Origin of the sequence: Nonomuraea sp. ZG12, from assembly GCF_052068115.1 — a bacterium.
Taxonomy (GTDB): Bacteria; Actinomycetota; Actinomycetes; order Streptosporangiales; family Streptosporangiaceae; genus Nonomuraea.
Genome location: NZ_JBQHCW010000020.1, coordinates 1 through 55,875 on the forward strand (window position 1 = coordinate 1; position 55,875 = coordinate 55,875).

The window sequence follows — 55,875 nt, forward strand, 5'->3', positions numbered from 1 at the left end:
AGGGCGAGAAGGTCAGGAACTTCGAGGGGCTCCTGGATGCGCGAAAACGAGACGCGACTGGGACCGGCGGGTACGGCGGAGGCGTTGCGCGAGGCTGCCAACAGATGTCCTTCCGAGGGCTCGCGGCGGACTGACTACACGCACGCCAGACAACCTCGCAACGTGAGCAGCGGAGCGGGTCGTCAAAGGGCAGCGCAAAGGGGCAGTGTAGCCGAACGGCACACGCCTGTCCACTTCGCTCTCGCTGCATGCTTCACGTTGGTCGCAGCATCGCCCGTCCGAGCGGATCCGTCAAGCCCGAAAGCTCGACTTTCAGCCGTCTCGGGGCCTGGACGCTGGGTTTTCTCCCCTGTGTGATCGGTCGCCTACCGCCCGGCCCAAGACGATACCCGCGAACGGGGGCGGCTAACGCTCCGTCACACCGGGGGTCGAACCCATGCTGACAACCGGTGTAGCTGCGAAGGAGATACCCGTGACCTGGGCTCCGCCAAACCTGATTTTTAGTAACAATTGAAGTAAGCGGCGCGCCCGGCGCCTCACGCGGTCCCGATCAGAGTCGACAGATCGGCCACGAGCCAGCGCGATCCTTGCTTGACCATGACGAACCTCGCCCGGTTCTGGCTGACCTGTTGCTGCTGCTCTGCCTTCCCGGCGATCTTCTTTACCGTACCCGTGTTCACGAACATCAGAACCTCCACGCGACCGGGTTCCGCGCGCTCCACGGCGACAGCCGCGACGGCGGCGGTCTGCACGGTCCGCTGCGCCTTCGCCTTGGCCACCAGCGTGCCGGACAGCTCCTTGTAGTGACTGGTGAGCGCGCCCGTCGTGTGCTCCGCCGCCCGCGCCAGATCCTGCTCGATCGTGCGGTAGTCGTAGGACAGCAGATCGGGCGCGACGGCCCTGGCCGCCGCCATCGCCTCGGCGCCGGCCGCCTCGCCGTCGCGCATGGCGCTCAGGTCCAGCCAGAGCACACCCGTCACAGTCGCCAGGGCCAGCACCAGGACGGCCAGCGAGACGACCCCGGCCTTCCTCACGAGACCTGCACCGCCTTCGACACCAGCCACGCGCCGGACACCTTGGTCAGGTCCATCGACCATCGGTAGAACCGCTCCTGCGGAGCGTTGTCGGAGCCGTCCCAGCGGATCTCCACGTCGGCCACCACGAGTGCCTTCGCCGTGCTCTCCGACATCGACACCAGCCCGGCCGCGCGCAGCACGCCCTCCTGCACGACCTTGTTGGCGACCGTGGTGCTCTTGAGCTTGCTCGCGGCGGCTTCGTAGCCCGCCTTCGCCGGGCCCGTCGAGGTGACCAGGATGCGCTGCAGATCGGCCTCTACGGTCTTGTGGTCAAGTGAGAGCAAACTCACCGCGTGGGTGCCCGCCGCGAGCAGCGCCGCCTGCCGGTCGTCCGCTCTGGCCTGCGCGTCGCGCGCCTGCACGACCAGCCAGACGACGGCGGCTATCAGCAGCGCCGCCGCGACGGCGAGCGCCGGGACCGCGTGGCGGCCCAGCCGAGCGAAGATCTCAGCCACGTACGCCCCCTTCCCGGCACCGATTCGCCGGGATCATAACCCGCGGGCCTCGGCAGGGGTGCGCGAACCAACCGATGCCGTCGATATGGCCCTTGATCAGGCTACGAGCGGCCCGGAAGCCTTCAGATGGCCGCTGAGGCCGCGAGCGCCCGCCCTACTCCGGGAAACGCCTCGGCGGGCTGCCAGGGCGTGTCAGCCCTCACTGAGCGCCCGCAAGCGGGGTCGCAGCAGTCGTGCGCCCTCTTCGGGTGACATCCCTGTACGCATGTCGTCCGGGCTGCGTACAGGGATGTACGCCTGTCGTCCGGGCATGCGAAAGGGGCGACACACCCGGCACCTGGGTGTGACCGCCCCTTTGCGATGAAGCGTTGAGCCGCCTCGTGACGCGTTCTGAGCGAACGAGTTACTTGACGGTGACGCTGGCGCCGGCGCCCTCGAGGGCAGCCTTGGCCTTCTCCGCCTGCTCCTTGTTGACCTTGCCGTCGAAGACGGACTTGGGAGCGCCGTCCACCAGGTCCTTGGCCTCCTTGAGGCCGAGGGAGGTGAGGGCGCGGATCTCCTTGATGACCTGGATCTTCTTGTCACCGGCGCCTTCGAGGATGACCTCGAACTCGTCCTGCTCCTCGACGGCGGCGGCCTCACCGGCACCACCGACGGGGGCGGCGGCGACCGCGACGGGGGCGGCGGCCTTGACGTCGAAGACCTCTTCGAACTGCTTAACGAACTCGGAAAGCTCGAGGAGGGTCATCTCCTTGAACGCGTCGAGCAGCTCGTCGGTGCTGAGCTTCGCCATGATGGTTTCCTCCGTATGGGACTTTGAAATTTAGGAACGGGACCGCGGGTGTTGCGGCAATCCCCGTCTTACTCGCCCGACTCTTCGCGCTTGGCGCGAAGAGCGTCGGCCAGCTGAGCCATGTTGGTGGGCAGCGCGGCGAACATCGCAGCAGCAGAGCTCTGCTTCGCCTTGATCGCACCAGCAAGCTTCGCGAGAAGAACCTCGCGGGACTCAAGGTCAGCGAGTTTGGTGATCTCGGTGGCGTCCAGCTTCTTGCCGTCGAGGACGCCTCCCTTGATCACCAGGAGGGGATTGGCCTTGGCGAAGTCACGCAGACCCTTGGCCGCCTCGACAACGTCTCCGCTGACGAACGCGATCGCGGTCGGACCGGTCAGCAGCTCTCCGATGCCGGGAAGACCGGCCTCGTCCGCTGCGATCTTGGTCAGGGTGTTCTTCGCCACGGCGAACTTCGCATTCTCACCGAGAGATACGCGCAGCTGCTTGAGCTGGGCGACGGTGAGACCGCGGTACTCGGTCAGAACGGCCGCAGCGCTGCCTTCGAACTCGCTTCTGAGCTCGGCAACTGCTGTCGCCTTATCCGCCCTCGCCATGGGCCTCCTTCCAGATGTGCCACCGGCGAAGGGTCCCCTGACATGAGAACAGCCCCGGGCGCAGGGCGCACACGGGGCTCACGCACATGACTCGCGTCATGCGGGGAAACTCGTATCACACCTGCGCGGGCCGTCCACATGTCGTGGATCCTTCGGTCGCCAGGCTTTGAGGCACCTGACGACGACCGGCGGTCTTCGGCAACGACCACACTACGGGGTGGCCGCCGAGTTTCCAAATCGCTCTCTAGTTGGTCGTGCCCTTGGGCAGCTCACCGACCTGGTCGGCGGGCGGGGCCTGGATGTTCACGGGCTCGTTGTAGCCCTTGAACATCAGGGCCGCGTCCATCGAGGCACCCTTCTCCGAGCCGCTCATCGTGACCTTGCGCGGCAGCTTGTCGGCGCCGACCCAGATGTCGAACTTGACGTTCTTCAGCTCGGCCAGGTTGGTCCGCGCCCGCTCCTGCTTCTCGGCGGGCAGCTGCTTCAGCGCCGCGTCCACCGGGAAGGTGCCGGCGTAGTGGGTGGTGTCCTCGCCGCCGACGTTCTCGGTGCCGACCGACTTGACGTCCTGCGAGGCGGTGACCATCTCGGTCACGCCGGCCAGGTCGAACTGCTGGATCTGGTCGAGCACCTGGTCGATCTGGCCGCGGTCGGCGCCGGCCTCGCTCAGCGGCACCTTGACCCACTGCTTGGTCGCGCCGAGCACCTTGTTGAGGGCGTCGACCTTCAGGTAGACGGTGTCGCCCTGCAGGACGACCCGCGCCCCGCCGGGGAGGCTCTGACCACCGAAGTCGGCGCTGTCGATGGTGAGGTCCACGGCGAGCTCGGGCTTGCTCTGGAAGAGCATGCGGCCCTGAGCCTTGCCGGCGCCGTTCTGCGGGTCCGTCACGTTGACGACGGCGTCAACGGTGTAGGAGCTCACGTCGGCCGTCTTCTGCGCGGCCTGTGCCAGCACCTCCGAGGCGGCCAGATTGACCTGGATGGGCTGCGCGGTCGTTCCGCAACCGGCGACTGTGACCGCGACAAGGGCGGCGCCGGCCGCGGCAGTGGCGAGAGAAATCCTGCGCTTCAGCATGGTTTGAACCCTACGTGCCGGAGATCTGTCAGGAGCGGCTTCCCCGTACATCTCATGGAAAACTAAGGGTTATCCCTGAGGGCGATTCCCCCGAGACATAACGTTTCCCCCCGAGACATGACAGAGCCCCCGCCGCGGTGCGCGGCGGGGGCTCTGTACGGGTCTGACGGCCCCGAAGGGGGTCTGTCCTACGCCTCCAGGTCGGCGGTGAGGCCGCGGGTGGCGTTGGGGTCGACCGGGACGCCGGGGCCCATGGTCGTCGAGAAGGTGACCTTCTTGACGTAGCGGCCCTTGGCGGCCGACGGCTTGAGACGCAGCACCTCGTCGAGCGCGGCGGCGTAGTTCTCGATGAGCTGAAGCTCGGGGAACGACGTCTTGCCGATGACGAAGTGCAGGTTGGCCTGCCGGTCGGTGCGGAACTCGATCTTTCCGCCCTTGATCTCGGTCACGGCCTTGGCGACATCGGGGGTCACGGTGCCGGTCTTGGGGTTCGGCATGAGACCACGCGGGCCCAGGACGCGGCCCAGACGGCCGACCTTGCCCATGAGGTCCGGGGTGGCGACCACGGCGTCGAACTCGTTGAGGCGGTTGCCCTTGGCGATCTCGTCGATCAGCTCGTCGGCGCCGACGATGTCGGCGCCCGCCTCGCGGGCCGTCTCGGCACGGTCGCCGGTCGCGAAGACCAGGACCCGGGCGGTCTTACCGGTGCCGTGCGGGAGGTTGACCGTGCCGCGCACGATCTGGTCGGCCTTGCGAGGGTCGACGCCCAGCCGCAACGCCACCTCGACGGTCGCGTCGAACTTGGTGGCGGACGTCTCCTTGGCCAGCTTCGCGGCCTCGGCGGGCGTGTAGAGCTTGTCGCGGTCGATCTTGGCTTCCGCGTCCTTGTGCGCCTTGCTGCGCTGCATGTCTGTCTCCTTGTGGTGCGCGGGCCGCATCCGGCCCTCCCACGGTGTCGGGAAAGGTCTTACTCGGCGACGGTGATGCCCATGGACCGGGCGGTGCCGGCGATGATCTTCTCGGCGGCCTCGACGGTGTTGGCGTTGAGGTCGGGCATCTTCGTCTCGGCGATGCTGCGCAGCTGCTCGCGGCTGAGCTTGCCGACCTTGTCCTTGTGCGGGACCGCGCTGCCCTTGTCGAGGCCCAGAGCCTTCTTGATCAGCTCGGGCGCCGGGGGCGTCTTCGTGATGAAGGTGAAGCTGCGGTCTTCGAAAATGGTGATCTCGACGGGGATGATGTTGCCCCGCTGGGCCTCCGTCGCAGCGTTGTACTGCTTGACGAAGTCCATGATGTTGACGCCGTGGGGACCGAGTGCGGTACCGACCGGCGGGGCGGGCGTGGCCTGGCCAGCGGGAAGCTGGACCTTGACCAGAGCCGCGATCTTCTTCTTCGGAGGCATGAGTCCTTCTCCGGGTCCTGATCGTGATGCTGTCCTGACGCGGATGCGCCCGGACATGTCGGAAGGCCGCCCTTCGCGAAAGGCGGCCGGCCGAACGTCTAAGTGTAGGTGATCGTCTTAGATCTTCGAGACCTGGTTGAACGACAGCTCGACCGGGGTCTCTCGTCCGAAGATCGAAACGAGCACCTTGAGCTTCTGCGACTCGGGGCTGATCTCGCTGACCGAGGCGGGCAGGGTGGCGAACGGGCCGTCCATGACCGTGACGGACTCGCCGATCTCGAACTCGACGGTGGGTCCGGTGCTGGTCTTGGCGGCGGCCTTCTTGCTCTCCTCGCTCGGCTCCGGGGCCAGCAGCTTGCCGACCTCGTCGATGCTGAGCGGGCTCGGCTTGTTGGACAGGCCCACGAAGCCGGTCACGCCGGGCGTGTTACGGACGGCGGCCCAGGACTCGTCGGTCAGCTCCATGCGCACCAGGACGTAGCCGGGCAGCACGCGCTCCTTGACCGGGACCTTCTTGCCGCTCTTGAACTCCTGGACGGTGTGCGTGGGCACCTCGACCTGGTAGATGAAGTCCTCCATGTTGAGCGAGACGTTACGGCTCTCGATGTTGGACTTCACCCGGTTCTCGTAACCGGCGTAGGAGTGGATGACGTACCACTCGCCGGGGAGGCCGCGCAGGCCGCGCTTGAACTCCTCGACCGGATCGACGTCGGGCAGGATGTCCCCGTCTTCGTCGACGGTGGGAGAGGCGTCGGCGGACTCGTCGCCGTCGACCGGAGCGTCGTCGTCGGTCTCGACGACGGCCTCCTCGTCGTGGTCGGCAACGTCCTCGACGGTCTCCTCAGCGGCCTCGAAGGCCTCTTCCGGCTCGCGGGACTCGTCCGCCGGCACTGAAGACTCGGACACGGTGACTCTTCCTCCTTCGTCGTAAAGAATGGCGACTCCGTCAGGATGCACCGGAGGCGTCAGGATCAGGCCCCGCCGAAGACCCGTAGAACGACCCAGCCGAAGCCGGCGTCCAACGCGTAGACGATGCCGACCATGATCACAACGAATACCATGACGACGGAGGTGTACGTGACGAGCTCATTGCGTGTCGGCCAGATGACCTTACGCAGCTCGCTGACGATCTGCCGATAGAAGAGGGCGGGAGAAGTTCGCTTCTTCTTCTCTCCACCAGGCTTACCTGCGGTCTCGCCGCGCGTGTCGATCGCCACAGTCCTCACCTGATCTGTCGTATCCAACGCAGTTTTGCGGCGCGCTTACACGCCAAGTATTGCGCGGACCGCACTCGCAGGGCACGAGGGACTCGAACCCCCAACCGCCGGTTTTGGAGACCGGTGCGCTACCAATTGCGCCAGTGCCCTATGTCGTCAACCACACTACCCTGATCGACTCACTGCCTGGACCGAACCGCACACCGACATGCGGCGGCACGACCAGGGAAAAGTGTAGGGGTGTTTGGCCGCCACGTCGAACTGATCCCCGATCGCCCAGGTCACACGCCCATGAAAGCATGGGGACATGTCCACCCGTCCCCGTGTCTCCACACGGATTTCCGCGATCTCCGAGTCCGCGACCCTCGCCGTGGACGCCAAGGCGAAGGCGATGAAGGCCGCCGGTCGGCCGGTCATCGGCTTCGGCGCCGGCGAGCCCGACTTCCCGACACCCGGCTACATCGTCGAGGCGGCCGTGCAGGCGGCGCGCGACCCGCGTTTCCACAAGTACACCCCGGCGGGCGGCCTGCCCGAGCTCAAGAAGGCGATCGCCGCCAAGACGCTGCGCGATTCCGGCTACGAGGTCGACGCGTCGCGCGTGCTGGTCACCAACGGCGGCAAGCAGGCCGTCTACGAGACGTTCGCCACACTGCTCGACCCGGGCGACGAGGTGCTCGTGGTGGCCCCCTACTGGACGACCTACCCCGAGGCGATCAAGCTGGCCGGGGGCGTCCAGGTGGACGTCGTCACCGACGAGAGCACCGGCTACCTCGCGAGCGTCGAGCAGCTGGAGGCCGCGCGCACCGAGCGCACCAAGGTGCTGTTGTTCGTCTCGCCGTCCAACCCGACCGGCGCCGTCTACTCACGCGAGCAGACCGAGGCGATCGGCCGCTGGGCGGCCGAGCACGACCTCTGGGTCGTCACCGACGAGATCTACGAGCACCTCACGTACGGCGGCGCGGAGTTCACCAGCATCGCCACCGTCGTCCCCGAGCTCGGCGACCGGGTCGTCATCCTGAACGGCGTGGCCAAGACCTTCGCGATGACGGGCTGGCGGGTCGGCTGGCTGATCGGCCCGGCCGACGTGGTCAAGGCCGCCGCCAACCTGCAGTCCCACGCCACCTCCAACGTCGCCAACGTGTCGCAGATGGCCGCGCTGGCCGCCGTCTCCGGCGACCTGTCGGCGGTGGCGGAGATGCGGGAGGCGTTCGACCGCCGCCGCCAGACGATGGTGCGGATGCTCAACGACATCCCGGGCGTGTTCTGCCCCGAGCCGAAGGGCGCCTTCTACGCCTATCCGACGGTCAAGGACCTGCTCGGCAAGGAGCTGCGCGGCCGGCGGCCCCAGTCCTCGGCCGAGCTGGCCGAGCTGATCCTGGAGGAGGCGGAGGTGGCGGTCGTCCCCGGCGAGGCGTTCGGCACGCCCGGTTACTTCCGGCTGTCCTACGCCCTCGGCGACGACGACCTGGTCGAAGGCGTCAGCCGCCTGGCCAAGCTGCTGGCCGAGGCGCACTAGTCCGACGCGCGGGCGGCCCGCCACCGGCCGGCGGGCCGCCCGCGCGCGGAGGGCCTATTTGACGCTCGCGGCCACCTTGGCGATCTGCCCGGTGATGCCCCGGGTGGCGGCGACGTAGACGGCGGTGCCGGGGTGTTCGAGCCACATGAAGTGCCGCACCCCGCCGCGGGTCCGCCAGTGCAGGGCGGGCTTGCCCCGGTGCATGACGAGCCCCGCCTGGGTGACGAGGGAGGCGAACCGCTCGGGTGACCGCACCCCGCACACCACCCCCACGTACAACCGCTCGTCCCCCATGCTCCAGATCTGTCCCTTGACCTTGAGGCGCTCGGTGAGCGACCCGAGCCGCCGGAACGTACCGGACCGGGCCGACCCCGGAGGCATCGTCCCGATCGTGACGGGTACGGCGCCGCAGGCGAGGGTGAAGCCCGACTGGGAGATGGGGGCGTTGCTCGGCCGCGCGACGGGGGTCCTCGGCGTGGTGGGGCCGCACGCGGTCAGGCTGAGCACCAGCATCGCTGCCGCCAGGCGCCGCATCACAACACCATGACTTTCAGGTGGACGTCGGGAATAGGGCCCTTAGTCTCCTACAGGAGCCGGGGGCGAGGCGGCAAGACCGTTCGGCCGGGGCCAGGCCCGTCGGGTGGCAAAATATGGCGATGGCACGGTCCCTGCACACGCTTCCCAAGGCCCACCTGCACCTTCACTTCACCGGCTCGATGCGGCACGCCACGCTGATCGAGCTCGCCAGGGAGCAGGGCCTGCACCTGCCCGACGCGCTGGAGGAGGACTGGCCGCCCAAACTGCGGGCGACCGACGAGCGCGGCTGGTTCCGCTTCCAGCGCCTGTACGACATCGCCAGGTCCGTGCTGGGCCGGCCGGACCACGTTTACCGGCTGCTGCGCGAGACGGCGCGCGACGAGGCGGCGGCGGGCTCGCGGTGGCTGGAGATCCAGGTGGACCCGTCCGGTTACGCGCACCGGTTCGGCGGGCTGACGGCCACGCTGGAGCTGGTGCTGGACGCGGCGCGGCGGGCCGCCGACGAGGCGGGGATCGGCATCGCGGTGGTCGTGGCCGCCAACAGGACCAGGCATCCGCTCGACGCCAACACGCTGGCCCGGCTGGCCTCGCAGTACACCGACCAGGGCGTGGTCGGGTTCGGGCTGTCCAACGACGAGCGGCGGGCCCAGGCGCGCGACTTCGAGCGGGCCTTCAGGATCGCCAAGCGGGCCGGGCTGCTGGCCGTGCCGCACGGGGGTGAGCTGCTGGGGCCGCGCAGCGTGGCGCAGTGCGTGGACGACCTGGGCGCCGACCGGGTCGGGCACGGCGTGCGCGCGGCGGAGGACCGGCGGCTGATGGAGCGGCTGGCCGACCGGCAGATCTGCTGCGAGGTCTGCCCCACCTCCAACGTGGGGCTCGGGGTGGTGGAGCGGGCGGCCGACGTGCCGCTGCGCAGGCTGTTCGACGCGGGGGTGCCGATCGCGCTGGGGTCGGACGACCCGCTGCTGTTCGGGGCGCGGCTGCTGCGGCAGTACGAGCTGGCGCGGGAGGCGTACGGCTTCAGCGACGCGGAGGTGGCCGAGCTGGCCAGGCAGTCGATCAGGTCGTCGGCCGCGCCCGATTCGGTGCGCAAGGAGCTGATGCGGGGCATCGACGACTGGCTGGCCTCACCCGAGTGAGCGGGCCAGCTCGACGGCCCGGTCCATCGCGGTGACCCCCTCCAGCCTGTAGCCGACGGCGCCGGTCTGCCAGATGAGGGTGGGGCCCGCCTGGCGCAGCGGGATCTCGGTGTCGTCCGGCCTGGTGATGTAGCCGACCGGGTGCTCACCCGACAGCCACCAGCCGGTGACGCCGTTCACCGGGACGTCCTGGGGGAACGGCGGGCCGAGGCGTTTGAAGAAGTAGGGGTCCATGCCGCCGTCGAACTGGTCGAAGCGGACGCCGCCCGGCCAGAACATCGACACCACCCGGCCGCCGTCGCTCACCGTGACGCGTGGCGGCGGGCCCAGCGCGGTCAGGGTCCGCACCGGGAAGCGGGCCTGGGCCGCCGCCTGTCCTGGGGGTACGGCGCGCTCGCCGGGCAGGACGGTGGGGGTGGCCACAGGGGGCGGGGTGTCGCTGGTCAGCGTCAGCTCGACGCCGGCGTGGCGCAGGATGGTGAGCACAGCATGCCTGCCCTGCGGCGTGGCGGCGGTCACGGCGACGATCACGGCCACGACGACCGCGACCACCCTCCACCTGATCCGTCGCCGCGCGTTCGCAGGGGTGTGCGGGGGCAGGGCGTCGAGCCGGGCGCGTACCGCCGCCGCCACCTGGTCGGGCGGCGGCGCCGGCACGTCGAGGGACTCGGCCAGGGCGCGCAGCTCGGCCTCAAGGTCATCGGAGCTCATCGCGCACCTCCTCCCTCAGCCGGGCCAGGCCCCGGTGGGTCCTGGACTTGACGCTGCCGATCGGGCAGCCGAGCACCTGGGCGGTCTCGGCCTCCGACAGCTGTAAGAAGTACCGGCAGACGACGGCGTCGCGTTCCCGTTCCGGCAGCGTGCGGACCGCCTCCAGCAGCCGGGCGCGCCGGTCGGTGGCCACGGCCGTGCCCTCGGGATCGTCGCCGGCCGTCAGCTCCGCCGTCGCGCTGAGCCGTACGGAGAGCCGGGACCTGCGCCCGCGCGACCGGGTCAGGTTGTGCGTCTCGTTGGCCACGATGCGCAGCAGCCACGGCCGGAACGACGACTCGCGGCGGAACGACCGCAGGTGCTTGAAGGCCTTGACGAACGCCTCCTGCACCACGTCCTCGGTCTCGTCCCCCGCGCCCAGCACGGCGGCGGTGCGGTGGGCGAGCGCGCTGTAGCGGGCGACCAGCGCCTCGTAGGCGGACAGGTCACCCTGGAGCGAGCGGCCGATGGCCTCGTCGTCGTCCATGGACGAGTCAGATTCCACCGCATCCTGAAGCCACGCGGAAGGGCGTTTCGTCCATGAGGTGACCTCTCGTTCCTGCCTGGCACTAGACTCGGGCCATTCCTCGAGCCCCTAAGGAACGGGACTATGTCTTCTGGGTATGACCGTGTAGTGCAACCGGCGGCCGGTGACGAGGCCCTGGAGAACCATCTCGGTGGGGACGAGGCCAAGAACTATCGGCAGTACGAGTTCGACATGGTCGCCCCCCATGTCGGCCGTTCGATGCTGGAGATCGGTTCGGGGCTCGGCCACTTCGCCGACCAGTTCCTGCCCAGGCTCGACCGGCTGGTCGTGAGCGACTTCGACCCCTACTGCGTGGAGCAGCTGCAGAAGCGTTTCGAGGGCCGCGACGACATCGACGTGCTGCAGTTCGGCCTGCCGACCGAGATCCCGCTGAAGGACAAGGTCGACACGGTCGTGATGATGAACGTCCTGGAGCACATCGAGGACGACGCCGAGGCGCTGCGCTCGCTGGCCCGGGTGACGCTGCCCGGCGGCCGGATCATCATCTGGGTGCCCGGCTACATGCAGCTGTACGGCGACTTCGACCGTAAGGTCGGCCATGTCCAGCGCTACACGCCCAAGACGCTGCGCGCCACGGTCGACAAGGCCGGCCTTGAGGTCGACGTGCTCAAGCCGATCAACTTCCTGGGCGGCATCGCCTGGTGGGCGGCAGTCCGCCGGGGCGGCGTCGGCTACCCTGACCCGCGCCTGGTCAAGATCTACGACCGCACGGTGGTGCCGGCCACGCGGCTGATCGAGCGCTTCATCCGCCCCCCGTTCGGCCAGACGGTCTTCTGCGTGGCCCGCGTCCCTGCTTGATGACCCAGGGCTACTTGATGGACCCGGCCGTGAGGCCCCCGACCACCTTCCGCTCGATGAGGGCGAACAGGATGATCACCGGGATGGTGGCGATCACGGAGCCGGCGAACAGGTTCTGCCAGTCGACCTGATACTGGCCGATGAAGGAGTTGAGCGCCACGGTCAGTGGCTGCTTCTCCGGCGTGGTGGTCAGTGTCAGGGCGACGACGAACTCGTTCCAGGCGGCGATGAAGGTAAAGATCAGTGCGGTGATCACGCCGGGCATGGCGAGCGGCAGCGTGATCCTGAACAGCGCGCCGAAGCGGCCGTTGCCGTCGATGAAGGCGGCCTCCTCCAACTCGCGCGGGATCGAGGCGAAGTAGGCGTTCAGGATCCACACCGCGAACGCCAGGTTGAACCCGCCGTTGACCAGGATCAGCGACCAGATCGAGTCGACGAGCCCGAGCTGCGAGAACTCCCGGTAGATGCCGACCAGCATGGCCGTGGGCTGGAACATCTGGGTGATCAGCACCAGGATCAGGAACATGGTGCGGCCCCGGAAGTTGTGCCGGGCGGAGTAGTAGGCCGCCGGCAGCGCCACTAGCAGCACCAGGACGGTCGAGCCGGCCGCCACCTGGAGGGTGACCATCAGGTTGCCGGCCAGTCCACTGCTCCAGAAGTCAACCAGGTTCGACCATTCCCACTGCGAGGGCAGCAGGGTGACGTCGCGCAGGGTCTCCTGGGGACGCAGCGAGGTCAGCACCATCACCACGTAGGGGAACAGGAAGATGAAGGCGACCACGTAGGCGGTGGCCGCGACGAGTGTCGTCTTGAGCCTGGGCATGGCGCGGGGGCCGGTCGGCCTGGGCCTGGCGTGGGCGCGCGGCGGCGCCTTCGGAGCCGTTTCGACGGCCATCATGCCACCGCCCTGTTCCAGCGGGAGATCTTGAGGAAGAGCGCGGTGATCACGAGCACCATTCCGAAGTTGACCACCGACATCGCGGCGGATTCGCCGATGTCGGAGCCCTTGAGGATGAACATGAGGATGGTGGAGGTCGCCGTCGAGTAGCCCGGCTGTCCGTGGGTCATCGCCCAGATGATCGGGAAGCTGTTGAAGACGTTCATCACGTTGATCAGGGCCGCGACGGTGAGCGCGGGCCTGAGCAGCGGCAGGGTGATCGACCAGTACGTACGGATCCGGCGGGCGCCGTCCATCTTGGCGGCCTCGTACACGTCCGAGGGGATGGTCGCGAGTCCGGCGAGCAGCGCGTACGTGGTGAACGGCACGGAGACGAACACGGCCACGAACACCAGCCACGGCATGGCCGTGGAGGCGTCGCCGAGTTGGTCGGCCGAGGCGCCGCCCATCGCGTCGATGAGCCCGAGTTTGAGCCTGATCTGGTTGATCACGCCTACTTCGGGGTCGAGCATCCACTTGAAGACGATCGCGGTCATCAGCACCGAGGCCGCCCAGGGCGCGATCAGCGCCCACCGGGCGACCTTGCGGCCAGGGAAGCGCTGGTTGAACAGCTGGGCGAGGGCCAGCGAGATCACCACGGTGAGCACGACGACCGCGACCACCCAGATCACGCTGCGGACCATGACGTCCGCGAAGTCCTTCTCGGCGAACAGCTTGTGGTAATTGTCCAGCCCGTTGGAGCCTCGGACGATGCCGACCCGGCTGATCTCCAGGAATGACGACCGGATCATCTCGACGACCGGCCAGAGCACCACGAGCGCGATCAGCAGCACGGCGGGCCCGACCCAGGCGAGGGGCTCCAGGGCGCGCAACCTTCTCATGAAGAACCTTCCATGAAGGTACGGCCGGCGCCCTGGCAGGCAGGCGCCGGCCGTACCGGACCCTCGATGGTCAGCCGGCCGCGGCGGTCTTCTGGAGCTCGCCGAGGACCTTGGCCGGGTCGTCCTTGACGGCCCCGCCGATGATCTGCTTGATCTGCGGGTTCACCTCGGCCCACTTCGGGTCCTGGAAGGGGTAGAAGCTGGCGTTGGGCAGGCCGTCGAGGAACGGCTTGAGCTTCTCGTCGCCGGACAGCTTCTCGATGCCGCTCTTGGTGACAGGCAGCAGCTTGTAGGTGTCGCTGATCTTCTGCGCGGCGCTGCCGGTGTAGAAGAAGTCGAAGAACTTCTTGATCTCGGCGGCGTGGCCGTTCTTGTTGAACGCCATGATCCAGTCCATGACGCCGAGCGTGGTGTCGAGCGGGCCGGCCTTGCCGGGGATGGGCACGACGCCGTAGTCCTTCAGGCCCGCCGCGTCGAAGATCGGGATGGACATCGGTCCGCCGTTGACCATGCCGACCTTGCCCGCGCCGAAGTCCTCCCAGACCGTCTTGCGGTCCTTGGTGCCCGGGTTCGGGGTGGTCAGGCCGGCGTCGACGAGGCCCTTGAGGTAGCCGAAGGTCTCGACGTTCTGCGGGGAGTCGATCGCCCACTTGCCGGAGGCGTCCTTGTAGCCGCCGCCGTTGCCGAGCATCCACAGGAACGACTCGGCCTGGGCCTCCTCCTGGCCGAGCGGGAGGCCGAAGGGCTGGCTGACGCCGGCGGCCTTCAGCTTCTCGGCCGCGGCCTTGAGCTCGTCCCAGGTCTTGGGCGGGTCGGTGATCTTCGCCTTGGCGAAGAGCTCCTTGTTGTAGAACAGGGCGCGGGCGGAGGAGACGAACGGGATGCCGTAGGCGGTCCCGTCGACCTTGCCGAACTCGGCGAACTTCTCCAGCATGTCGCCGGACGTCGCGGGCGACAGCACCTCGTCGACCTTGTACAGGAGCTGGTCGGCGACGAAACCGGAGTAGTCGCCGGTCTGCAGGATGTCGGGCACCTGACCGTTCTGGATCATGGTGGCGACCTGCGAGTCGATGTCGTTCCAGTTGATGACCTGGACGTCGACCTTGATGGTGGGGTTGGCCGCCTGGAACTCGTCCACGACGCCCTTCCAGAACGTCTCGCCCGAGTTCGGCTTGCCGGGGCCGTCGCCGTAGTCGGCGGCGACCATCTTCAGCGTGACCTGGCCGCCCGAGGCTGCCTGGTCGCCGCCCTCGGTGGTGGGCGCACTGGAGGAGCCACAGCTGGACAGGACCAGTGCGGTTGCCAGGCCGAGAGCGGCGCCGCCCACAAGTCTCATTCTCACCGTAAGTACCGCCTTCTCGTCGGACGGGTCACACTGGTCCGTACCAGTCACCAGACCCGGCCCAGGGGGATGGGGCCGCGCGAGACGCAGCTCGACGCGTTTGCGCCAGCGTAAGCCTCTGTTCAACAGCCGGTCTATACCGGTTGGTCTCGGTTTGACAACACCACGGCATCGGCGGTCTAGACCACGCGTCTGCGTACGTTCTCCCCGCCCTGCGGCGACCCGATCCACGGTCCCTCGATCGACGGGTCGAGAACGCCCTCCTCCAGGAAGGTGTAGCGGCCGCCGAGCACATGGCGGGCCAGCCGCACGTCCTGGCTGTCGCTGTTGTCCCACAGCCTGTCGAACAGCGCGTCCACCCGCAGCCTGGCCTGCCGGCAGAAGGCGTCGGCCAGCTCGTACGGCCTGCGGCCCAGCTCGTGGGCGTCCTCCTGGGCCCTGACGCAGACCGCCGTCATCGCGAACACCTCGGCGCCGATGTCCACGATCCGGCCGAGAAACGACTGCTTGTGCTCCAGCCCGCCCTGCCAGCGCGACATCCCGTAGAAGGTGACCCGCGCGAGCTTCCTGCTGGTCCGCTCCACGAACCGCAGGTGTGCCGCCAGCGGGCCGAAAGGCGCGTAGGAGGTGGGCAGGTTGCCCGCTCCCGTCACCAGGCCGGGCAGCCAGCGGGCGTAGAAGGCGCCGGCCCGCTTGAGCGCCTGGGCGCGTTCCTGGCGGGAGGCGTCCGGGTTGATCAGCTCACCGGCCGCCGACAGGTGCGCGTCGACCGCCTCCCGGGTGATGAGCAGGCGCATGATCTCCGAGGAGCCCTCGAAGATGCGGTTGATCCTGGAGTCGCGCAGCATCTGCTCCGCCGGCACCCCGCGCTCGCCGCGCGCGGCCAGCGACTCGGCCGTCTCGAAGCCGCGGCCGCCCCTGATCTGGACGAGCTCGTCGAGCACCTGGTACGACAGCTCGGAGGCGTACAGCTTGGCCAGCGCGGCCTCGATCCTGATGTCGTTGCGCCGGTCGTCGGCCATCCTCGCGGTCAGGTCGCAGACCGCCTCCAGGGCGTAGGCGGTGGCCGCGATGAAGGCGATCTTCGTGGCCACGGCCTCGTGCTCGCCGACCTTGCGCCCCCACTGGACGCGGGCGTTCCCCCACTCGCGGGCGATCTTCACGGCCCACTTGGCGCTGCCCGCGCAGGTGGCGGGCAGCGAGAGCCGGCCGGTGTTGAGGGTGGTGAGCGCGATCTTCAGGCCCTGACCCTCGCGGCCGATCAGGTTCCGGGCCGGGACCCGCACCTGGGAGAACTCCGTCACCCCGTTCTCGATCCCGCGCAGCCCCATGAACGCGTTGCGCCGCCTGACCGTGATGCCGGGCGAGTCCCCCTCCACGACGAAGGCGCTGATCTTCCCGCCCGTCCTGGCCATGACCACGAGCAGGTCGGCGATCACGCCGTTCGTCGTCCACAGCTTGACGCCGTCGATCACGTACTCGTCGCCGTCCCTGACCGCGGTGGTGCTCAGCCGCGCCGGGTCGGAGCCCACGTCGGGCTCGGTGAGCAGGAACGCGGAGATCTCGCCCCGCGCGCACCTCGGCAGGAACTCCCGCTTCTGCTCCTCGGTGCCGAACTGCTTGAGCGGCTGCGGCACCCCGATCGACTGGTGCGCCGACAGCAGCGTCGCCAGCGCCGGGCAGTAGGAGCCGACGAGCACGAGCGCGCGGCAGTAGTACAGGTACGGCAGGCCCAGCCCGCCGTACTCCTGACCGATCGTGATCCCGAAGGCGCCGAGCCCGGCCAGCCCCTTGACCACCTCGTCGGGCACCTGCGCGGTCCGCTCGATCAGCGCCGGATCGACGTGCCCGTCGAGGAAGCGCCGCAGCGCCCTGACGAACCCCTCGCCCCGCTCTGCGGCCTCCTCGGGGATCTTCGGAGCCGGATGGACCAGATCCAGCCGCAGGTCGCCGAGGAACAACTGCTTGGCGAAGCTGGGGCGGGTCCACTCTCGCTCGCGGGCCTGCTCGCCGAGCTCTCTTGCCTTGGCGTACTCGCTCATAGCATCCTCCCGCTGACAGTACGCCTGATGGAGATTGCTGTGTACTGCCCGGCCGAAGGCGCTTTGCGCCTTGTGTACCAACCTTTTTCGTACGCCCGGCGCTGGGCCTCGATCAGCCCGGGAAGCGGATGTAGGCCGGCGGGACCCGGTCCACGAGCCAGACGCCGTTGGCGCTGACGTGGAAGGCGTGGCCGGCGGCGCGCATGGCCGCCGCGTCCACCGGGAGCACCACCGGCCTGCCCCGGCGGGCGCCGACCCGGGTGGCCGTCTGGCGGTCGGGCGACAGGTGGACGTGGTGCCGGCTCATCGGGCGCAGCCCCTCGGCGCGGATCGCGGGCAGGCTCGCCGCCACCGTGCCGTGGTAGAGGAACGCCGGAGGCTCGCGCACCGGCAGGTCCAGGTCCACGGTGACCGAGTGGCCCTGATTGGCGCGGATGCGGCCGTTCTCCAGGGCATAACGCTGCTTGTCGTTGTCCTGGACGACCTGGGCGAGCTCCGCCTCGGTGATCGGGAAGCCGTGGGCGGCCGCCGCGCCGAGAAAGGCGTCGACGTCTGTCCAGCCGTGCTCGTCCAGTTCGAGGCCGATGCGCTCGGGCTCGTGCCGCAGGTGCTTGGCCAGATACTTGGAGACCCGCACCATGCGTCGTTCGTCCATCATCGCTCCCGGCGGCGCCGAACGGTTGTGGCGTCCACTGTCTCAAAGATCCGTATTCCCGCGGAACGCCTCAGACCGCAGCCTGTCCGGGATGCGCTTCCCTCTAGCGGCCATCACCGGCGCCGTCATGGTGCTCTCCTCCTGCTCCACGCCAGATGGCCACGCGGCGATAAATCGGTTGTGCCGTGCGCGGAGCGGGGGCTACCGTAACGGACATGCGCCTTTACCTGTAATACGCCTGAGCCCGATCGGGCCGGCCTCTCAGCCACCCCGCCCATGCAGACGCGGCCGCTGAGCTTGCGTACCCGGCTGTCGCCGCGTCGCGATTCACGTAAAGGAGCCCACCCATGCGCGTACGTTCATCCGGCAAGAAGAAGCGAAATCTCCCAGGCCATCCCGGTCGGGAGTTGCCGCCCATGCCCCGGCAGATGCCGAAGGCCCCGCAGCGGCCGATCGCGCCGCCCCGGCGGATCCCGCCCAAGGGGCGATAGGACCACTACCTGGATGGTGGTGATCGCGGCGCACGCCCGCCACGCCATGGGCGAGCCGCGACAGACCGATGCCCCGGCCGACTCGGCCGGGGCATCGGTGGTGTCAGAGCCGTTCGATGATGGTGACGTTCGCCTGGCCGCCGCCCTCGCACATCGTCTGCAGGCCGTACCTGCCGCCGGTGCGCTCCAGCTCGTGCAGCAGCTTGGTCATCAGGATCGCGCCCGTGCCGCCCAGCGGGTGGCCCAGGGCGATGGCGCCGCCGTTGGGGTTCACCCGGGCGGGGTCGGCGCCGAGCTCCTTCAGCCACGCCAGCGGCACCGGCGCGAACGCCTCGTTGATCTCCGTCACGTCGATGTCGTCGATCGACAGCCCGGCCTTCTTCAGCGCCTTCTGGGTCGCCGGGATCGGCGCGGTGAGCATGTAGACCGGATCGTCGCCCATCAGCGCGAGCTGGTGGATGCGGGCGCGCGGGGTGAGCCCGTGGTCCTTGACCGCCTGCTCGGAGGCGATCAGCAGGGCGCCCGAGCCGTCGGAGATCTGCGAGGAGGTGGCGGCGGTGATCTGGCCGCCCTCCTTGAGCGTCTTCAGCGAGGCCAGCTTCTCCAGCGTGGAGTCGGGGCGCGGCCCCTCGTCGTGCTCGACGCCGTTGATGGGCGCGATCTGGTCCTTGAAGTAGCCGTTGGCGATGGCCTTGGCGGCACGCTGGTGCGACTCGAAGGCGAAGCGCTCCAGCTCGTCCCGCTTGAGCCCCCACTTCTCGCACATCAGCTCCGCGCCGCGGAACTGCGAGATCTCCTGCATGCCGTAACGCTCGACCCACTTCTCCCCGAACGGGAACGGCATGCCCTTCTCCAGCGCGGCGGTGATCGACGAGCCCATGGGCACGATGCTCATCGACTCCACACCGGCGGCCACGACCAGGTCCTGCGTGCCGGACAGCACACCCTGCGCGGCGAAGTGGATCGACTGCTGGGAGGATCCGCACTGGCGGTCGATCGTGACCCCGGCGGTGGTCTCCGGCAGCCCGGCCGACAGCCAGGCGTTGCGCGCGATGTCCATGCTCTGGGGGCCGAACTGCATGACGCACCCCATGATGACGTCCTCGACCGCCGCCGGGTCGACGCCCGTACGGTCGATCAACGCCTTCAGCGAGTGCGCGGCCAGGTCAGTGGGGTGGACGGTGGACAGGCCGCCCTTCTTCTTGCCGACCGGGCTGCGAACCGCCCCGACGATGTACGCCTCTGCCACAGTGCCTCCTGGTAAACCGAGCATCATTCGGTCCTTACCCGGAAGGGTACAACAGAACGTTGCTCTACTCAGTCGGCGGCAGAAGATCCTCCACGGTGTCGACCCGGAACCGCCACCGGTCCACCGCCAAGCCGTTCAACGCCTCCGACAGCGACAGCGCGAGCGCGCCCAGCTTCGCCTGGTCGTCGCCCCGCAACTCGATCGCGGTCAGCTCGGTCGCGAACGGCAGCAACTCCTGCGCGGCGGGCGGCTGCCCCTTTTGCGGCACCACCAGGACCCGGATGCCGCCGGCGTTGAAGACGAACTCCTCCTCCTGCTCGACCTCGCCCTCCAGCAGCTCCAGCAGCTCCTCGGCCGACGGCCGGACCGGCAGGATCACCGCGGGCCCACCCCCGTGTCCGGCATCGGACGGATCGGCGACCTCGCCCCGGCACACCGCCAGCCCGCCCAGCCGGAAGGCCAGCCCCTCGGCCAGATAGCGGTCGAAGTAGTCGAACGGCAGCGGGCCCTCCGCCGTCACCCGGCACGCCCACACCTTCTCCAGCTCGCCGCCCACCAGATCCGGCTCCGCCTCGACCGGGGCGTGCACCCTGACATCCGCAGCCACGATGTCGTCACCGTCCTCGCGGGCGCCCGGATCGGCCAGCTGCACCATCCGCAGCAACGTCGCGCGGTCCGGCTTGGCGGGCAGTGCCGCCGTGGGGCCAGTACGCAGTCTCCGCTTCGCCATCCAGCCCATTGCGCGCCTCCGCGATCAGCTTCGATACGAGCTCGTCATCGTCGCGTAGACGATGACGTTGTCGGTGTAGTGCCCGGTCCTGCGGATGTAGGTGCCGCCGCAGGTGATCAGGTGGAGCTGGGCGTTCTCCCGCGGACCGTAGACGCGCTCGGTCGGGAACGTCTTCTTGTCCGCCTGCTCGACGCCGCCCACCGTGAACACCGCCGTGATGCCGTCCTGCCGCTTCACCTCGATGGTGTCGCCGTTGACCAGTTCCGGCAAGCGGCTGAAGACCGCGCTGCGCGTCGCCGTGTCCTTGTGCCCCAGCAGCACCGCCGGGCCGGCCTCGCCGGGCGTCGACATGTTCCGGTACCAGCCCACCAGGTTGTGGTTGTTCAACGGCGGCACCTGGATCGTCCCGTCACCGGCCAGCCCCACGGACTTGATCGGCGCGTTGATCCCGAGCCGCTTCACCGAGATCCTGACCGGCGTCGAAGGCAGCATCGCCGGCGCCGGCACGATCTCCGGCAGCGGCGGCGGCACATCCGGCGCCGCCTGGAACATCGCCTGCTCCGGCTGCGCCTGCTTGGGCTGCGCCGACAGGGGCAGCGCCTCCCGGTCGCTGGCCAGGCCGTACTCCTCGGGCGAACCGAGCACGATCAGCATCCCGGCGACCACGGTCACCACACCGGCGATCGCGGCCAGGAGCAGCGCGCCCCGCAGCACCTTCCCACCCTGATCCGGCGACGGCGACGGCGGCGGCGGTACGGGCGCGCCGCCGTACGGATAGTGGTTGGCCACCTCGATCAGCCCCTGGCGACGTTACGACGACGCAGCAGCAGCCCACCGGCACCGGCACCCAGGACCAGCACGGACCCGGCCAGCAGGAACATCCGCCCATCCGGCCCCGCATCCCCACCGGCACCGGTAGCGGCACCCTTCTTGGGCGTCTGCGACGACCGCGTCGTAGGACTCTTCCGCGTCGTGGGCGTCTCGGTGACGAACTCGGTCTTGGTCTTGGTGGGGGTGGGTGTGCTGCTGGTCGTGGGAGTGTTGCTGCTGGTGGGGGTCGACGTGGCCGCACTCACCGTGAAGGTGTACGTCTTCAGGCCAGTGGTGGGGGCGGTGCACTTGACCGCCTGCGTCGTGGCGGTGGCGCTGGTCCCGAAGACCAGGTCCCCCGGCGTGATGGTGACCGTGCCGGTGGTGGTCGGCTTCACCTTGATGGTCACGTTGGGCAGGGTCGTGATCTGGGTGGTCGCGGTCAGGGCGGCCTCTCCGGTGGCCGACGCCGGGGCTCCGGCGCCGCTGGCCTTCACGGTGGCGAAGAGCTTCGAGCTCGTGGGGAAGCCCGCCGTGGGCGCCGGCAGCGGGTCACCGGTGCTCTGTACAGCGCCTGTCCAGGTGATGGAGGCGTCCTGGTTGGCCCTGGCGCTGGTCGGCATGGTCGGCGTGACCTTGATGTCGACCTGGGCGTCGTCCGTCGTCGTGCCGCCCACGACGGTGCACGTGTAGGCGATGATGTCGGTCCCGGTGCCACCGCCGGTGCCGATGGGGACGTCCAGCACATCGGTGGCAGGAGACGAGTTGGTGCAGGTCGTCACACTTCCCGTGACATTGGCGAGCGACAACTTGATGTCGCCAGGCCTCACACTGACCTTGCTCGTGGTTCCGGCGGGCACCGACAGCTTGTAGGCGACGGTATCCGCCGTGGTGCTGGTCGCCCCCGACGCGACCTCAGGCCCGGCCTTGGCTCCCGGATCGCTCACCGTAACCGTCGAAGGGGTGTTCGTCAGGGCAGCATCCACCTGCAGCGTCGTCGCCGCCGTGACAACGCCGGCGCGAAGCGTCAGGGCCGGAATGTTGACCGTCAGATCCAACGTCGAGCCCGCAGCCACCGAGTCCGGAGCGCTGAGCCCGACCGTAATCGTGGTGCTGGTAACGGGACCGGTGTTGCTTGTCGGACAGGTGTAACTGAACTGCTTCGTCACCGCCATGGACGCAGTTTCGGCCTCGGCGGCCGCTGGCGTCGGGCCGGCGAGTAACGCTCCGGCGAAGAGGACAAGAGTGCCCGTCAGCCCTAAGGCGGAGGTCTTCTGGGCGAGGCGGCGCCGCGCCTTGGACGTCAGCACTGTCCTTCTCCATTTCAGCACAGTTCACTACAGGGCGTACTCACGCTTCCAGCCGCGTGTCACGGTTGGGTTTAGATCATACGAACTTATCCTGTCAATCTTCTGTAAAAGACCAAAACCCCGCAGTCAGCCCTTCTTCTTCGACAGCGTCGCGTACACGATGATGTTGTCCGTGTAGCTGTGCGCCGACTTGTTGTAGATGCCGCCGCACGTGATCAGCCTGAGCTGCGAGTTGGCCGTGTTGCCGTAGACGCGGGCCGTCGGGAACGTCTTCTTGCCCACCTGCTCGATGCCGCTCACCGTGAAGCGGGTGACCTTGCCGTCCGAGCGGTACACGTAGATCTTGTCGCCCTTGGCCAGCTCCCCGAGGCGCTTGAAGACGGCCGCGCCCTTCTTGGTGTTGACGTGGCCGTTGATCACCGAGGGGCCGAGCTCGCCGGGGAGCGGGCTGTGGCGGTACCAGCCGGTGAGGTTGGGCTTGCTCAGCGGCGGCGTGCCCAGAACCCCGGTTTTGGACACCGTCACGGTGCCGACCGGTGCGTTCACCTTGATCTTGGGGATCCGGATGCGCAGCGGCTTGGCCTTGGCCTTGGCGGCCTTGGTCTTGGCCGGCGGGATCGCGGCCACGACCGGGGCGGCGGCCAGGGGTGGGGGCGCGTCGAGGCGGGCCGGGGTGAGCGGCACGTTCTTGCCGCCGGGGCCGACGCTCGGCGGCAGCTGGAACGCGCCCGCGTTCTGGTACTCCAGGGTGCTCGGCTGGTCCTGCGCCACCACGGGGACCGACGCCGAACCGTCGTCAACCGTGGGGGCGAGCGCGAGCAGCCCCACCATGATGGCACCCACGCCGCCCAGCGAACCGGCGATCAGCAGCCCCGGCGTGGCCCTGGTCAGCAGCGACTTCTGTTCGGTCATCAGATCGTCCCTCCGGCGTGTCGCGCGCGCCGCCGCCGTAGCAGCAGCCCTCCGGTGACGCTCCCCGCGAGCATCAGGGATCCGCCCGCGATCAGCCCGTACGGTCCCGCCGCCCCCGGCTCGGGCGCCTCACCGGTGTCCACGCCGCCCTTGGGCGTGTTGGCGACCTGCGCCTTCGTGGGGGTGGGGCTGGCGGAGGCCGAAGGGCTGGGGGTGGGCGACTTGGTGCTGCCGGGCACCACCACGGTCACGTGGTTGCCCGTGGGGAAGGCGTTGTGCTGCGGGGGCGTGTCGTCGCCCGGGTCCGGGTCGGGATCCGGGTTCGGGTCGTCCGTGGGTTCGTCCGTAGGGTCATCGGTCGGTTCGTCCGTGGGGTCCGGGGTCGTCCCCCCTCCCACGGTGATCTCGACGGTGCCCGGGTTGTTGGTGATCGTGCAGGTGGAGCGGTGCTCTGTCGGCGGGTCGATCAGCTCGCGCGTGTGCAGCTTGAAGGCGTCGAGGTAGATGGGCTTGCCGTCGTCGATGCTCCTGATCCGGGCGGTGTGCAGCCCGTACGGGAGGTCCGTGCGCTCCCAGAGGGAGACGTTGCCCTTGATCGAGGCGGTGGGGTTGCCGCTGGAGTCCAGGGTCGGGTCCACGACCGTCCCATTGTCATCGTCGATGATCACTCTGACCTGGCCCAGGCCGGGCTGCTCGCGGCCGATGTACTCGAACCCGGTGCCCCGGAACCGGATGATCGCCTCGTCCTTGCGCGTGGTGGTCATGTGCACGTCCCGCAGCCAGTCGCCGTACTCGACGTTGGTGCCGGGCTGCAGGGCCCAGTTGTGGCGGTAGATCACCCGGGGGTCGTCGTTGTTGATGACGACCTCACCGGCGGGCGGGACGAAGTCCACGCTCATCGCCTGCGGGGTGAGCTTGATGACGCCGCTTTCGGTCATGTGCGCCTCGGAGGACAGGCCTTCCGGGGGCGTCAACGGCAGGTGGGGCTTGAGCGCGCCCTGCTCCTCGCTGCCGTGCGCCTCAAGGGTGCCGTTCCACGCGCCGTCGAGCTTGACGTTGCCGATCAAGGAGACCTGGGCGCCCTCGGCGTAGTAGTCGGGGGACTTGAACCGGGTGGTGCCCACCTGCTCGATCGACCAGCCCAGCTTGAGCATGCCGCCCTGCTGCACCGTGGTCGGGATCTGCACGCGGGCCTTGAGATTGACCGTGGCGCTCCCGGCGATCCCGCCGGTGCAGCTGTAGTCCACGACCAGGCTGAACGTCTCGGCCTCGGCGGGTATCGCGACGAACGAGGCCGAGGCAGCCAAGCCGAACGTTGCGGCGATCCACGCCTTGCGCCACCGACTCACGGCAACTCCGATCACACAGTAAACCGAAGGTAGATCTTAGGGTCGGCAGCCGTGCAACAAGTACATCTACCATCACTTGTGATGAACCCGTGTCCGCACCGGAAACCATCCGATCAGCGCAGTTATACGTACGAGTAACAGAATAGTATTCTACGGTCACATTTCCCCTGCTTGGAGGCGATATGCGGCGAGATCTTTTCGACGAGGAGCACTTGCTCTTCCGCGACACCGTGCGCGAGTTCCTGACCCGTGAGGTCGCCCCCCACCACGACCGGTGGGAGAAGGACGGCATCGTCCCCCGCGAGGTCTGGAAGAAGGCCGGCGAGATCGGCGTCTTCGGCTTCTCGGTGCCCGAGGAGTACGGCGGTGCCGGCATCACGGACTTCCGCTACAACGCGGTGATCCTTGAGGAGATCATGCGCCAGGGCGCGTCCGGCCTGGGCTTCTCGCTGCACAACGACGTCGTGGCGCCCTACCTCGTCCACCTGACCGACGAGGAGCAGAAGCGCCGCTGGCTGCCCGGCTTCGCCGCCGGCGAGCTGATCACCGCGATCGCGATGACTGAGCCGGGCGCCGGCAGCGACCTGCAGGGGATCAGGACCACGGCGGTCCGCGAGGGCGATCACTACCTCGTGAACGGGCAGAAGACGTTCATCACCAACGGCATCAACGCCGACCTCGTGGTGGTGGTCGCCAAGACCGACCCGTCCGCCGGGGCGAGGGGCACCACGCTGCTGGTGGTCGAGCGCGGGATGGACGGGTTCGGTCACGGCCGCAACCTGGACAAGGTCGGCATGAAGGCGCAGGACACGGCCGAGCTGTTCTTCGAGAACGTACGGGTGCCCGTCGCCAACCGGCTCGGCCCGAACGACGGCGAGGGCTTCATCCAGCTGATGCACAACCTGCCCCAGGAACGGCTGTCGATCGCGGTGGCGGCGGTGGCCGCGGCCGAGACCGTGCTGGAGCAGACGATCGAGTACTGCAAGAGCCGGCAGGCCTTCGGGCGGAACATCGGGTCCTTCCAGAACACCCGGTTCGTCCTGGCCGAGCTGGCCACCGAGACGGAGATCGCCCGCCACTACGTCGACAAGTGCATCCTGGCGCTCAACGCCGAGGAGCTCTCCGCGGTGGACGCGGCCAAGGCCAAGTGGTGGACCACCGAGCTGCAGACCAAGGTCATCGACCGCTGCCTCCAGCTCCACGGCGGCTACGGCTACATGATGGAGTATCCGGTCGCCAAGGCCTGGCTCGACAGTCGCGTGCAGACCATCTACGGCGGCACGACCGAGATCATGAAGGAGATCATCGGCCGATCCTTCGGATTCTGAGGCGTTCCGGAGCATTCACGAGCGTTCTGAACCGCCGCGCCCGGCCGCCCGGCAGCGCATACTGGTCACCATGGACGGCGGCCTGATCCTCCTGGTCTTTCTGGCACTGCTGTTCGCCTGGTGCCTCAACCGCGTGCGCCGGGCGATCCGGCTCGGCCCTGTCGGCTACGCAGGGGTGATGATCGTGTTCATCATCGTCATGCTGCTGCTGTGGGGCCAGACCATGCGCTAGCCGGGAAGGGCGCCGACGAAGCGGGGGCGAGCTCGGCGCGCTGCCGCTGCCTAACCGCCGCTGCCCGCCAGCAGCACCCTGGCCACCAGACCGGGATCGTCGCTCATCGGGACGTGCCCGCACCCCCTGAGCAGCTTGACGCGCTGCCCAGACCACTTGGCGGCGCGCACCGCCTGGCGGCGCGGCAGGAGCCGGTCGTGCTCGCCCCAGGCGATGGTGATCGGCGACTTCGGCGGCGCGGGCGGCAGCACGTTGGCGAACGACTCCAGCGTCGGCTCGAACCCGGTGGACTCCCCCAGCGCCTGGGTGGCGGCGATCAGGGCGCTCGGCGTCAGCCTGGCCGGGTGCGCGACCAGCAGCCCCGCCGTCAGGGCGCGCCCCAACGGGCTCTCCGCCGTCATCTCCGCCTGCTCCGGCGGCATCGACCGGGCCGAGGCCCGCATCGCGCGCAGCACCCCCCGGCAGTAGAGCAACTCCGCCCGCGACCAGAAGCCCGCCGGGGACAGCGCGGTGGCCGACCGGACCGTGCCGCGCGAGGCCAGCTCCAGAGCGAGATAGCCACCCAGGGAGTTGCCCGCCACGTGCGGTTCACGTACGCCGAGCAGTGCGCAGAACCCCTCCACCGCGTCCGCGAGCGTCTCGGCGGTGTAGGGGACGCCCGCGGGCAGGTCGGGCGAGCGGCCGAAGCCGGGCAGGTCGACGGCGATCACCGTCCGCGAGGCCGCCAGCCGGTCCAGCACGGGCAGCCAGGCCTGCCAGTGATGGCCGATGCCATGCATGAGGATCAGCGGCTCGCCGGTGCCGCGGCGTTCGAAGGCCAGCTCCATGGCCCCGAGTAGACCACTCAACGGCTACGGGTGGGAATCTCGAACCAGACGGCTTTACCTTCCCTGGTCGGCCGTGAGCCCCAGCGCTTGGCCAGCTGGTCGACGAGGTAGAGGCCGCGGCCGCCCTCGTCGTTCTCGCCCGCGCTGCGGATCCGGGGCAGCCGCAGGTCCTGGTCGAACACCTCGACCCAGACCGACTCCCCGCCACGGCGCAACCGCAGCGTGAACTCCTTGTCGCCGGCCACCTCGTCCTCGAAGCCCGGCACGTCCCAGGACTCCTCGAACGGCAGCGGCGGCCCCTCGACCACCAGCTCCCTGCGCGGCACGCTCGCCGTGGAGGCGTGCAGCACCACGTTGGTGACCACTTCGGAGACCAGCAGGCAGGCCAGCTCCGCGCGCTCCTCGGGCACATTCCAGTCGGCGAAGGCCTCCGAGGCCATCCGGCGCGCCTCCCCCACCATGATGGGCTGGGCCGGGAAGGTGCGCTCCTCCACGTCCAGCTCATGGTCGCTGGAGCGGACGACCAGGATCGCCATGTCGTCGTCGATCTCGCCGGGCACCGCGACCGTCGCGACGTCGGCGATGCGCTCGACCTCGGCGTCGGTCATCTTGGCGAGCTTCTCGCAGAGCACGCCGAGCGTCTCGGCGTCGGTGGGCATCCGGCCGTGGCGGTTGGGGCGGCGATCGACCAGGCCGTCGGTGTAGAGGAGCAGCGCGGCGCCGGGCGGCAGCGTGCGGGTCTCCTCCTTGTAGACGAGGTCGGCGTGCAGGCCCTTGGCGCGCACGCCCAGCGGCTGCCCGACCTCCTCGATGTCGAGCTCCACGCACTGGCCGTCGGCCAGCAGCAAGGGCGGCGCGTGCCCGGCGTTGGCGAAGGACAGCTGCCGCGACCAGGCGTCGTAGACGAGATACTGGCAGGTCACGATGGGCGGGACGCTCACGTCGGTGCCGCTGTCGTCGCGCTCGGGCGTGGCGATGATGCGCGTCCACTCGTCCAGCCTGGCCAGGATGTCGGCGGGCGACTTGTCGTCCTGGGCGAAGGCGCGCAGCGCGGCCCTGAGCTGGCCCATGATGGCCGCCGCCTTGGCGCCCCGGCCCTCCACGTCGCCGATCACGATGCCGACCCGGCCGGCCGACAGCGGGATCACGTCGTACCAGTCGCCGCCCACCTGGGTCTGGATGCCCTGGCCGTGGGAGGCGAGCGGCGCGGCGGGGTAGTAGCGGACGGCGATCTGCAGGCCGTCGAGCTGCGGCAGCGCCCTGGGGAGCAGGTGCTTCTGGAACGACTCGGCGGTGTGCCGCTCCTCCTCGAACAGCAGCGCGTTGTCGATCGCGAGCGCGACCCGGGTGGCGATGGCCCCCACGAAGTCACGGTCGAAGGCGTCGTAGTGGGGGCTGCGGCGCTCGGTGAGGTTGGACAGCCCGAGGTACATCAGCCCCAGCGTCTCGCCGCGCACGCTGAGCGGGGCGACGATCGCGGAGTTCATGCCGACCTCGCCGCACAGCCGCGCGCTGCCCTCGGACGGCGCGGGGAAGCTGTTGGCGGCGAAGTCGTCGACGAGGATGGTCTCCTGGCGGCGCATCGCCGCGTCGGCGTAGTGGCCGGCGGGATAGCGGATCTCCGCGCCCACCGGCTTCCAGGTGCCGGGCGGCGGCTCCCAGCTCTGCACGTGCTGGGAGATCCGGCGGACCAGCCGGTCGCCCTCCATCAGCTCGATGAAGCAGTGGTCGGCGAACTGCGGCACCAGCATCTCGGCGACCCGCTTGAGCGTCTCCTCGACGTAGAGGGAGCCCGCGAGCCGCTCGCCGATGCGCTCCAGCAGGCCGAAGCGGTCCTTCTCGCGCTCGTTGCTGCGCAGCGCCTCCCGGGCGCTGATGACGATCCCGGTCACCGAGCCGGACGGGTGACGCAGCGGCACGGCCTGGGCCCGGACGTAGACGATCGTGCCGTCGGGGCGCCGGACGTCGACGGTGCCCTCCCACACGCCGCCCTTGAGCACGTGCTTGGCGAGCTCGATGGCCTGCGGGTGGTCCTTCTCCATGATCCCGAGCGACAGGGCCGACGCGTCGCGCGCGGACTTGCCTGGCCTGCCGAACAGCTTCTCGGCGAACGGGTTCCAGTAAAGGAGATTGCTGAAGCGGTCCGTGACGACCACGGCCATGTCGGCGTGATCGAGGACAGACGCGGCGGTGAGCTGGTCGGTCGCGTCCTGGGAAAGATCCCCCCATCGCTTCATCCGGGAACCACTCCTCGGGGAGGCATGCGCGAAAAGCGGACCACGGGCGCTCCTGCAACAGTCTTGGCCGGGGGGGAGTGGAGTGTCTCCCGGGTGGGATTCAACCAATCAGCCGCGCGTGCGTCAGCGCTTGGTGACGAAGACGTGCGCGGCAACGTCACGCGGAATCTCCGCGAGAGAGTCGTTCGCGTCACCGTCACCTGTCACCCGCACACCGTCGTCGCTCGCCGCGAGCGTCACCTCGCGTCCGGGTTGTATCCCAACTTGCTTGAGTTTAAGCATGAGAGCGGGATCGCTTTGCACTTGTTCGCTAATTCGCCGGACCACCACGGGGACGCCATGAGCTCCGGCGAGCTCCGTCATGGCGACCAGCGCGCTGCCGACGTGCTCGACGGGCTCGGTGGCGCCCAGCTCGGCGAGCCCCGGAATGGGGTTGCCGTGGGGGCAGGACGTGGGGTTGTTGAGCAGCTTGACCAGGCGCGTCTCAACGGACTCCGACATCACGTGCTCCCAGCGGCACGCCTCGATGTGCACCTCTTCCCACGGAAGCCCGATCACATCGATCAGCAGGCATTCGGCGAGCCGGTGTTTACGCATGACGCGGGTGGCGAGTGTGCGCCCCAGCTCGGTCATGGACAGGTGGCGGTCACCCTCCACGCGAACGAGGCCGTCCCGCTCCATGCGGGCGACGGTCTGGCTCACGGTGGGGCCGCTCTGCTGCAGGCGCTCGGCAATGCGCGCGCGAAGGGGGACGATGCCCTCTTCCTCGAGCTCGTAAATCGTACGGAGATACATCTCCGTAGTGTCGATCAGGCCGTGTGCGGTCAAGGCTCCTCCCAACTGAAATGCTACGCCGGTCAGGGCAGGGACTGAGCCCGTCCGCTACGGGCACAGGAAGTCAGGTGCCAAAGCCTATGGGGAGAACGACTGACGATGGCAAAGGATGGCAACAACTCCGCGGCCCGGTTCCTTCCCGACCACCTCGATCTCGCGTCCCTGCGGGGCGCGGCGGCAGCCTGTGAAGGCTGCGGTCTGTACCGGAACGCGACCCGTACGGTGTTCGGCGAGGGCCCGGCCGAAGCCAGGTTCATGCTGGTCGGCGAGCAGCCGGGCGATCAGGAGGACCTCAAGGGCCACCCGTTCGTCGGCCCGGCGGGGCGTGTGCTCGACCGGGGTCTGGAGGAGGCGGGCATCGACCGGGACGAGGTCTATCTGACGAACGCGGTCAAACATTTCTCTTTCACGTCCCGGGGCAAGCGGCGGATCCACCAGAAGCCGACGGCGGCCGAGGTGGACGCCTGCCGGCCGTGGCTGAACGCCGAACTGGCCGTGGTGCGGCCGGAAGTGGTCGTGGTGCTCGGCGCGACGGCCGCGCGGGCGGTGCTCGGCCGGGACTTCCGCGTCACTAGGCAGCGCGGTGAGCCGGTGCCGCTGGGCGACGACGTGCCGGCGGAGGTGACCGCGGTGGCGGTGGCCACCGTGCACCCTTCGGCCGTGCTGCGCGCCCCCGACAGGGACGCCGCCTACGCGGGCTTCCTCGCCGACCTCCAGGTGGCCGCCCGCACCGCCTGAACGCCCTCGGCGCGCGCCCTGTACGTCCTGAACACGTCCTGAACGCCCTCAGCGCGCCCTGTACGTCCTGAAGCCGGCCACCGACAGGCCGACGACCAGGACGGCGACGGCACACGCCAGGCCGCCTCCCACCCACGCGGTGGTGAGCCCGAACACCGAGGCGGTGGCGCCGGCCCGCACGTCGCCCAGCCGGGGACCGCCGGCGACCACGACCATGAAGACGCCCTGCATCCGCCCGCGCATCTCGTCGGGTGCGTAGAGCTGCAGGATGGACTGCCGCCACACCGAGGAGACCACGTCCGCCGCTCCCCCGACGGCCATGAACAGCAGCACCATCCACAGCTGCTGGGAGAGCCCGGCGGCGGCGACCGCCAGGCCCCACACGGCGATCACGAGCGTCAGCGCCAGCCCTTGCCGCTTGATCCGGGTGACCCAGCCGGAGAAGAGCCCGCCGAACACCGAGCCGACGGCCATCGCGGCGACCAGCCAGCTCAGCGCGAACAGCGACCCGCCGAAGCGCAGGTCGACCAGCTCGGGGAAGAGCGCCCGGGGCAGCGCGAAGACCATCGCGATGATGTCCACGACGAAGGACATCAGCAACACCGGCGTGGTGAGGATGAACCTCAGCCCCTCCGCCACGGACCGCCAGCCCGGCCTGGAGACGGCCCCCAGGGGCGCGAGCGAGGGCAGCCTCAGGGCCGCGTAGAGGCCGGCGGTGAAGAGCACGGCGTCGACCGCGTAGGCCGCGGCGAAGCCGCCGTGGACGAGCACGACGCCGCCGAGCATCGGCCCGCCGACCGCGCCCATGCTGTAGACGAGCGAGTTGAGGGCGTTGGCCGACGGGACCAGCTCGGGCGGCAGCAGTCTCGGGATGATCGCGCCCCTGGTGGAGGAGCTGACGGCGAAACCGGCGGCGCCCAGCGCGACCGTGCCGAGCAGCACGTACACGTCGGGCACCCCGAGCAGCGACTGGACCAGGATGAGCACGGTGCTCACCCAGGCCACCAGCGACCCGGCCACGAGCAGCTTGCGCCGGTCCACGGCGTCGGCGACCGCGCCGCCCCACAGCCCGAACACCACCAGCGGGATGAGGTTGGCCAGGCCGAGCATGCCGACCCAGAACGACGAGCCGGTCAGCTCGTAGACCTGCTGGCTGACCGCGACGACGGTGACCGCCAGGCCGACGTGGGAGACGGCCTGGCCCGCCCACAGCCGCCGGTAGGCGGGCACCGACAGTGGCCGGGTGTCTACCAGATGCCGTTTGACGAACTCCCCGAAAGCCACTTGATGGACATTAAGGGGCGAGCCTCTCCACCACCCACCGGGGTCCGGTGCGCCGGTAGCGAAGCCTGTCGTGCATCCGGTCGAGCTGCCCCTGCCAGAACTCCATCTCCACCGGAGCCACCAGATAGCCGCCCCAGAAGTCGGGCACCGGCGGATCGTCCGGCCAGCGGGCCGCCAGTTCCTCGTAGCGGGCGTCCAGCTCCTCCCTGGACCGCACGACGGCGGACTGTCGTGACGCCCAGGCCCCGATGCGGGAGCCGTACGGCCTGGAGGCGAAGTAGGCGGCCGACTCCTCGTGAGGCAGCCGCACAACCGAGCCCTCGACGCGCACCTGGCGGCGCATCGGGTGCCACGGGAACAGCAGCGAGGCCCGCGGGTTCTCCGCCAGGTCGCGGCCCTTACGTGACTCGTAGTTGGTGTAGAAGACGAACCCGCGTTCGTCGTAGCCCTTCAGCAGGACGGTCCTGGCGCTCGGCCGACCGGCCTTGGAGGCGGTCGCCAGCACCATGGCGTTGGGCTCGGGCAGGCCGGCGTCGAGCGCCTCCCCGAACCAGACGGTGAATTGCGCGATGGGATCGGCCGCGACGGCGGCTTCGAGCAGCGGTTCGCCCTCGTAGGTGCGGCGGAGCCCCGCCAGTGAGGGCGGGCGCGAGGTGGCATCCACAAGCGGTATTCTCCCGCGCTCGGGGGCAGAACCCTCACACCGCCTCTCACCAGCTGTTATGGCGTTTCGGCGGGTCCGGAGGGCGACCACCGGGCGGGAGGGGGTTAAATTGACCCGCCGGTATCTCGACATCAAGGCATTGCCGGAACATGGCAAGAAAGGGAGGCGGCCGAGAATGTCCGACTTCAAACCCGGCCTCGAGGGCGTTGTAGCTTTCGAGACCGAGATCGCGGAACCGGACAAAGAAGGGGGCGCCCTTCGATACCGGGGCGTTGACATCGAGGAGCTGGTCGGCCGTGTCCCCTTCGGGCACGTTTGGGGCCTGCTGGTCGACAACAAGTTCCAACCGGGTCTACCCCCGGCGGAGCCGTACCCCATCCCTGTCCATTCCGGTGACATCCGCGTTGACGTACAGAGCGCGCTGGCCATGCTGGCTCCGGCCTATGGCTTCAAGCCGTTGCTCGACATCAGTGACGAGGAGGCCCGCGACCAGCTCGCACGCGCCTCCGTGATGGCCCTGTCCTTCGTGGCGCAGTCGGCGCGGGGCCTCGGCCTGCCGATGGTGCCGCAGAGCCGCGTCGACGAGGCCAAGACCATCGTCGAACGCTTCATGGTCCGCTGGCGCGGTGAGCCCGATCCCAAGCATGTCAGGGCCATCGACGCCTACTGGACCTCGGCGGCCGAGCACGGCATGAACGCGTCCACGTTCACCGCCCGTGTCATCGCCTCCACCGGCGCCGACGTGGCCGCCGCGCTCTCCGGCGCGGTCGGCGCGATGTCGGGGCCGCTGCACGGCGGGGCCCCGGCCCGCGTGCTGGGCATGATCGAGGGCGTCGAGAAGCTGGGCGACGCCAAGAAGTACGTACAGAGCGAGCTCGACAAGGGCAGCCGGCTCATGGGCTTCGGTCACCGCGTCTACCGCGCCGAAGACCCGCGGGCCCGGGTGCTCCGCCGCACCGCCAAGGAGCTCGACGCGCCGCGGTACGAGGTCGCGGCGGCGCTGGAGCAGGCGGCGCTGGAGGAGTTGCACGCCCGCAAGCCCGACCGGGTGCTGGCCACCAACGTCGAGTACTGGGCCGCGGTGGTCCTGGACTTCGCCGAGGTGCCCTCGCACATGTTCACGTCGATGTTCACCTGCGCCCGCACGGCCGGTTGGGCCGCGCACATCCTTGAGCAGAAGCTCACGGGCAGGCTGGTGCGTCCCAGCGCCAACTACATCGGCCCGGCGTCGCGTCCGCTCAGTGACGTGCCCGGCGCCACCGAGGTCGCCGGCACCATCTGATCACCGCACATCCGATCACGGCACGATCTCGGCTTCGCAGCGAACGGCCCGCCCGACCGGCGGGCCGTTCTCCGTTCTCACCCCCCGCGCAGCGCCGCGTCCGGGCAGGCGGGCCGCGGCGGCACCAACTCGGTGAGCCTGCCGCACAGGCCCACCAGGCGCTGCTCCTTCGCCTGACCGACCGCCCGCTCCGGGACCTGGACCAGCATGACGGCCTTGCCGACCGACTCGTGCGGCACCCGTCCCCGGGTGAACTCGATCACCCCCGTCGTCCCGTACTGCGTGCCCAGCGCGCCCAGGCCGTACAGGACCGTGCCCTTGTCGGGCAGCGAGCCGGTGCCCCCGTAGGCGGAGCCGATGGCGAGCCCGAGGGCGAGCGTGGCGTCGTAGGCGAGCATGGAGTGCAGCTTCGACGGCTGCGGGTCGGCCTTGATCAGTGCCAGGATCCTGGCGATCTGCGCCTTGCCCCCGCGTCCCTCCCCCGCCCATGGTGACTCCCAGGCTCCCTCCCACGCCAACGTGACGTAGTGCAGGCGCATGTTGGGGTGCTCGCCCAGCGCCTGCTGGTTGTCCTGTACGTATTTCGTCACGTCGTCGGAGGCGAGTACCTGGTGGGTGCGGGCCTGGCTGCAGCCCACGTTCAGCCCTTCGACGAAGGTGGCGAAGTCGTCCCCGCGCCCGGTGTAGAAGATCAGGTCGTGGCCGCCGTCGCAGGCCTGCTTCACCTGGGTCTTGAGCTGCTCGCCGCCGGAGTACCGCAGCGTGGTGACCTTGTCCTCGCCGAAGGCGGCGGCGAAGTCACGCGACAGGCCGATGCTGTAAAGGTCGCCTTCGGTGACGTCCTCCAGCAGCGCCACGGTCCTGGCCCGCGGCAGGTCGCCGGTGCCCGCCTTGATCCACTCGGCCGTCGCCCGGGCCTGCCGGCCGTTGGCCGCGGCCATCCTGAAGAAGTACGGCGCGGGCACCCGCTGGTGCACGGCCAGGTCGTCGGCCGTGCCCACGGTCACCATGACCGGGAGACCGGCGGCGTTCAGCACCGCGATGGCCTCCTGGTTGCGCGCCCTGCTCTGCGCCATGCCGATCACCCCGACGACCGGCGCGCCCGACTCCAGCCGGTCGACCACCTGCCGAGCCGCCTCCACGACCTTCCTGAACACCTGCCCCGGGTTGACCAGCAGGACCCGGAGCTTGGGCCGCGAGCCGGTGGCGGCGTTGAACGCCTGCTGGTAGGCGGCGATGCCGAACAGCTCACCATGGGAGCCCGCCAGCAGCGCCTGCGGTGAGCCGGTCATCGGGCCGATGTAGGCGACCTCCACGTAGCGGCCGCTCTCCACCGCCTTGACGTTCTCGGCCGCGATGAGCCCGATCGGCCTGGCCAGCCGCTCGTGGAAGACGTGGCCGCCGTCGGACAGGCCGATGCACTCGCCCTGGTCCCGCCGCACGTCGGGGCTCTGGCAGTAGGTCCTGTCGAGGTTCCAGATGTACGCTCCCGACGCGACCAGCGGCCCCACCAGCAGCGCCGCCACGACGACCCAGTAGGCCCTGACCCGCTTGTGGCCCAGCTTGGACTGTCGCTGCGAGTCCTGGGCGACGGCCTGCCTGACCTCGTCCAGCGCCACCCCCTCGATCACCAGGCAGGAAGGGCCGTACCGGGACCGTGCCTGGTGCAGCCAGTCCCGGTACGCCTCGTCCCCGATCGGCTCGCCCCGCCGCGCAGCGTTCACCCGCACCGTCCGTAGGCTGGGCAGCAGGTCATCCCGCTTCGGCCCGGAGGTGACGACCAGCAGGGGATCCCAGCGCGCCACCTGGCGGCGCACGGCGTTCACCCGGGTGAGGAAGGGCGGGGGCTGCGCGCCGCCCACATTGCGCAGGTAGACGGTGCAGTAGTAGGCGCGGGCCCAGGACGGCCAGAGGAACAGCCGGCGCCGCCGGTAGGCCTGCCGGAGATCCTCCAGGAAGGCGTTGACCAGCACCATCTCCAGCTGCTCCGCCGTGAGCCTGGCCAGCCTCTCGGCGTAGGCGGGCAGCCGCTCCCACGGGTGGCGCGGGCGGAGCCGCTGGCGCCGGAACCACGAGCTCCTGATGTGGGTGCGAGCGAGCAGCACGGCGTGGCCGGCGGCCACCGCCGTGGCGCCCGCCACGCTCAGCGCCCAGCCGGCGATCGTGATCAGCTGACCGGCCAGGGCGGCGAGCAGCGAGGCCGCCGGGATCCAGCCGGTGAGCAGCCTGCTCAGATAGTCCAGCCAGACCACGATCGGCCGCTCCTGGCCGTCCTGGAGCCGTCCCGGCCGGTGCGCGGAGAGCGCCTTCTCCATCTGCGGGACCTCGGTCTCCCCCGCGAGCTTGCGCTCGATCACCAGCAGCACGAACTCGGTGAGCTGGAATCGGATCGGCGGCAGCCCCTTGTGCCCGATCCGCTGGCCGAGCCTGTCCACGGCCTTCCGCACGACCGACCGCACGTCCCCGGCCTCGCCCGCGTCCAGCGAGCAGATCGGTATGCTCGGATCGTCGGGCACCATGACCGGTTCGAGGTCAACGTCGTCCGGGCCGTCCAAAAAGATCGTCAGCTGCGGCAGCGGCGAGTCGCCGCGCCACGGGGCGGGCCGCTCGACCAGCCTGCGAAACAAGTCTTCGAGGGACCTGCCGATTTCACTCCCCGCCATGAGAACTCCCTGTAGCAGCCGCCCCCGAGGCTCCCCCCATCCTCATCGATTCCATGGCAAATCGCCCGTGATCCACGGAACTTTCGATCAACTCCCGTGACCGGCTCCAGGTGGATCACTGACCGGAAGATTTCTCACCATCCGGACCCTGGCTCGGGCAGTTTCCCAAGCTCGCTAACCTGGTGACGTGGCTGACATCGTGATTCCCGCTGACATCAAGCCCGCCGACGGCCGCTTCGGCTGCGGGCCCTCGAAGGTTCGCCCCGAGCAGCTGGCGGCGCTCGCCGCGGCCGGCGCGAGCGTGATGGGCACCTCCCATCGCCAGAAGCCGGTCAAGAACCTGGTCGGCCGGGTGCGCTCCGGACTGGCCGACCTGTTCTCGCTGCCCGAGGGCTACCAGGTCGTGCTCGGCAACGGCGGCACCACGGCCTTCTGGGACATCGCCTCCTTCGGGCTCATCCGCGACCGGTCACAGCACCTGTCCTTCGGCGAGTTCTCCTCGAAGTTCGCCACCGTGGCCAAGAAGGCCCCCTGGCTGGGCGAGCCGTCGGTGATCACCTCCGAGGTCGGCACCCACCCGCGGGCGGTCGCCGAGGACGGCGTCGACGTCTACGCGCTCACCCACAACGAGACCTCCACCGGCGTGGCCATGCCGATCAGCCGGGTCGGCGGCGACGACGCCCTCGTGCTCGTCGACGCGACCTCCGGGGCGGGCGGCCTGCCCGTGGACGTGTCGGAGACCGACGTCTACTACTTCGCCCCGCAGAAGAGCTTCGCCTCCGACGGCGGCCTGTGGATCGCGCTCATGTCGCCGCGCGCCCTGGCCAGGGTCGAGGAGATCGCCGGCAGCGGCCGCTACGTGCCGGAGTTCTTCAGCCTGCCGGTGGCCGTCGACAACTCCGCCAAGGACCAGACCTACAACACCCCGGCGGTGGCGACCCTGTTCCTGCTGGCCGACCAGCTCGACTGGATGAACGGCAACGGCGGCCTGGCCTGGACCACCTCCCGCACGGCCGACTCCGCCCAGCGCCTCTACACCTGGGCCGACAAGTCGTCCTACGCCACCCCGTTCGCCGCCCCCGAGTTCCGCTCGCAGGTCGTCGGCACGATCGACTTCGCCGACAGCGTCGACGCGGCGGCGGTGGCCAAGGTGCTGCGCGCCAACGGCATCGTCGACACCGAGCCCTACCGCAAGCTGGGCCGCAACCAGCTGCGGGTGGCGATGTTCCCGGCCATCGACCCGGCCGACGTCGAGGCGCTGACCGCGTGCATCGACCACGTGGTCGAGCGCCTCTAGCGTGTCGCACGCGAACCGGCACCGGCCCGCGCCGGTGCCGGTTCGCTGCTTCAGTAGGCAGGCTTGGCGGTCGGGCTGCGGCGCAGCACCCAGGCCGCGATCACCCCGCCGACGAGCCCGAACAGGTGCCCCTGCCAGGAGATGCCCGGCTGGTTGGGCAGCACGCCGGCCAAGATGGACCAGTACGCGATCGCGACCCCGACGCCGATGACGATGTCCAGCAGGTGCCGGTCGAACAGACCACGGGCCACGACATAGCCGAAGTAGCCGAACACCAGCCCGCTGGCCCCCACGGTGAAGACGTTCGGACTGGTGAACCAGGTGCCGATGCCGCCGATGACGATGATCAGAAGGCTGGCGGCGAGAAACTTGCCGATGCCTCGCAGCCCCGCCAGGAAGCCGAGCACCAGCAGCGGCAGCGAGTTGGCCATCAGGTGCCCGAAGCCCGCGTGCATGAAAGGCGCGGTGAAGATGCCCATCAGCCCGGCAGGCTCCCCGCCGACGATGGCGAACTCCGCGTCCAGGTCACCCGGCGTGACGTAGTCGAAGATCTCGATCAGCCACATGACACCGAGCACGGCCACCATCAGGAGCAACGCGCTCAGGGCACCTGACAGCAGCGTCCCCGCGCCGCGCTTGGCGGACTCGAACGGGGATCTCGAATAGTCGCTCATCCGCGTCTCCCAAAGAGGTCGTGTCCCTCAACCGTACGTAGGAAGCCGCAAGCCCGCGTAAAAACCCCCTCCCGCCATCGGAAGGTGGCCGATGGCGGGAGGGGGCGGTGGTGGCGGGAGGGGGCCGGTGATGCGGGGGTGCCGGGCTACTCGCCCTTCCACTGGGGAGCGCGCTTCTCCGCGAAGGCCGCGGCGCCCTCCATGGCGTCCTTGGAGCCGAACACCGGGTTGATGATCTCGGACTGCTTGGCGAACATCTCCTCCAGCGACCAGTCCTGCGACTCGATGATCACCTTCTTGGTCGCGGCGAGCGCGAGCGGCGCGTTCTGGGCGACCTTGCGGGCCAGCTCCAGCGCCCCCTCCAGGGCCGCGCCCGGCTCGGTGATCCGGTTGACCAGGCCCAGCTCGTACAGGCGGGAGGCGGGGTAGTGGTCGCCGGTCAGGGCGAGCTCCATGGCGATGTGGTACGGGATCCTGCGCGGCAGGCGCATGATGCCGCCCGCGCCCGCCACGAGGCCGCGCTTGGGCTCCGGCAGACCGAACTTCGACTCCGCCGAGGCCACGATGAGGTCGCAGGCCAGGGCCAGCTCGAAGCCGCCCGCGAGCGCGTACCCCTCGACGGCGGCGACGACGGGCTTCTTGGGCGGCGCCTCGGTCAGGCCGCCGAAGCCGCGCCCCTTCACCACGGGCAGGTCGCCGGTCAGGAACCCCTTCAGGTCCATCCCGGCGGAGAACGTGCCACCCGCCCCGGTCAGGACGTACACCGAAATTTCGGGACGTGCGTCGAGCGCGTCCAGCACCTCCGCGACGCCCCGCGCGACCGCTCCATTGATGGCGTTGCGCGCCTTGGGACGGTTGATGGTGATCACGGCTACGCCGTCGGACTCCTCGACGAGTACTTCGTCAGACACGAGACCTCACTCTGTCTTGGCCGGCTACTTGGGCTGGAAGCGGATGCCGCCGTCGAAACGGACGACTTCGGCGTTCATGTAGTCGTTGGCGATGAGCGAGGCCACCAGGTGGGCGAACTCGTCGGCACGGCCCATGCGCTTGGGGAAGACCACCGGGGCCACCAGCTTGGCCTTGAACTCCTCGGAGTTCGGCGAGAAGCCGTAGATGGGGGTGTCGATGATGCCGGGGCAGATCGTGTTGACCCGCACGCCGATGGCGGCCAGGTCGCGGGCGGCGGGCACGGTCATGCCCACGATGCCGCCCTTGGAGGCGCTGTAGGCGAGCTGGCCGGTCTGCCCCTCCAGCGCGGCCACGGAGGCGGTGTTGATCACCACGCCGCGCTGCCCGTCGGCGTCGGCCGGCTCGGTTCTGGCGATGGCGGCCGCGCCGATGCGCATGAGGTTGAACGTGCCGATCAGGTTGACCTCGATGACCTTGCGGTAGGAGGCCGGGTTGTGCGGCGCTCCCTCGCGGTTGACGGTGCGCTCCGCCCAGCCGATGCCGGCGCTGTTGATCACCACGCGCAGCGGCTTGCCGGTGGCCACGGCGGCGTCCACGGCCGCCTGCACCTGCTCGTCGTCCGACACGTCCGTCTTGGCGAAGACGCCGCCGAGCTCGTCAGCGACGGCCTTGCCGCGCTCCTCGTTGAGGTCGGCGATGACCACGGTGGCGCCCAGCCGCGCCAGCTCTCGGGCCGTGGCCTCACCGAGGCCGCTGGCACCGCCGGAAATGATTGCTGCAGATCCGTTCACGTCCATAGCACGGACCCTAACCCGCCAACCGAATGAAGTTCTACTCGGGGGCGGGTCAAATTCCTCCCACGGCGCTGTCCACGTCGGAGTAGACCTTGATGCGCCGGTCCAGGCCGGTCGTGCGCAGAATCCGGGCCACCGGCGCCTGCGGAGCCGCCAGCGAGACGCCGCCGCCCTCGCTGGTCGCCAGCCGCCAGGCCTCGATCAGCACGGACAGACCGCTGGAGTCCATGAAGGACAACTGCTGAAGATCGAGGACGAGTCTGGCGCTGTCCTGCTTGATCGCGTCGCGCACCTCGTCCCGGAGGAATGGCGCGGTGAACAGGTCGAGCTCTCCCGCAACGGCCACCACCACGGCGTCACCGAGGGCGTGTCGCGCAAGCCGCAGCTTCATTGGCCCCTCCTCGATGAGCCACTGTACTTCGACTTGCCCTGATACCGAGCATGCACAAACTACGATCAGTCGTATGCACGAGGACGAGACGGCACTGGGTGTCCGCATGCCGTCCGCCCGGCTGAGCCCGCTGCGGGCGGTGCTGCGCAGGATGGCCATCGCGCTGGGGATGCTGCTGGCCATGTTCGCGCTGGTAGCGGCGGATCTCGACGGCTACCGCGACAACGCCGACGGCCACGTCTCCCTGATCGACGCCCTCTACTACGTGACGGTGTCGATCTCGACGACCGGTTACGGCGACATCACCCCGGTCAGCCAGGCGGCCAGAATCGTCAACATCGTGGCCGTCACGCCGCTGCGCATCGCCTTCCTGGTCGTGCTCGTGGGCACGACGCTGGAGGTCCTCACCAAGCGGACCAGGGACGCCATTCTGATCGAACGCTGGAGGGCCAGGTTGCGCGACCACACGGTGATCATCGGGTACGGCACCAAGGGCAGCGCCGCGAGCCGCACCCTGCTGGAGAACGGCCGCTCCAAGGAGTCGATCGTGGTGGTCGACCCCGACCCCGTCGTCATCGCGGAGGCGGCCGAGGACGGCTTCGCCGGCATCGTCGGCGACGGCACCCGCAGCCACGTTCTCAACCGCGCCAGGATCCGGGAGGCGTGCGAGATCATCATCGCCACCCGCCGCGACGACAGCACGGCCCTGGTCACGCTCACCGCCCGCAGCCTCAACAGCAGGGCCACGATCGTGGCGGCCGTCCGCGAGGCCGAGAACGACCCCCTGGTGCGGCAGAGCGGCGCCGACGTGGTGATCACCTCGGCAGAGGCCGCCGGGCGCATGCTCGGTGTCGCCACGCAGAGCCCGGCCGTGAGCTCTCTGATCGAGGACCTGCTCGCCTACGGCAAGGGCCTGGACCTGTACGAGCGGGCCGTCCTGCCGTCGGAGACCGGCAAGCCACCGGTCCAGGGCGAGGAGCTGGTGGTGGCCGTGGTGCGCGACGGCAAGATCATGACGTACGCCGACCCTGGGGTCGCGGAGTTGCGCGCGAGCGACCGCCTGGTGCTCATGCACGTTCAATCGCCGCTGGAATAGCGAACCCGTAGGGCAGCTCCAGGCGGTGGCGGGCGAGCAGCTCGGGGTCGGCGAGCAGCTCGCGGGTGGGGCCGTCGGCGGCGATCACCCCGTCCGAGAGGATGAGCGAGCGCTCGCACAGCTCCAGCGCGTACGGCAGGTCATGGGTGACCATGAGCACGGTCACGTCGAGCGAGCGCAGGATCTCGGCCAGCTCCCTGCGGGCGGCCGGGTCCAGGTTGGACGACGGCTCGTCGAGCACCAGGATCTCCGGCCGCATCGCCAGCACGGTCGCCACCGCCACCCTGCGGCGCTGGCCGAAGGACAGGTGGTGCGGCGGCCGGTCGATGGCCTCCAGCATGCCCACGCGCTCCAGGGCGGCCCTGACGACGCTCTCCAGCTCCTCGCCCCGGAGGCCGGAGTTGGCGGGGCCGAACGCCACGTCGTCCCGGACCGTCGGCATGAAGAGCTGGTCGTCGGGGTCCTGGAAGACCAGGCCGACCCGCTGCCTGATCTCCTTGAGCGTGTCCCGGCGCACCGGCGTGCCGGCCACCGCCACGCTGCCGTGCCCGGGGGTGAGGATGCCGTTGAGGTGCATGACGAGTGTGGTCTTGCCGGCGCCGTTGGGGCCGAGCAGCGCCACCCGCTCGCCGCGCCTGATGGCGAGGTCCACGCCGTACAGGGCCTGTGTCCCGTCGGGATAGGCGTAGGCGAGCCGGTCGACCTCTAGAGAGAGTTTCTGATGCGTCACAGCGAGAGTCCCAACACTGCCAGGGCCGCGAGGGGCAGAGCGAGCGCGGCACCCCATTGTCCGGCAGATGCCGAAATTTCCTGAATTATTGGCATCTGTCCGGAGTAGCCCCGACTGAGCATGGCCAGGTGCACCCGTTCGCCGCGCTCGTACGAGCGGATGAACAGCGCCCCGGCCGACCGGGCAATCACCGGAATTTGCCGGAAATTTCGTGCTTCGAACCCTCGGGACTCCCGCGCGATCCGCATCCGCCGCATCTCGTCCAGGATCACGTCCAGATAGCGGAGCATGAACATCGCGATCTGCACCAGCAGGCCCGGCACCCGCAGCCGCTGCGCCCCCAGCAGCACCGCGCGCGGCTCGGTCGTCGTCGCCAGCAGGATCGAGGCGACCACGCCGAGCGTCGCCTTGGCCAGGATGTTCCACGCGGCCCAGAGGCCGGGGACGCTCAGCGACAGCCCGAGCACGGTGGTCCGCTCCCCCAGCCCGATGATCGGGATGAGAAAGGCGAACAGCACGAACGGCAACTCGATCACCATCCGGCGCGGGATGTACGCCGCCGGGACGCGGGCCACGGCCGCCACCGCGATCAGGAGGAGGGCGTACACCCCGAAGGCCCAGAACCGCTCGCGCGGCGTGGCCACCACCACGATGGCGAAGCACAGGACGGCGAGCAGCTTGCACTGCGCCGGCAGCCGGTGCACGGGCGAATCTCCCGGCCGGTAGAGCTGATGCCTGTGCCCCGCCCCCATCGGCTCGCCCGCCGCCTTCCGATCGCCTAGACCCGCGTCTTGTCCTTGCTCCGCGCGGCGTAGCCCAGCGCCCCCGCGACCAGCAGCGTCACCCCGACGCCGATGATCCCGGCGACGCCCACGGGGATGCCACCCACGTCACCGTAGTCGGCCAGGCTCCAGGTGCCGAACAGGTGGTCGGTCTGCTGGGCCAGGAAGCCCTGCTCCTCGCCCACGGCCTCCAGCCCGTCCGGGTCGCCCGAGGCGAAGAAGGACACCACACCCGCCAGCAGCAGCGTCAGCCCGAGCGCGCCGAACACGAACGGCCTGCTGCCCACCGAGGACACCGAGGACGCGGGTTCGGCCTGCTCCTGCGGCGTGACCGTGCTGGTCCCGTCCGCGCCGCGCAGCTCCAGCGGCCGGGAGACCCCGCGGGCGCCGTACACGAGGTCGGGACGGACGGCGAGCACCGCGCCCACGGTGAGCGAGGTGATCAGCGCCTCGCCGATGCCGATCAGCACGTGCACCCCGCCCATCGCGCCCGCGACGGCGGCCAGGTCGATCGGCGCGGTGCCGCCGATCCAGAACAGCGCCGTGAACGCCAGCGCGGAGGCGGGCACGGAGAGCAGCGACGCGACGAAGGCCGCCGCGCCGATCCCGCCCCGGCCGGTGGCGAACCTGGTGACCAGCTTGAAGACGCCCCAGCCGACCAGCACCGTGACGATGCCCATGAGGAAGATGTTGACGCCCAGCGCCGTGAGCCCGCCGTCGGCGAAGAACAGCGCCTGGACGAGCAGGACCACGGTCATACAGAGCACGCCTGTATAGGGCCCGACGAGGATGGCCGCCAGCGCGCCGCCCAGCAGGTGACCGCTGGTCCCCCCGGCGACCGGGAAGTTCAGCATCTGCACGGCGAAGATGAACGCGGCGACGAGCCCGGCCATGGGCGCGGTCCTGTCGTCGAGCTCGCGCTTGGCCCCGCGCAGACAGACGGCCACCCCGGCGGCCGCCACCGCCCCGGCCGAGATGGACACGGCCGCGTTGAAGAAGCCATCGGGTACGTGCACGACGATCCTCCGAACAAAGAGTACAAACGTCCCTACTTTAGGACATCGTCTTGCAGTTGCACATAGGTGGCATTAGCGCATGATTCTTCGGAAGACCATCCGCGCGGTGAGCTGCCGCACGACCGTGCTGAGCCGCCCCTTGCCCGAGGTCGCGTACGGGCGCACGCTCCGCAGCACGGTCCCCCCGAGCCAGCGGCGCGGCGCGGCGACCGTCTCGGCGTCCGTCTCGATCCTGAACCTGGCGGGCGGCCCGCCGAGCTCCAGCTCCAGATAGGCGTCCCAGGTGCCGGGGGTGTAACGCCCCATGGCCTGCCTGGCGACGAATCCGCCGCCGGGCAGCGAGACCACCCGCTCGGCCCGCTCACGGCCGCTGCGCCGCTCGCGCCAGACCAGCCGCCGTACGGCGGAGGCGGGCGGGACGGTCCCGACCACGGTGATCTCGCCGTCGACGACCAGCCGCCGCCCGAACGACCAGCTCGTCCTGGTGATGCGCACCCTGCCGGGCACCCCGACGACGTACCCGCCGACGTCGATGCTGAGGTTGCCGTTCTCCCTGGTGAAGTACGGCAGCACCACCACGCCGTCGAGCAGCCGGGGCGCCGGGCGGGTGAGCCCGTCCTCCCGGTCCGCGCCGAGCCTGCCGGACCTGACGACGCCTTCGAGCTCGATGGCCACCCGCAGGTCCCACACCCCGGAGCCGAGCGCGCCCGCGTCGATCCGGGCGGTGAACCGGTCACCCGTGAGCTCGGCCGGCACGACCAGATCGCACTCCGGCTCCTGCCGTGAGCGCAGCACCAGGGACACGGCCTCGTGCGCGCCGACCCCCGCCAGCGCGGCGACGCCCATCACCACCAGCCGGTCGCCGTCCCAGCGCAGCCCGGTCAGCCGCCGCCGGACGGTCGCGCTCTCGATGTCGGCCAGCCGGACCAGCCGGTCGACGTCGCCGAGGGCGGCCAGCCGCTGCCGGTCGGTGCCGCTCAGCCGCTGGTAGACGCCGGGGGTGAGCCACTGGTCGCAGATGCCGGCCACCGCCTGCGCGATGTCCTTGCGCTTCACGTCCCCCGCGGCCAGGAACGAGGCGCCGAGTTGCACGAAGACGTCCAGCCTGAAGTGACGCAGCAGGAGGTGGTCGCGCAGCGGCCCCGGCGGGATGTGCTCGGCCATGAGTTGGATCGGCCCGCGGATCATGGCCAGCCAGGCGACCGGATCCCGGCTGTCCGGGCGCTGCATGACGCTGCTGCCGTCCTCCCTGGCGACCAGGTGGTAGCAGTCGTAGTCGGCGACCACGGAGATCCCCTCGGCGTGGCAGTAGGCGTGCACGCTGAAATAGATGTCCTCGCCGACCAGCACCCCCTCGCGGAACCTGATGCGGTGCCGCTCCAGCATCTGCCTGCGGAACAGCTTGAAGCAGCTCAGGCTGTTGTAGACAGCGCTGTCGCCCAGCTCCGCCCGGTCCGCGCTGCGCTGGAACATCGAGGACGGCGCCCGCCTGCCATGTCCCACGATCTTGCCGAGCACGATGTCGGAGTCGTTCCTGTCGGCCATCGCGACCAGGCGTTCGAGGGCCTCCGGGCCGAGGTGGTCGTCGGCGTCGCAGAAGAACACGTAGCGCCCGCCGGCGTGGTCGAGGCCGACGTTGCGCGGCCGGCCGGCGCCGACGCCGCCTTCGACCCGGATGACTTTGACGATGCCGCGGTGGTAGGCGGCGTACAGCTCGAGCAGTTCGGCGCTGCCGTCCGTCGACCCGTCGTCGACGACGACGATCTCCTTACGGACGCGCTGCACGAGCGCGGAGGTGAGACATCTGTCCAGGTACGCCCGGCAGTTGTGGGCGGGAATGATGATGCTCACGTCAATCGCGTCGTCGCTGCCGGTTGTCACCATCGCCACTATCAACCCGCCCCTCGGCGTCACAGCGTGCTTGCGCCTCGTATCAGTATGTGACCAGGGGCCAGGGCGGCGGGGGCCGATCGAGGGTCTTGGTACTCCGGCTTTGCTCAGGATGGCCATTCATCGCAATCACCAAAAAGGCCCAGGTAAGACCGCCAATTACCACATTCAGCCGGCACCGAATCGGCTTCAGGGGCGTTGTTATCCCCCTGGGGAGGAGAGAACCTCTCCGAGGGAACAGTGCCGTACCCCCGCCACCGGCGAGTGATCCACAGGAGCGAGTAACGCGTCTACAGTTAGGCAACCTTGACGGTGGAGGTGGCGGCTATGGGATCGGTTCTCCGCACACGGATGGCAGGAAAAGGGTCGGCTGTGCACACTGCTGAGTTCATCGTCTCCTCAGCTCGGCTGGGAGAGCTCTACGAATGTTCCGCGCTGCTCCGACGTACCAGGCTGCGGTCGGAGGAGATCGTCGACGAGGCGCGCGCGCTGCTCGCCGAGGCCGAGCGGAGCGGCGACGCGGGGCGGGTGCTGACCCTGACCGGAGAGCTGGAGGAGGCCCGTCAGGCCTACGCCAAGGTGCTGAACGCGTACGTGATCATCTGCCGCAGGATCAACGAGGAGCGGCAGGAGATCCTTCAGGCGCAGATCGAGCGTGACCGCCTGTCCGGCGTGGCCTGACCGTTCGCCTATCGCTTGTGAACCTCTGTGGCTCCTGGGCCGTCTCTAGGTCAGGGAGGCCCACATGCGCGTCCTTGACGGTCTCGCGGCGACCGATCTCGACGAGCTCCGGCTGGAGCTGCTGGTGATCGCGGCGCTGCACGAAGAGGCGGAACGGCTGGCCGCCGAATGAACGGGCTCCAGCTCCCCGGGTGACGCCGGGGAGCTGGAGCAGGGGTCATCCGCCGTGCTGACGCCGCTCAGTCGGCGTGACCGGGCAGCACCTCGTCGCCGTCCGGGTCGGCGGCGAGCAGGCGCTCCACGAGCTGGCGCCGCTGCTCCGGCGAAAGCCGCACGGGCCAGACGGCGGGCAACATCAGCAGGTCGCCGTTGGGCATGCCGACGAGGTCAACGGGGAATGGTGGGGAGGAGATCACAGTGGCGTCATTCTCGCACGTCAGGTGCCTCCGCGAGTCTTGTTCGCGTCCTCTCGACCGGCTGGTGCTCCGACAGTTTCCGCAAGTCAGGGCAGCTTTTCCCGCCTTATGAGGATTTGCTCCGGGCCCGGAACGCCGCGGTCTTGACCCGGTTCTGGCACGGCGTGGAGCAGAACCGGCGAGTCCCGTTGCGCGAGACGTCCACGTACACCCGATCGCAGTGCGGCGCCGTGCACACCCCCAGCCGGTCGCCGAACTCGCTCCCCAGCACGAGCGCGAGCCCGGTGGCGCAGCTCGCCGCCCAGTCCCCGGCCATGGCGCCGCCGGGGCCGTGGAAGTGCAGGTGCCACGGCTCACCGTCGTGCCGCTGGAGCGTCGGCCTGGCGTCGGTCTCCGCCAGCAGGGTGTTGACCCGCAGCGCGGCGGCGTCGATGTCGCCCGCCGCGACCGCCTCGAAGACCGCGCGCAGCCGCAGCGCGATCCCGACCAGCTCGGCGGCCTCGGCCTCGGTGGCGGGCCGGTGATCGGGGTAGCCGACCCGCAGCCCTTCGGTGGCGGCCGCGGCGACGTCGGCGGGCGGCGGCGCGGGCCGGCCTCGCCGCTCGCCGGGGGTCAGGCTGTTGACCAGCCCCACGGCCACCTTGATGACCCCATCCGTGTGACTGTTGAAGTCCAATTGACCAGTTACGCTTTCTGCTTTAGCTTGTGACTATCGAAAGTCTAGACGACAGTCACAAGGAGACTTCTGTGCTCACCCACGATGCCGCACTCGACTGGATCGCGCGCTGGGACCGTCAGCAGGAGGGCTACCTGCCCGACCGTGAGGAGCGCTTCACCGCCCTCATCGACGCCGTCGAAGCCCTGGACCGCCCCGACCCGCTGGTCATCGACCTCGGCTGCGGCCCCGGCTCCCTGTCCGCCCGCCTCCTGAGCCGCCTGCCCAAGGCCAGGGTGATCTCCGTGGACGCCGACCCGCTGCTGCTCGGCCTGGGCCGGGCCGCCTACCCGCACCTCACCTTCGTCGCCGCCGACCTCCGCACCCCCGGCTGGACGGACGCGCTCGGCCTCGACCGTCCCGCCGACGCCGCCGTCAGCACCACCGCGCTGCACTGGATCTCGCCGCCCGACCTGCGGAGCATGTTCGCCGAGCTCGCCACCGCCCTGCGCCCCGGCGGCCTGCTGCTCAACGGCGACCACCTCGACGCGGGCGACGCCACCCCCACCCTCGCCCGGCTCGAACGCGCCGTCCACGACAAGCAGACCGAGCGGACCTTCGCCGGCGACCAGCCCGAGGACTGGCGCACCTGGTGGGACGCCGTCGAGGCCGACCCCGCCATGGCCGCGCTCAACGCCGCCCGCACCACCGCCGGGGCCGACCACCACGGCTCCGAGTCCCACCTGCTGTCCCAGCACACCGACGCGCTGCGGGAGGCGGGCTTCAGCGAGATCGGCACCCTCTGGCAGCGCGGCAACAACCGCCTGCTCTGCGCCGTGCGTTAGGCAGGCATCTACCGTGGCCGTATGGACTCCCGCCTCGGTGACGATCTCGCCCAGATCCCGGAACTGATCGACGCGACCGGCGCGTACGCCGTACGAATCCTGGACGGCCTCGCCGAGCGCCCCGTCGCGCGACCGCCCGCGCGGCGGGAGCCCCTCCCCCTGCCGGCCCCGGGGGCCGGGGCGCGGGGCGCGCTGGCGGCGTTCGCCGAGCGGTGGGAGCCCGGCTTCTCCGCCGGCGCGGGCTCCCGCTACCTGGGCTTCGTCACCGGCGGCTGCACCCCCGCCGCGCTGGCGGGCGACTGGCTGACCGGCGTCCTGGACCAGAACCCCACCTCCGGCCTCGACTCCACCGCGCCCGACCTGGAACGGGAGACGATCGCCTGGCTGCGCGAGCTGCTGGGGCTGCCCTCCGCGCTCCAAGGCGCCTTCGTCAGCGGCGCGACCATGTCCAACTTCGCCGGCCTGGCCATCGCCCGCGAATGGCTCGGCGAGCAGCGCGGCGTCTCCATCGCCGAGCACGGCACGGCTGCCCTCGGGCCGGTCCACGTACTGTCCGGCAGGGCGCACTCCAGCGTCGGCAAGGCGCTGTCCATGCTCGGCCTGGGCCGCGCGGCCCTGCACCCGGTGGACGTGCTGCCCGCGAGGGAGGCGGTCGACGTGGCCCGCCTGGCCTCGGCCCTCGAAGCCCTGGACGGCGAGCCCGCCATCGTGGTCGCCAACGCCGGAACGGTGAACACCGGCGACTTCGACGACCTGCGCGCCATCGCCGCCCTGCGCGACCGCCACCCCTTCTGGCTGCACGTCGACGCCGCCTTCGGCGCGTTCGCCGCGCTGTCCCCCGGCCACGCCCACCTGCTCGACGGCCTGGCCGAGGCGGACTCGATCTGCGTGGACCTGCACAAATGGCTCAACGTGCCGTACGACAGCGCCATCCAGCTCACCCGCCGCCGCGACCTGCAGGCCCGGGTCTTCCAGAACTCCGCCGCCTACCTCGGCTCTCCCGGCGACGACCCGGACTTCGTTCACCTGACCCCCGAGAACTCGCGCCGGCTGCGCGCGCTGGCGGCCTGGTTCACCCTGGCGGCGTACGGCCGCGAAGGCCACGCCGAGATCGTCCGGCGCGACCTCGCCCTGGCGAGCCGGCTGGGCGAGCGGATCGCCGCCATGCCCGCCTACCGGCTGCTCGCCCCCGTCAGGCTGAACGTGGTCTGCTTCACCCTCGCCGGCGACCCCACCGGCATCGGCCGGGTGGCCCAGGCGGTCACCGACTCGGGCGAGGCGTTCTTGACGACGACCGTGTACGACGGCGTACCGGCGCTGCGCGCGGCCTTCAGCAGCTGGCGCACCACGGAGGACGACGTGGACAGGGTGGCCAAGGCGCTGTCGCGGGCCTGTTGAGCGGGCATCGGGAGAGTTACCGTCCGGCGCAGGTGTAACCGGACGGGACCGCGGTGTCGCCGTTCGGGCGGGTCGCCTGGAAACCGACGCTGCCGGTGCCGGCTCCGGGGGCGAGGGCGCCGTTGTGGGCGGCGTTCTCGATGGTCACGGTCTGCCCGCTGACGGTGACGCCGCCGTTCCACGAGCCGGTCAGCGTGTGGCCGGCCGGCAGGGTGAAGGTGACCGTCCATCCGGTGATCGCCGAGGTGGCGGTGTTGGTGATGGTCAGCGGCTGGATGACGTACCCGGTGCTCCACTGGGCCTGCACGGTCGGCACGGCCGTGCAGGTGCCGGTGGACGAGCCGGGCTGGGTGGTGACCTGTGCGGTGCTGGAGACGGGCGAGGTGTTGGCCGCGGCGTCCCTGGCCCTGACCTGGTAACGGTAGGTGGTGCCCGGGGTCAGGCCCGTGTCGCCGAACGAGGTCGTGGCCGAGGTGCCGACCTGGGCGAACGTGCCGCCGCTCGCGCCGGGCGCGCGCAGGACGTCGTACCCGGCGACGCCGTTGTCGTCCGTCGAGGCCGTCCAGCTCAGGTTCGTGCCCGTGGCCGTGGTGCCCGAGGCCGTCAGGCCGGTCGGGGCCGTGGGCGGCGAGGTGTCGCCACCGCCGCCGGTGGTCGTGGTGAACGTGACCGCCGGCGAGTTGCCGGACAGGTTGCCCGCGCCGTCACGCGCCCGTACGTACACCTGATATCGGGTGTTGGCGGTCAGCCCGGTGAGGGTGGTCGAGGCGGTGGTGGACTGGCCGAGCTGCGGGTCGGTGGCGCCCTGCTCGCGGTAGACGGTGTAGCCGGCCAGGCCGGAACCGCCCTGGTCGGTGGACGGGCTCCAGGTCAGCGTGGCGCTGGTGGCGGTGATGTCGGACGCGGCCGGGGTGCCCGGCGTGCTCGGCGCGGTGGTGTCGCTGGAATCGTCGCCGAGGGTCGGGGTCTGCCAGTCTCTCCACTGCGCCAGGTTGCCCTGTGCCCTGGACGAGATCCTCATCGCGCCGGGCGCGTTGCCCGTCTTCAGCAGGAACTTCTGGATGTTCTGCTGCAGCGGGGTCCGCCATTCGGACCTGTTGGCGCAGTGGCTGCCGTCCTGGACGTCGGACCAGTAGGTGATGTTCTCGCCCGCGCCGAGCGCCTTGTAGACCTCCGCGCCGCCCAGGGCCGCCACGCTCGCGGACCTGGGGCCCAGGTTGGTGATGTGGGGGTTGTCCATGATGAACAACCCGCGCGGCGCGACCATGGCCACCATCTCGTGCGTGTCCACCGGCAGCCTGTTCGGATTGCCGGTGAAGGAGCCGAACGCGTCGCCCAGCCACGGCTGCTCGCCGTAAGCGCTGCTCAGGCTCTGCGCGCCCTCTCCGGGAATGCCACGGAAGATGGGCACACCGGCGCTGCCGGACTCGATCGGCATGGTCAGCGCGATGCGCTGATCGAACGCCCCCACCACGAAGGCGCCCTTGCCGAACCGCGAGCACCCCGTGACGCCGGTCGCGTCGGCTTTGAGTATGGTGCCGCCGGACTGCTCGATGACGTCGATGATCCGGCTCACGCCCCAGGCCCAGGCCATCAGCAGCCCGGTGCTGCTCGATGAGCCGTAGACGCTGTAGAACGCGCCCTGTTTGTTGGTGCGCGGGGTGCCCTCCCGGCCGACCGCGTAGGGGTCGTAGTTGATGACGGCGGCGCCGGCCGCTCGGATGGCGGCGGTGTCCGCGCCGAACCCGCCCAGGACGACGACGGCGGGGAAGGGCCCGGAGCCGCTCGGCAGGGAGACGCTCGCCGAGAAGGTGGAGCTTCTGCCGTTGTGGCTCACGTTCACCGTGATGTTGCTGCTGGAGACCGTGCCCGTGACGCTCGACGGCTTCGCGGGCTTCTCGCCGTAGACGAACCTCTCCGCCAGCTTCTTGATCTCTTCCCGCCGGCACCGCCAGTCGGACTTGGCGGTGATACGGGTGCCGTTCAGCCTGGTGAAGGGGTCGGGGAGCCTGGAGTCGGTCGGCAGCGATCCTTCGCTGGGCAGGCCGGTCACCACGCAGTCGGCGCCCTCGTTCTCATCCGCGACAGCCGCGGCTGCGGTGGGGGCCACGGCCACCGCTCCGGTGATCGAGAGGGTCACCGCGACCAGCAGCGTGAGGACCCTCGAACAGGCTTCCGAGCTGGTGATCACCAGGGCTCTCCCTTCCGGGCGGGGGTGTTGGCGATCATTCTGAGAATCAGCCCGAAAGATGTCAACGCATCACCGAAATGTTTCAGCCTGCAAGCGCTATTAGCAGCTGTGGCCTGCGCTTATACATGCTTCGGTGTCGGGAAGTTTCGGAAACTAGCTGAAAAAGGGCCCATCTCGGCTGGGCATTCCGAATTTCGCTCTTCCACTTGGCTTGGCGGGCGCCGCGATCCCGTCCGCCCGGAGGCGCTGGGGTCAGGCAGGTACGCCGTTCTCGTCGAGGAGGCGTACGAAGGTGGCGCCACCGGCGGCGGCACGGGCGCCGAGGACGTGCCCGTCGCACATCCTCGTCTCCGTTCCGGCCTGGTCGATCACCTTCCACGTCACCGGCTCCGGGCACGGCAGGCCGAGCCGGTCATGGTTCCAGGTGCGGCTGCACACCCGGCACGTGGAGATGCCTCCTCTGGAGGAGAGGGTGTTGCCGTGCTCGGGGCAGACGCCCCACGGCAGGCCGCACGGCTGGGCCTGGAGCTTGGCCAGGTCCGCGGCCGCGCGCCGCAGGTCCTCAGCGCCTCGGGTCAGCCAGGTGACGGCATGCCGTGCCACCGCGAGGTGCTCGGCTTCCGGCGACGCGTTCGGGACGCGGTCACAGAGTGCCAGGACCTCGGCGGTGAGCGCCTCGGCACGGCTCGCGAGGACGGTCAGGTGCTCGGGAGTGACAGTCATGCGGGCTTCCATCTCGCACAGGGCCGCCGTGGGTACGGCCTGCCCTGGACCCTACGTCGTATCCACCGATACCGTGCCGACCGACCGAGCACCTGCTGCCGCTAAGCAGCCCGGCGGCGAGCTCTGATCGTCACCACCACCATGATCATTAGGGACGCCGCACACAGCGCCACCGACCCGGCCACCAGGGGGTTGACGAAGCCCGGCACCAGGTCAGGGCCGCATGTGGTGTCGTGCAGCGGCCACATGCTCTGCGCCCCGCCCTCCGGGCCACGGTGGCCGTAGGCGTAGAGGTCCGGCCGGACCAGCCCGCACCGGTCGTCGGGGTCCGTCCACGCCCCGAAGGTCGTCGCCCCCAGCCCGTACCCGTAGGCGGCGATCGCCGCGCACAGCGCCGCGGCTGACAGCGACCAACCCGCTCGCCGCCGACCACGGTCTCGCAACGCGAGCACCATGAGTACGAGAGCCGCGACGGCAGGCACCGGCCAGACCAGCATCAGCAGGAGCAGCACGATGAGGAGGACAAAGCGCACGAGTGTGACCTTATGGGGCGGTCAGCAGGCTGGGATTCGGTCTTGCGATGGGGAAGCCTTTCGGCCGTGACGTTCCGCCGACGCCTGCCGCGGCCTACAGTCGTCGGGTGAGCACATGGCGCGAGACGGTCTGGGACCAGCCCGACATCCCCGAAGATCTCGAACAGCGCGAGCTAGAGATCACGACCACGTACCACGTCACCGTCGCTCGCACCGGCAAGCGCTGGACAGCCACCGTCGACAACCTGCCGGACCATCACGTCGTCCAGGTTCAGGGCGCGACCTGGAGAGAAGCGGCGGACAACGTCATAGAAGACGTATCCGCCCTGGTCAGCCACAATTCCGACTCCGCCGGCTTCCACTTCACCCCCGCCGACCAGGACGCGGCGGACGCTCTGAACAACGTCCACAGTGCACGCGCCGCACGCCTCTACGCCGAACAAGCCGAACGCGACGCCGTCCGCGACGCCGCCCGTGTCCTGGCCGACCAGGGCTGGACCACCCGCGACCTCAGCAGCGTCCTGGGCCTGCCCCAGCAGCGCATCTCCCACATCATCCCCGCACCGCCGGACTGAGATCATCCGTGCCCGGAATGGAGCCCACGCTCGATCAGTGGGCCAACTCGGCGCTAGCGCCGGCGATTCGCTCAGCGATATCCCTGAAAGCCATCGCGCACATGATCGCACCCCGGGGAAGGCGTTGGCAGAATGCCCGGCCGCCGGTGCCGCCTCAGAGCAGCGTCTCGGGGCGGAGGACCTCGCCCCGCAGAATCTGATGAATCTCGCTGACGTCGGCGTTGTGGTTCGTCTGCCGTCGAAGTTCTTTCCGTATGGCGTCGGCCACCACGTCGGACAGAAGCACCTGAGCCAAAGACCTCGGCGACGTCGCGGCGCGAGCCCGCCACAGGTCATCGATGAGGCGGCGCTTGAACGCTTCCTTGGTCAGGTAGAAGAGCGCGTCCGTCTTGGCGGCCAAGCCGGTATCGCTGAGCAGGTCCACTTCAAGAGCCAGGTCGATGACCACGGGAAGACCGGCGGTCATGTGGTACGCCTGCCATACCTGTCCGTTGCACAGGATCATCCATTCCACGCCCTCGTTCACCGCGTACATCTGCACCTGACGCAGGTGCCTGGCGTTGAGCTTCTGGCTACAGCGTTTCACCTCGATGAAGGCGACCAACTGCTTGTCGATACGGATGCCGTAGTCAGCGAACTCTCCTTTGACCTGGTATTCCGTGGTGAGGTCGTCGTACTTGTCGTATCCGAGCCCCGCGCACAGGAAGTCTGTGATCAGAAGTCGCGTGTCTCCTTCATTGGCGTCACGCGCCACGAGATCGTTGAGCGGCTTGGCATAGCGGCGAATCGCCGCTCTAACACGATCGCGAGCATCGGTCTCCCATTTCGGAGCCGTTCGTGCCGCCGCCTTCTTCGCAGGAGAACTCGCCGTCTGTCCGTTTTCGGCGCTTACCTGTGATATCTGCTCGCTCATGGCTTCCACCTGCGCATCTAGTAGGGACATCGCAGGTTAAGCGGCAATGAAGATCAGCACATGGGCTAAATTCAAACGATACAAAAATGACTCCTTAGGCGACGCAACAAGGCATACAAATCGCAAATGCCGCAAATTACGTGCAAAAAGAGCCATGCGACTGAATCGCCAGACGGCAAGCGCACATCGTCAGGCTGAAAGGCGACACCCCCTCGACGAACTGCCTCTATGAGCCGGCGTCCTGCAGTCCTCTCAGTGGCCGTCGATACTGCCGACGATCAGGTCGGTCAGCGCCGTGACCGCCTCGGCGGCGGTGGTCCGTCCTCGGTTCAGCTCCGCGGCGATCGCTTCGGCCGCGCCCAGCACGCCGATGCAGCGGAGCTGAAGGCGGTCCGGCGCGAGGCCGGAGTGCGGCTGCAATGCGGCGGCCATCAAGGCCGTGTAGCCGTCGAACATCTCCCGCTCGATCGCCTCCATTTCCGGATTTCCTTTCAACGCGGCGGAAATGGCGCTCCACTCCGGCATGTCGATGGCGCAGGCGAAGTACGCGGCGCTCATGACACCGGCTATCTCCCGAGGAGCCGATGCGGCACCCCGCAACGCCTGCGTCAACGCCACCCGGTGTCGTTCGTCGAGTCGCCGGTAGAGCGCGAGCAGCAGGCCGGGGCGGGTGCCGAAGTGGTCGTAGACGATCGGCCTGCTCACCCCTC

General features: G+C 69.5%; 57 protein-coding genes and 1 tRNA gene (1 of these 58 only partly in view). 13 read left to right on the top strand and 45 right to left on the bottom strand.

Features of this window, described 5'->3' with window-relative positions; genetic code table 11:
• Positions 1 to 536: 536 nt before the first annotated feature.
• The 10 genes from ACTMTF_RS36425 to ACTMTF_RS36470 all read right to left on the bottom strand — a co-directional run bounded on the left by ACTMTF_RS36425 (position 537) and on the right by ACTMTF_RS36470 (position 6,758).
• Complete coding sequence (locus tag ACTMTF_RS36425; RefSeq protein ID WP_441114745.1) at positions 537 to 1,034, bottom strand: hypothetical protein; 498 nt, start codon at positions 1,032 to 1,034, stop codon at positions 537 to 539.
• Positions 1,031 to 1,531, bottom strand: coding sequence for a hypothetical protein (locus tag ACTMTF_RS36430; protein ID WP_441114746.1), 501 nt, complete (start codon positions 1,529 to 1,531; stop codon positions 1,031 to 1,033). The genes ACTMTF_RS36425 and ACTMTF_RS36430 overlap by 4 nt, the downstream gene beginning before the upstream one ends.
• Positions 1,532 to 1,934: 403 nt before the next feature.
• Positions 1,935 to 2,324 carry a 50S ribosomal protein L7/L12 gene (rplL, locus tag ACTMTF_RS36435; protein ID WP_397010753.1) on the bottom strand — a complete coding sequence of 130 codons (390 nt, stop codon included), beginning with the start codon at positions 2,322 to 2,324 and terminating at the stop codon, positions 1,935 to 1,937.
• Positions 2,325 to 2,392: 68 nt separating this feature from the next.
• Positions 2,393 to 2,917, bottom strand: coding sequence for a 50S ribosomal protein L10 (gene rplJ, locus ACTMTF_RS36440; protein ID WP_397010755.1), 525 nt, complete (start codon positions 2,915 to 2,917; stop codon positions 2,393 to 2,395).
• A 244-nt stretch (positions 2,918 to 3,161) separates the two neighbouring features.
• Entirely contained in the window at positions 3,162 to 3,992 is an 831-nt protein-coding gene (locus tag ACTMTF_RS36445) for an LppX_LprAFG lipoprotein (RefSeq protein WP_441114747.1), read from the bottom strand.
• A gap of 188 nt (positions 3,993 to 4,180) precedes the next feature.
• Positions 4,181 to 4,900 (bottom strand): 50S ribosomal protein L1, encoded by a 720-nt coding sequence (gene rplA / locus ACTMTF_RS36450; RefSeq protein WP_397010758.1) that lies wholly within the window; start codon positions 4,898 to 4,900, stop codon positions 4,181 to 4,183.
• Between the two features lie 59 nt (positions 4,901 to 4,959).
• Positions 4,960 to 5,391, bottom strand: a complete 432-nt coding sequence (gene rplK, locus ACTMTF_RS36455; protein ID WP_189141257.1) for a 50S ribosomal protein L11 — start codon at positions 5,389 to 5,391, stop codon at positions 4,960 to 4,962.
• Between the two features lie 117 nt (positions 5,392 to 5,508).
• Positions 5,509 to 6,297 carry a transcription termination/antitermination protein NusG gene (gene nusG, locus ACTMTF_RS36460; protein WP_441114748.1) on the bottom strand — a complete coding sequence of 263 codons (789 nt, stop codon included), beginning with the start codon at positions 6,295 to 6,297 and terminating at the stop codon, positions 5,509 to 5,511.
• 65 nt (positions 6,298 to 6,362) lie between these two features.
• The gene (gene secE / locus ACTMTF_RS36465; RefSeq protein ID WP_397010762.1) at positions 6,363 to 6,608 is read right to left on the bottom strand and encodes a preprotein translocase subunit SecE; all 246 of its coding nucleotides are present in this window, start codon (positions 6,606 to 6,608) and stop codon (positions 6,363 to 6,365) included.
• A 77-nt stretch (positions 6,609 to 6,685) separates the two neighbouring features.
• Positions 6,686 to 6,758: transfer RNA gene (locus ACTMTF_RS36470), tRNA-Trp, on the bottom strand.
• Between the two features lie 157 nt (positions 6,759 to 6,915).
• Between ACTMTF_RS36470 and ACTMTF_RS36475 the strand changes: the two genes are divergently transcribed.
• Positions 6,916 to 8,124, top strand: coding sequence for a pyridoxal phosphate-dependent aminotransferase (locus tag ACTMTF_RS36475; RefSeq protein ID WP_441114749.1), 1,209 nt, complete (start codon positions 6,916 to 6,918; stop codon positions 8,122 to 8,124).
• Positions 8,125 to 8,178: 54 nt separating this feature from the next.
• Here the strand turns inward: ACTMTF_RS36475 and ACTMTF_RS36480 are convergent, their stop codons facing one another.
• Positions 8,179 to 8,658, bottom strand: coding sequence for a hypothetical protein (locus ACTMTF_RS36480; protein ID WP_441114750.1), 480 nt, complete (start codon positions 8,656 to 8,658; stop codon positions 8,179 to 8,181).
• A gap of 122 nt (positions 8,659 to 8,780) precedes the next feature.
• On the opposite strand from ACTMTF_RS36480, the gene ACTMTF_RS36485 reads away from it, so the two are divergent.
• On the top strand, positions 8,781 to 9,800 hold the full coding sequence (locus ACTMTF_RS36485) for an adenosine deaminase (protein WP_441114751.1): 1,020 nt from the start codon (positions 8,781 to 8,783) through the stop codon (positions 9,798 to 9,800).
• Here the strand turns inward: ACTMTF_RS36485 and ACTMTF_RS36490 are convergent.
• Positions 9,789 to 10,511, bottom strand: coding sequence for a hypothetical protein (locus tag ACTMTF_RS36490; protein WP_441114752.1), 723 nt, complete (start codon positions 10,509 to 10,511; stop codon positions 9,789 to 9,791). The two genes, ACTMTF_RS36485 and ACTMTF_RS36490, sit on opposite strands and share 12 nt — an antisense overlap.
• Positions 10,498 to 11,037 carry an RNA polymerase sigma factor gene (locus ACTMTF_RS36495; protein ID WP_441114753.1) on the bottom strand — a complete coding sequence of 180 codons (540 nt, stop codon included), beginning with the start codon at positions 11,035 to 11,037 and terminating at the stop codon, positions 10,498 to 10,500. The genes ACTMTF_RS36490 and ACTMTF_RS36495 overlap by 14 nt, the downstream gene beginning before the upstream one ends.
• 123 nt (positions 11,038 to 11,160) lie before the next feature.
• On the opposite strand from ACTMTF_RS36495, the gene ACTMTF_RS36500 reads away from it, so the two are divergent.
• Positions 11,161 to 11,895 (top strand): class I SAM-dependent methyltransferase, encoded by a 735-nt coding sequence (locus tag ACTMTF_RS36500; protein ID WP_397010774.1) that lies wholly within the window; start codon positions 11,161 to 11,163, stop codon positions 11,893 to 11,895.
• Between the two features lie 10 nt (positions 11,896 to 11,905).
• Here the strand turns inward: ACTMTF_RS36500 and ACTMTF_RS36505 are convergent, their stop codons facing one another.
• The 11 genes from ACTMTF_RS36505 to ACTMTF_RS36555 form a co-directional block, all read right to left on the bottom strand.
• Complete coding sequence (locus tag ACTMTF_RS36505) at positions 11,906 to 12,793, bottom strand: carbohydrate ABC transporter permease (protein WP_441114754.1); 888 nt, start codon at positions 12,791 to 12,793, stop codon at positions 11,906 to 11,908.
• Complete coding sequence (locus tag ACTMTF_RS36510; RefSeq protein WP_397010778.1) at positions 12,790 to 13,674, bottom strand: carbohydrate ABC transporter permease; 885 nt, start codon at positions 13,672 to 13,674, stop codon at positions 12,790 to 12,792. Before ACTMTF_RS36510 ends, ACTMTF_RS36505 begins: the two co-directional genes overlap by 4 nt.
• 70 nt (positions 13,675 to 13,744) lie before the next feature.
• Complete coding sequence (locus ACTMTF_RS36515; protein ID WP_441114755.1) at positions 13,745 to 15,010, bottom strand: extracellular solute-binding protein; 1,266 nt, start codon at positions 15,008 to 15,010, stop codon at positions 13,745 to 13,747.
• Positions 15,011 to 15,195: 185 nt separating this feature from the next.
• Positions 15,196 to 17,058, bottom strand: a complete 1,863-nt coding sequence (locus ACTMTF_RS36520; protein ID WP_441114756.1) for an acyl-CoA dehydrogenase family protein — start codon at positions 17,056 to 17,058, stop codon at positions 15,196 to 15,198.
• Between the two features lie 112 nt (positions 17,059 to 17,170).
• On the bottom strand, positions 17,171 to 17,716 hold the full coding sequence (locus ACTMTF_RS36525) for an RNA 2'-phosphotransferase (RefSeq protein ID WP_441114757.1): 546 nt from the start codon (positions 17,714 to 17,716) through the stop codon (positions 17,171 to 17,173).
• Between the two features lie 591 nt (positions 17,717 to 18,307).
• Positions 18,308 to 19,453 (bottom strand): acetyl-CoA C-acetyltransferase, encoded by a 1,146-nt coding sequence (locus tag ACTMTF_RS36530; RefSeq protein WP_441114758.1) that lies wholly within the window; start codon positions 19,451 to 19,453, stop codon positions 18,308 to 18,310.
• A gap of 64 nt (positions 19,454 to 19,517) precedes the next feature.
• Positions 19,518 to 20,183: a hypothetical protein gene (locus tag ACTMTF_RS36535; protein WP_441114759.1), complete on the bottom strand. Its 666-nt coding sequence runs from the start codon at positions 20,181 to 20,183 to the stop codon at positions 19,518 to 19,520.
• Positions 20,184 to 20,207: 24 nt separating this feature from the next.
• Complete coding sequence (locus ACTMTF_RS36540) at positions 20,208 to 20,972, bottom strand: class F sortase (RefSeq protein WP_441114760.1); 765 nt, start codon at positions 20,970 to 20,972, stop codon at positions 20,208 to 20,210.
• 5 nt (positions 20,973 to 20,977) lie between these two features.
• Positions 20,978 to 21,940, bottom strand: coding sequence for a hypothetical protein (locus ACTMTF_RS36545; RefSeq protein ID WP_441114761.1), 963 nt, complete (start codon positions 21,938 to 21,940; stop codon positions 20,978 to 20,980).
• Between the two features lie 489 nt (positions 21,941 to 22,429).
• Positions 22,430 to 23,215, bottom strand: a complete 786-nt coding sequence (locus tag ACTMTF_RS36550) for a class F sortase (protein WP_441114762.1) — start codon at positions 23,213 to 23,215, stop codon at positions 22,430 to 22,432.
• A complete protein-coding gene (locus ACTMTF_RS36555; RefSeq protein ID WP_441114763.1) occupies positions 23,215 to 24,564 on the bottom strand; it encodes a hypothetical protein in 1,350 nt (449 codons plus the stop codon). Before ACTMTF_RS36555 ends, ACTMTF_RS36550 begins: the two co-directional genes overlap by 1 nt.
• Positions 24,565 to 24,746: 182 nt before the next feature.
• Between ACTMTF_RS36555 and ACTMTF_RS36560 the strand changes: the two genes are divergently transcribed.
• On the top strand, positions 24,747 to 25,892 hold the full coding sequence (locus ACTMTF_RS36560) for an acyl-CoA dehydrogenase family protein (RefSeq protein WP_441114764.1): 1,146 nt from the start codon (positions 24,747 to 24,749) through the stop codon (positions 25,890 to 25,892).
• 70 nt (positions 25,893 to 25,962) lie between these two features.
• A complete protein-coding gene (locus ACTMTF_RS36565; RefSeq protein WP_441114765.1) occupies positions 25,963 to 26,124 on the top strand; it encodes a hypothetical protein in 162 nt (53 codons plus the stop codon).
• 50 nt (positions 26,125 to 26,174) lie between these two features.
• Here the strand turns inward: ACTMTF_RS36565 and ACTMTF_RS36570 are convergent, their stop codons facing one another.
• From ACTMTF_RS36570 to ACTMTF_RS36580, 3 genes are all read right to left on the bottom strand, one after another.
• Positions 26,175 to 26,951 (bottom strand): alpha/beta fold hydrolase, encoded by a 777-nt coding sequence (locus ACTMTF_RS36570; RefSeq protein WP_441114766.1) that lies wholly within the window; start codon positions 26,949 to 26,951, stop codon positions 26,175 to 26,177.
• Positions 26,952 to 26,968: 17 nt separating this feature from the next.
• On the bottom strand, positions 26,969 to 29,188 hold the full coding sequence (locus ACTMTF_RS36575; protein WP_397010814.1) for an ATP-binding SpoIIE family protein phosphatase: 2,220 nt from the start codon (positions 29,186 to 29,188) through the stop codon (positions 26,969 to 26,971).
• Between the two features lie 123 nt (positions 29,189 to 29,311).
• Entirely contained in the window at positions 29,312 to 30,016 is a 705-nt protein-coding gene (locus ACTMTF_RS36580) for a metal-dependent transcriptional regulator (protein WP_397010816.1), read from the bottom strand.
• A gap of 105 nt (positions 30,017 to 30,121) precedes the next feature.
• Between ACTMTF_RS36580 and ACTMTF_RS36585 the strand changes: the two genes are divergently transcribed.
• A complete protein-coding gene (locus ACTMTF_RS36585) occupies positions 30,122 to 30,760 on the top strand; it encodes a UdgX family uracil-DNA binding protein (protein WP_441114767.1) in 639 nt (212 codons plus the stop codon).
• Positions 30,761 to 30,808: 48 nt separating this feature from the next.
• Here ACTMTF_RS36585 and ACTMTF_RS36590 read toward each other — a convergent pair whose 3' ends face one another.
• Positions 30,809 to 32,044, bottom strand: coding sequence for an MFS transporter (locus ACTMTF_RS36590; RefSeq protein WP_441114768.1), 1,236 nt, complete (start codon positions 32,042 to 32,044; stop codon positions 30,809 to 30,811).
• A gap of 10 nt (positions 32,045 to 32,054) precedes the next feature.
• Positions 32,055 to 32,708, bottom strand: coding sequence for a pyridoxamine 5'-phosphate oxidase (pdxH, locus tag ACTMTF_RS36595; RefSeq protein ID WP_397010822.1), 654 nt, complete (start codon positions 32,706 to 32,708; stop codon positions 32,055 to 32,057).
• 175 nt (positions 32,709 to 32,883) lie between these two features.
• Between pdxH and ACTMTF_RS36600 the strand changes: the two genes are divergently transcribed.
• A complete protein-coding gene (locus ACTMTF_RS36600) occupies positions 32,884 to 33,990 on the top strand; it encodes a citrate synthase 2 (RefSeq protein WP_397010823.1) in 1,107 nt (368 codons plus the stop codon).
• Between the two features lie 77 nt (positions 33,991 to 34,067).
• On the opposite strand, the gene ACTMTF_RS36605 is transcribed toward ACTMTF_RS36600, so the two are convergent.
• Positions 34,068 to 36,653, bottom strand: a complete 2,586-nt coding sequence (locus ACTMTF_RS36605) for an ABC transporter substrate-binding protein (protein WP_441114769.1) — start codon at positions 36,651 to 36,653, stop codon at positions 34,068 to 34,070.
• A 187-nt stretch (positions 36,654 to 36,840) separates the two neighbouring features.
• Here ACTMTF_RS36605 and serC point away from each other — a divergent pair, with 187 nt between their 5' ends.
• On the top strand, positions 36,841 to 37,950 hold the full coding sequence (serC, locus tag ACTMTF_RS36610) for a phosphoserine transaminase (protein ID WP_397010825.1): 1,110 nt from the start codon (positions 36,841 to 36,843) through the stop codon (positions 37,948 to 37,950).
• A gap of 50 nt (positions 37,951 to 38,000) precedes the next feature.
• Here the strand turns inward: serC and ACTMTF_RS36615 are convergent, their stop codons facing one another.
• The 4 genes from ACTMTF_RS36615 to ACTMTF_RS36630 form a co-directional block, all read right to left on the bottom strand.
• A complete protein-coding gene (locus ACTMTF_RS36615) occupies positions 38,001 to 38,624 on the bottom strand; it encodes a rhomboid family intramembrane serine protease (protein ID WP_397010826.1) in 624 nt (207 codons plus the stop codon).
• 146 nt (positions 38,625 to 38,770) lie between these two features.
• On the bottom strand, positions 38,771 to 39,535 hold the full coding sequence (locus ACTMTF_RS36620) for a crotonase/enoyl-CoA hydratase family protein (RefSeq protein WP_441114770.1): 765 nt from the start codon (positions 39,533 to 39,535) through the stop codon (positions 38,771 to 38,773).
• Positions 39,536 to 39,559: 24 nt separating this feature from the next.
• Positions 39,560 to 40,333 carry an SDR family NAD(P)-dependent oxidoreductase gene (locus ACTMTF_RS36625; RefSeq protein WP_441114771.1) on the bottom strand — a complete coding sequence of 258 codons (774 nt, stop codon included), beginning with the start codon at positions 40,331 to 40,333 and terminating at the stop codon, positions 39,560 to 39,562.
• Between the two features lie 49 nt (positions 40,334 to 40,382).
• Positions 40,383 to 40,721 (bottom strand): STAS domain-containing protein, encoded by a 339-nt coding sequence (locus tag ACTMTF_RS36630; RefSeq protein ID WP_189141294.1) that lies wholly within the window; start codon positions 40,719 to 40,721, stop codon positions 40,383 to 40,385.
• A 73-nt stretch (positions 40,722 to 40,794) separates the two neighbouring features.
• Between ACTMTF_RS36630 and ACTMTF_RS36635 the strand changes: the two genes are divergently transcribed.
• Positions 40,795 to 41,817 (top strand): potassium channel family protein, encoded by a 1,023-nt coding sequence (locus tag ACTMTF_RS36635; protein ID WP_441114772.1) that lies wholly within the window; start codon positions 40,795 to 40,797, stop codon positions 41,815 to 41,817.
• Here the strand turns inward: ACTMTF_RS36635 and ACTMTF_RS36640 are convergent.
• From ACTMTF_RS36640 to ACTMTF_RS36655, 4 genes are all read right to left on the bottom strand, one after another.
• Positions 41,789 to 42,547: an energy-coupling factor ABC transporter ATP-binding protein gene (locus ACTMTF_RS36640; protein ID WP_441114773.1), complete on the bottom strand. Its 759-nt coding sequence runs from the start codon at positions 42,545 to 42,547 to the stop codon at positions 41,789 to 41,791. The genes ACTMTF_RS36635 and ACTMTF_RS36640 overlap by 29 nt on opposite strands.
• On the bottom strand, positions 42,544 to 43,251 hold the full coding sequence (gene cbiQ, locus ACTMTF_RS36645; RefSeq protein WP_441114774.1) for a cobalt ECF transporter T component CbiQ: 708 nt from the start codon (positions 43,249 to 43,251) through the stop codon (positions 42,544 to 42,546). The genes ACTMTF_RS36640 and cbiQ overlap by 4 nt, the downstream gene beginning before the upstream one ends.
• Before the next feature lie 74 nt (positions 43,252 to 43,325).
• Complete coding sequence (locus tag ACTMTF_RS36650) at positions 43,326 to 44,345, bottom strand: energy-coupling factor ABC transporter permease (protein WP_441114775.1); 1,020 nt, start codon at positions 44,343 to 44,345, stop codon at positions 43,326 to 43,328.
• A gap of 72 nt (positions 44,346 to 44,417) precedes the next feature.
• Positions 44,418 to 46,196, bottom strand: coding sequence for a glycosyltransferase family 2 protein (locus ACTMTF_RS36655; RefSeq protein ID WP_441114776.1), 1,779 nt, complete (start codon positions 46,194 to 46,196; stop codon positions 44,418 to 44,420).
• Between the two features lie 411 nt (positions 46,197 to 46,607).
• Here ACTMTF_RS36655 and ACTMTF_RS36660 point away from each other — a divergent pair, with 411 nt between their 5' ends.
• A complete protein-coding gene (locus tag ACTMTF_RS36660; protein WP_397010841.1) occupies positions 46,608 to 46,916 on the top strand; it encodes a hypothetical protein in 309 nt (102 codons plus the stop codon).
• 239 nt (positions 46,917 to 47,155) lie between these two features.
• Here the strand turns inward: ACTMTF_RS36660 and ACTMTF_RS36665 are convergent, their stop codons facing one another.
• Positions 47,156 to 47,293 (bottom strand): hypothetical protein, encoded by a 138-nt coding sequence (locus ACTMTF_RS36665; RefSeq protein ID WP_397010843.1) that lies wholly within the window; start codon positions 47,291 to 47,293, stop codon positions 47,156 to 47,158.
• A gap of 145 nt (positions 47,294 to 47,438) precedes the next feature.
• Positions 47,439 to 48,008 (bottom strand): CGNR zinc finger domain-containing protein, encoded by a 570-nt coding sequence (locus tag ACTMTF_RS36670; RefSeq protein WP_397010845.1) that lies wholly within the window; start codon positions 48,006 to 48,008, stop codon positions 47,439 to 47,441.
• Positions 48,009 to 48,079: 71 nt separating this feature from the next.
• On the opposite strand from ACTMTF_RS36670, the gene ACTMTF_RS36675 reads away from it, so the two are divergent.
• Complete coding sequence (locus ACTMTF_RS36675; protein ID WP_441114777.1) at positions 48,080 to 48,832, top strand: class I SAM-dependent methyltransferase; 753 nt, start codon at positions 48,080 to 48,082, stop codon at positions 48,830 to 48,832.
• A gap of 21 nt (positions 48,833 to 48,853) precedes the next feature.
• Entirely contained in the window at positions 48,854 to 50,230 is a 1,377-nt protein-coding gene (locus tag ACTMTF_RS36680; protein WP_441114778.1) for a pyridoxal phosphate-dependent decarboxylase family protein, read from the top strand.
• 16 nt (positions 50,231 to 50,246) lie between these two features.
• On the opposite strand, the gene ACTMTF_RS36685 is transcribed toward ACTMTF_RS36680, so the two are convergent.
• The 3 genes from ACTMTF_RS36685 to ACTMTF_RS36695 all read right to left on the bottom strand — a co-directional run bounded on the left by ACTMTF_RS36685 (position 50,247) and on the right by ACTMTF_RS36695 (position 53,677).
• Positions 50,247 to 52,421, bottom strand: coding sequence for a fibronectin type III domain-containing protein (locus ACTMTF_RS36685; RefSeq protein ID WP_441114779.1), 2,175 nt, complete (start codon positions 52,419 to 52,421; stop codon positions 50,247 to 50,249).
• 252 nt (positions 52,422 to 52,673) lie between these two features.
• Positions 52,674 to 53,144: a hypothetical protein gene (locus ACTMTF_RS36690; RefSeq protein WP_441114780.1), complete on the bottom strand. Its 471-nt coding sequence runs from the start codon at positions 53,142 to 53,144 to the stop codon at positions 52,674 to 52,676.
• A 101-nt stretch (positions 53,145 to 53,245) separates the two neighbouring features.
• On the bottom strand, positions 53,246 to 53,677 hold the full coding sequence (locus ACTMTF_RS36695; protein ID WP_441114781.1) for a hypothetical protein: 432 nt from the start codon (positions 53,675 to 53,677) through the stop codon (positions 53,246 to 53,248).
• A gap of 107 nt (positions 53,678 to 53,784) precedes the next feature.
• Between ACTMTF_RS36695 and ACTMTF_RS36700 the strand changes: the two genes are divergently transcribed.
• A complete protein-coding gene (locus ACTMTF_RS36700; protein ID WP_441114782.1) occupies positions 53,785 to 54,252 on the top strand; it encodes a hypothetical protein in 468 nt (155 codons plus the stop codon).
• A gap of 154 nt (positions 54,253 to 54,406) precedes the next feature.
• Here ACTMTF_RS36700 and ACTMTF_RS36705 read toward each other — a convergent pair whose 3' ends face one another.
• Entirely contained in the window at positions 54,407 to 55,165 is a 759-nt protein-coding gene (locus ACTMTF_RS36705; protein WP_441114783.1) for a hypothetical protein, read from the bottom strand.
• A 252-nt stretch (positions 55,166 to 55,417) separates the two neighbouring features.
• On the bottom strand, positions 55,418 to 55,875 hold the 3' portion of the coding sequence (locus tag ACTMTF_RS36710; RefSeq protein ID WP_441114784.1) for a TetR/AcrR family transcriptional regulator. 124 nt of this gene lie beyond the right edge of the window; the window shows 458 of its 582 coding nt (coding positions 125–582); its start codon lies off the right edge, out of view — the gene reads right to left on this strand; it ends in the stop codon at positions 55,418 to 55,420.

Coding starts and splice junctions, on each gene's coding strand:
- rplK (WP_189141257.1), bottom strand. CDS start 5,391: ATGCCTCCGAAGAAGAAGATCGCGGCTCTGGTCAAGGTCCAGCTTCCC.
- rplJ (WP_397010755.1), bottom strand. CDS start 2,917: ATGGCGAGGGCGGATAAGGCGACAGCAGTTGCCGAGCTCAGAAGCGAG.
- ACTMTF_RS36605 (WP_441114769.1), bottom strand. CDS start 36,653: ATGGCGGGGAGTGAAATCGGCAGGTCCCTCGAAGACTTGTTTCGCAGG.
- rplA (WP_397010758.1), bottom strand. CDS start 4,900: ATGCAGCGCAGCAAGGCGCACAAGGACGCGGAAGCCAAGATCGACCGC.
- ACTMTF_RS36495 (WP_441114753.1), bottom strand. CDS start 11,037: ATGGACGACGACGAGGCCATCGGCCGCTCGCTCCAGGGTGACCTGTCC.
- ACTMTF_RS36485 (WP_441114751.1), top strand. CDS start 8,781: ATGGCACGGTCCCTGCACACGCTTCCCAAGGCCCACCTGCACCTTCAC.
- ACTMTF_RS36665 (WP_397010843.1), bottom strand. CDS start 47,293: ATGCCCAACGGCGACCTGCTGATGTTGCCCGCCGTCTGGCCCGTGCGG.
- ACTMTF_RS36615 (WP_397010826.1), bottom strand. CDS start 38,624: ATGAGCGACTATTCGAGATCCCCGTTCGAGTCCGCCAAGCGCGGCGCG.
- ACTMTF_RS36520 (WP_441114756.1), bottom strand. CDS start 17,058: ATGAGCGAGTACGCCAAGGCAAGAGAGCTCGGCGAGCAGGCCCGCGAG.
- ACTMTF_RS36510 (WP_397010778.1), bottom strand. CDS start 13,674: ATGAGAAGGTTGCGCGCCCTGGAGCCCCTCGCCTGGGTCGGGCCCGCC.
- ACTMTF_RS36500 (WP_397010774.1), top strand. CDS start 11,161: ATGTCTTCTGGGTATGACCGTGTAGTGCAACCGGCGGCCGGTGACGAG.
- ACTMTF_RS36630 (WP_189141294.1), bottom strand. CDS start 40,721: ATGAAGCTGCGGCTTGCGCGACACGCCCTCGGTGACGCCGTGGTGGTG.
- ACTMTF_RS36635 (WP_441114772.1), top strand. CDS start 40,795: ATGCACGAGGACGAGACGGCACTGGGTGTCCGCATGCCGTCCGCCCGG.
- ACTMTF_RS36680 (WP_441114778.1), top strand. CDS start 48,854: ATGGACTCCCGCCTCGGTGACGATCTCGCCCAGATCCCGGAACTGATC.
- ACTMTF_RS36490 (WP_441114752.1), bottom strand. CDS start 10,511: ATGAGCTCCGATGACCTTGAGGCCGAGCTGCGCGCCCTGGCCGAGTCC.
- ACTMTF_RS36480 (WP_441114750.1), bottom strand. CDS start 8,658: ATGCGGCGCCTGGCGGCAGCGATGCTGGTGCTCAGCCTGACCGCGTGC.
- ACTMTF_RS36550 (WP_441114762.1), bottom strand. CDS start 23,215: ATGACCGAACAGAAGTCGCTGCTGACCAGGGCCACGCCGGGGCTGCTG.
- ACTMTF_RS36560 (WP_441114764.1), top strand. CDS start 24,747: ATGCGGCGAGATCTTTTCGACGAGGAGCACTTGCTCTTCCGCGACACC.
- ACTMTF_RS36505 (WP_441114754.1), bottom strand. CDS start 12,793: ATGATGGCCGTCGAAACGGCTCCGAAGGCGCCGCCGCGCGCCCACGCC.
- rplL (WP_397010753.1), bottom strand. CDS start 2,324: ATGGCGAAGCTCAGCACCGACGAGCTGCTCGACGCGTTCAAGGAGATG.
- ACTMTF_RS36570 (WP_441114766.1), bottom strand. CDS start 26,951: ATGGAGCTGGCCTTCGAACGCCGCGGCACCGGCGAGCCGCTGATCCTC.
- ACTMTF_RS36575 (WP_397010814.1), bottom strand. CDS start 29,188: ATGAAGCGATGGGGGGATCTTTCCCAGGACGCGACCGACCAGCTCACC.
- ACTMTF_RS36690 (WP_441114780.1), bottom strand. CDS start 53,144: ATGACTGTCACTCCCGAGCACCTGACCGTCCTCGCGAGCCGTGCCGAG.
- ACTMTF_RS36600 (WP_397010823.1), top strand. CDS start 32,884: ATGTCCGACTTCAAACCCGGCCTCGAGGGCGTTGTAGCTTTCGAGACC.
- ACTMTF_RS36585 (WP_441114767.1), top strand. CDS start 30,122: ATGGCAAAGGATGGCAACAACTCCGCGGCCCGGTTCCTTCCCGACCAC.
- ACTMTF_RS36705 (WP_441114783.1), bottom strand. CDS start 55,165: ATGAGCGAGCAGATATCACAGGTAAGCGCCGAAAACGGACAGACGGCG.
- ACTMTF_RS36445 (WP_441114747.1), bottom strand. CDS start 3,992: ATGCTGAAGCGCAGGATTTCTCTCGCCACTGCCGCGGCCGGCGCCGCC.
- ACTMTF_RS36535 (WP_441114759.1), bottom strand. CDS start 20,183: ATGGCGAAGCGGAGACTGCGTACTGGCCCCACGGCGGCACTGCCCGCC.
- ACTMTF_RS36475 (WP_441114749.1), top strand. CDS start 6,916: ATGTCCACCCGTCCCCGTGTCTCCACACGGATTTCCGCGATCTCCGAG.
- ACTMTF_RS36515 (WP_441114755.1), bottom strand. CDS start 15,010: ATGAGACTTGTGGGCGGCGCCGCTCTCGGCCTGGCAACCGCACTGGTC.
- ACTMTF_RS36625 (WP_441114771.1), bottom strand. CDS start 40,333: ATGGACGTGAACGGATCTGCAGCAATCATTTCCGGCGGTGCCAGCGGC.
- ACTMTF_RS36565 (WP_441114765.1), top strand. CDS start 25,963: ATGGACGGCGGCCTGATCCTCCTGGTCTTTCTGGCACTGCTGTTCGCC.
- ACTMTF_RS36525 (WP_441114757.1), bottom strand. CDS start 17,716: ATGATGGACGAACGACGCATGGTGCGGGTCTCCAAGTATCTGGCCAAG.